This is a genomic window from Pontibacter flavimaris, from assembly GCF_001907195.1.
GTDB classification, from domain to species: Bacteria; Bacteroidota; Bacteroidia; order Cytophagales; family Hymenobacteraceae; genus Pontibacter; species Pontibacter flavimaris.
On sequence record NZ_LVWA01000005.1, the window covers coordinates 115,343 to 172,397 of the forward strand.

Consider the following 57,055-nt stretch of genomic DNA (forward strand, 5'->3'; position numbering starts at 1 on the left):
ACAAGAGAAGATATTCGCCTGCACCTGGAGAAAGATAACATCGAGACGCGGCCGCTCTGGAAGCCAATGCACCTGCAGCCCGTTTTTGCGGATGCCCCTTTCTACGGCGACGGCACCAGCGAACGGCTTTTCGAGCAGGGCCTGTGCCTGCCTTCCGGCTCCAACCTAACCGCGGCTGACCTGGAACGGGTTGTGTCGCAACTGAAGCAGCTTTACCAGGAGGCTAAAGTATAACGCCATACTTTTTACTAAAAATTATTTCAAACCTCCGGGGCCTATATGGTGTCGGAGGTTTGGCTATTTAGGAGCATGCTTGAATCATTCTTTTGAGCATCTGGACAGCCCTTAGTCGTTTGATTCATACTTTAGCTTAAGCTTTGTATGCAACGTGACGCTACCTATATGCACAGGACCCTTCTACATTCTGGACGAGGAAAGCTTTGTGTACTTAGTTTGGTATAAGGGTGTCTTTGGGAACGGCAAAGTATAAGCTGACCGGCTGCACTGGAATTTAATTTTCTGGTGAACCTCTAACCCATTGCCTCTGCCATCACCATACACGTACATCCTATGCCTGCTTTCAACTTTTCAGCTTACTTTTAAAAACTTATCCACAATATAGACATGATTTTACTGGCTATATATCGGTTTTTAATGTTATATTTGCACAGTTTTTAGTAAAGGATGCATTTTGCTTTGCTAATATTCATTTTCCGGTGACAGAAGGCTATCAGGGTGTCTAATTAGGGATTACCAGCCTACAGGTGGTACAACTAAACCCTGCTCTTTGCGTTCTTATCTACGGATTGAAGTGATGGATACCGTATTACGCACATAATTATTTAACATTACCTATATAGTACAGGTGTTGTTAGTATATTTATGTGTCTTATTTCGTTTGGTATTTGATTGAATAGTTTTACAAAAGAATACAGTTTTCCTTTTGTGTAGGCGTTGTAGCAAGCGGCTACGGTGGAGGTGGATACTGTAAGGGTTATACTATATGAAAATTTTACTTAATAAGTCACTGCCGAAATGGATAGTGCTGTTAATCGACCAACTGATTATGAGTTGGTCTTTTGCCCTTTCGTTCTTTATCATAAAGCAGTTCCACTTCGAGGAGATCATGCGTGGGCACTTTCTCGTGTACATTGGCCTTTTCGGGCTGGTGTCGCTGATCACCTTTTATGCCATGCGCATCCATACCGGCCTTATCCGGTATTCCAGCATCTACGATATTTACCGCATTTTCACGGCTGTGCTTATTGCCAGCCTTTCCTATGGTGCCCTGATAGGTCTTTGGGTGGCGCCCGTACATGGCATCGATTCCGTTAACATTTACCTGGTGCTGCTGATCAGTTTCTTTGTTTCCTCCACGTTGCTTACGCTGGTACGAATGGGGGCGAAGGCACTGTTCCTTTTCTTTAAGCGCGGCGGCTCCGGCGAGCGCGAGCGGGTGCTCATCTATGGGGCCAACGGCTATTCCATCCTGCTAAAGCAGGCCCTGGAAACCAGCGACACGGGGCGCTTCCATATTGCGGGTTTCCTGGACGAGAATTCCAATAAGGTCAACAAGAACATCCACCAAATCCGTGTGTACCATATCGATGACATTGAGCGGCTGCAGCAAAAGCTGCGGGTGGACAAGGTGCTGGTGTTTGCCGACGACCTGAAGTCCGATAACCAGAAACTGTTTGTGGAGCGGTGCGTGGAACTGGGTGTTAAAGTGCTTACTGTGCCGCCAACCGAGCAGTGGATGTCGGGCCAGCTAAGTATGAACCAGATCAAAGACCTGAAGATCGAGGATCTGCTCCAGCGTCCGCCCATCGTTATAGAGAATGACCGTGTTAGTAGCGACCTGCGCGGCAAGCGGGTGCTGGTAACTGGTGGGGCAGGCTCCATTGGCTCTGAGATCGTGCGGCAGGTGATGAGTTATGGTCCGGAACTGCTGATCGTGTGCGACCAGGCGGAGTCGCCTTTGCATGAGCTGCAGTTGGAGATGGAGGAGCAGTATCCGGGCACCAAGATGGCGATCTTTATCGGGGACATCACCAACTCCACCAGGATGTACTCTATGTTTAAAGAGTTTACTCCTGATGTAGTATACCATGCCGCGGCTTACAAGCACGTGCCGATGATGGAAAACAACCCTTGTGAGGCGGTGCTGACAAATGTATTGGGAACGAGAACCCTCGCGGACCTCTCACTTACCTTTGATGTGGAGAAGTTCGTGATGATATCCACGGATAAGGCCGTGAACCCGACCAATGTGATGGGAACCTCCAAGCGCATTGCGGAGATCTACATACAGTCGCTCAACAACCTGAACCAAGGCAAGGTGAACGGCAACAAACACCCCTACAAGCAGGTGACGCAAACAAAGTTCATCACCACGCGCTTTGGCAATGTGCTCGGGTCTAACGGTTCGGTCATCCCGCGCTTCCGCCAGCAGATTGAGAAAGGCGGGCCGGTTACAGTGACCCACCCGGACATCACCCGTTACTTTATGACCATACCGGAGGCGGTGCAGCTGGTGCTGGAGGCTGGCACAATGGGCAATGGGGGCGAGATCTTTATCTTTGACATGGGCGAGCCGGTGAAGATCGTGGACCTGGCAAGGAAGATGATTAAGCTGGCGGGCCTGATTCCGGATGTGGATATCCCGGTTACCTTCACCGGCCTGCGGCCAGGCGAGAAGTTATTCGAGGAGCTGCTGAACGAGGAAGAACTGACCATCCCGACGCACCACGGCAAGATCAAGATATCCAAAGTAAGGAACTACAGCTACGATGATGTGGTGAACGACATTGACGAGCTGATGCAGCTGAATAAGACCAAGGATGAGCTGATGGTGGTGCGAAAAATGAAGCAGATCGTGCCGGAGTATATCAGCAAGAATTCCCGCTTCGAGGAACTGGACCTGCAGATGAACTAATAATCCGTAAAAGTATAAAACAGAAAAGGCCCGCTTTACCAGCGGGCCTTTTCTGTTTTATACTTTAATGGCGCAAGCGTCCGCTTGCGCCATGGTGAAAGTAACCTATACTTTGCCGCCCAACAGCAGCACCTTCCAGGCCTGTTCTACCTGGTTATCCTCCAGCAGTTGCTTGCCCAAGTGCTCAAGTTCCTGCCGCAGCCTGATGGGGTCGTTTTTATACTTGGAGAAAGTATAGCTTACCAGCGGGTCAGCTTCATAGGCCTCTACCTCTGCTTCTGAAGGTATGGCTTCAGAATTTCCAAGGCGGGCCAGGTTATTCCCGGTAAGTATACCGCTGTTGCGTATGAAGCCTGGAAGCTGATCCAGGCCAATGCCTTTGTTGCGGATAGGCTTGGGTAATTCAAAAATACAGTCGCCGTTGGCGCGCAGGTAGTAATCGCCGCCCATGCGGGCCACGGCATCCAGTTTATACGGGTCTACCTTGCCGTTCTCGTCCAGTATACTTTCGTTTACATGGATCAACAGCACCTCACAGATAACCAGGTTACCGGCTCCTCCCTCAGGCCCGAGGCTGATTATATCGTTTACCTTACACTCAAAAGCTACCGGGGCCTCCTTTACACGCGGGGGCTGCACAAGTACTGACGCCTCAGGGGTTAAGCCCGATTTAATGAATTCGTTTATGCCCCGGTCATACTCAGTGCTGGCCAGCGACATCTGCTCCACGATAGCATAGTTAGCAATGTTGATCACCACCTCGCGGTTTTCCAGCACATTCTCCAATGTATGCTTGCTGGTATTGTCGCGCACGCGGCGGGCAGGGGAGAAGACAAGTATGGGAGGCTTAGCGCTGAACACGTTGAAGAAGCTGAAGGGGCTTAGGTTTACGTTCCCCTCCCCGTCGGTTGTGCTGGCAAAAGCAATGGGGCGCGGGGCGATGGCTCCGAGCAGCAGCGCGTGCACCTCTGCCGTTTTAACGTCCTGCGGATCTATGGTTTTCATGGGAAGTTTGGGAGTTAGAGGATTTAGGAGTTAGAAAGTTAGAAGGTTAAAAAGTTAGAAAGTTACAGTACACATTAATTAAAAAATTAATAACGATCAACTAATAACGATCAACTAATAACGATCAACTAATAACGATCAACTAATAACGATCAACTAATAACGATCAACTAATAACGATCAACTAATAACGATCAACTAATAACGATCAACTAATAACCGATACCTAAACCGCCGGCAGCACCTTTGCTTTCACCTCCCCGAAGCCGATGCGGATACCGTTGCGCTCGCTGTGGCCGCGCATGATCACGGTGTCGCCGTCGTTGATGAACTTGCGCTCTGAACCGTCGGAGAGTTGAATGGGATTGGTGCCGCGCCAGGTCAGCTCCAACATAGAGCCATACGAGTCTTTATCGGAGCCGCTGATCGTGCCCGAGGCATACAGATCACCTACCTGAATGTTGCAGCCGTTGCTGCTCTGGTGGGCGAGTTGCTGGTTCATGTTCCAGTACATATACTTGTAGTTGGAGCGGCAGATGCTGTTCTCCTCATCGCCTTCAGGCTGCAGCAGCACCTCCAGCCTGATATCATAGTTGTGGTTGCCGGTGAACTCCAGGTAGGGCAGCGGTTTAGGGTCCTGCATCGGCCCCTTTACCTTGAATGGCTCCAGTGCGTCGAGCGTTACCACCCACGGTGAAATGGAAGAGGCAAAGCTTTTCGCCAGGAACGGCCCCAGCGGCACATACTCCCACGTCTGCATATCGCGGGCCGACCAGTCGTTAAAGAGCACCAGTCCGAAGATGTAGTCATCCGCCTCATTAGGCGTTATACTTTGTCCCAATTCAGTTTCCCGACCTGTGATAAACGCCACCTCCAGCTCGAAATCCAGCAGTTTGGTAGGGCCAAAGGTAGGGGCCTCGGTATCCGGCGCCTTCGTCTGGCCTTTCGGGCGACGGATATCTGTGCCGGAAACGATGATGGAAGAGGCGCGCCCGTGATAGCCGATCGGGATGTGCTTCCAGTTGGGGAGCAGTGCGTTTTTAGGGTCCCGGAACATGGTGCCCACGTTGGTGGCGTGCTCTATGCTGGAGTAGAAGTCGGTATAATTGCCCACTTTTACCGGCAGCAGCATTTCGGCCTCGCTCTGCTTCACCAGCACCGCACGGATCAGGTTGCTGTTGCCGCTGATCTCGTCGTTGTCGTTGCGGAGCAGTTCGGACACGCGGTTGCGCACGGCCCGCCAGATGGGTTTGCCCAAAGCGATAAAGTCGTTGAGGTAAGGGCGGTGGAAAACGGTCGGGTCCAGGTCGATAAGCTCAAAGAAGTCGCGGCGACCCAGCTCGCAAAGGTCCAGGATGTACTCGCCGATGGCCACCCCTACACGTGGGTCGCGCTCGGACGTGCGGAAAATACCGAAGGGCAGGTTCTGAATGGGGAAATCGCTGGAAGCATCAATCTCGATCCAGGAATGCAGCGATGGGTCGTTTGCTCTTATCATGGTATGGACTAGTTCTGGTTAGCTATAGTACAAATATAGCTTTTCGCCCGCTGATTTAGAATCATAAAGCGGAATTCGCAGATTTTATACTTTCCTGACTGACTTCGGCGGGCGGAGCCCTCAAGTTCTCTATTTAGCTTCATAATGGCGCGAGCGTTCTCGCCTTATCTTGTCCTCTTGCTGGCGCGGGTTTGTAACCCGACTGGGCCAGCCTGTCCCGGGGAGGACAAATCTATAGGCAATCACGAGCGTGGACTCCCGCGCCACATACTGCTATTTTTGCAGAATGAAACGGCTCTAGCTTTGAGAAGAATTGATTTATTCTTTCATGCCGATGATACATGAACACCAAAGTATGACACAAGTATAAAGTATGAGGCCGCTTCACTGCTGGTGTTCTCACCAACAGTTTATACTTCAGCTAGTTCGCTTGCTGGTGAAAACACGCAGCAAGGGCATCAGGGTCAGCATAAGGAACAAACAACGTTACATTCCATCACTAAGAACCAAAACAAAAAAAGGTGTGGCCACAGCAGCAGCCACACCTCTCGGTATCTCTTGTATAAAGCTTATACTTTAAAACTCGGTAGGAGTCATGTTGATGGCTTCCACGGCCTTGATCTCGGGTATGGCGCGCAGCACCGACTGCTCCACGCCCGCCTTCAGCGTCATGGTAGACATGGGGCAGGTGCCGCAGGCACCTAGCAGTTCGAGTTTCAGCACCATCTCGTCTGTTACCTCCAGCACTTTTACGTTCCCGCCATCGGCCTCCAGGTAAGGTCTTATCTGGTCGAGGGCCGACTCGATGCGGAGCATGAAATCCTGATCTACGTTTATGGCTGCCATGTATCTTTAGGTTTTAATTTCTACTGGTTTTGTTTTGGCCATGGTGGCGTTGCGCAGCGATACCTGCTGGGCTACAGACTGGGCCAACTCTTTAAAAACACCGCTGGCCGGAGAATCGTTCTGCAACACCACCGGAGTACCGGCGTCACCGCTCTCGCGGATGCTCTGCACGATCGGCACCTGGCCCAGCAGGGCTACGTTGAACTTATCGGCAAGCGACTGTCCGCCGCCCTGTCCGAAAATGTAGTATTTGTTCTCCGGAAGCTCGGCAGGTGTAAAGTACGCCATATTCTCCACAATGCCCAGCACCGGCACGTTTATCTGCGGCTGTCGGAACATCTGCAGACCGCGCACGGCATCGGCCAGGGCTACTTTCTGCGGCGTGGTCACGATCACCGCGCCTGTTACCGGCAGGGCCTGCACCATGGTCAGGTGTATGTCGGAGGTTCCCGGCGGAAGGTCCAGCAGCAGGTAGTCCAGCTCGCCCCAATCCACGTCGGAGATGAACTGGCGCAGCGCAGAGCTGGCCATCGGGCCTCTCCACACCACCGCGTCGTCCGCTGGCGTCAGGAAGCCTATCGACATCATCTTCACGCCATACTTCTCCACCGGATGGATGTAGTTCTTACCGTGGTCTCCCTGCACCATGTACGGGCGCTCCTGCTCCACACCAAACATCGTCGGAATGGAGGGACCGGAGATGTCGGCATCGATCAAGCCTACGCGGGCGCCGCTCTCGGCCAGGGCAATAGCCAGGTTAGAGGTTACGGTAGACTTGCCCACTCCGCCTTTACCGGAGGCAATGGCGATGATGTTCTTCACGCCACGCAGCACCTCGGAGGTGTCGCCGCGGCCGGAGGTAACGCGCGAGGTCATGTTCACGGTAACGTCGGCCTCCTTGTCCACCAAAGTATGGATGGCATTTACGCAGGCGTTGCGGATCAAATCTTTGAGCGGGCAGGCCGGTGTGGTCAGTATAACCGTGAAGCTCACGTTCTTGCCATTCACCTGCACGTCCTCTATCATGTTGAGCGTCACCAGGTCCTTGCCCAGGTCCGGCTCCTCCACATAGCTGAGGGCTTTTAGTATATCTTCTTTTGTGATAGCCATAGTATTATTAGCGATTGCCTGACAAAGATACAAACAAATTATTCCTCCTGAAAAGACAAAACGTATAAGTGCAACAAGTGTAGCAACCGAATAGTTTTAGCGTAAAAGTATATTGAGATAATTGATCAGAACAAAGTATAAAGGATGGGAAAAACGATGCTTGAGGTACAGCAGGGCGATATTACAAAGGTAGAAGTTGATGCCGTGGTGAACGCCGCCAACAGCAGCCTTTTGGGTGGTGGAGGGGTGGACGGCACCATCCACCGCGCCGGCGGCCCCGCAATTCTGGAAGAGTGCCGGCAGATACGGGCAAAACAGGGGGGCTGCCCTACCGGAGAGGCGGTAATCACGACAGCCGGCAAGCTGCCTGCCCGGTTTGTAATCCACACCGTAGGGCCGGTTTGGAACGGCGGGAGCAAAGGCGAGCCCGACCTGCTGGCCAACTGTTACCGCAACAGCCTCAGGCTAGCCGGGGAAAACGGCGTGGAAAGTATCGCTTTCCCCAACATCAGCACCGGCGTGTATGGTTATCCTAAAGATAAAGCCGCAAAAGTGGCAGTAGAGACGGTGAAATCATACTTGCAGGAGCATAACCTAAGTATAAAGCGGGTGGTTTTTGTGTGTTTTGATGAGGAGAATTACAGGCTGTATCAGGAGTTAATTGCGAAGTAGAGGGACATAGTTTGATAAACACCGGGTCCAACCACCCCTGCCCCTCAGAGCTACGCTCGCTACCATCGAACTCGCGTTCTCGGTAGTCTAAGGAGGGGAGTTTCACCTCTCCCCAACCCTCTCCTAAAAACAGGAGAGGGGGCTCCGTTTACGTTGCATAGCAAGTAGCTATCGAACTGATCCCAGTCCTTAGGTTGAGCGCCTTGTGAGATTCCGGTGCCGCCTTGGCGGCATTGCGACGTAGGAGCAAAGGAAGGGAACACAGCGCGATGCCTAAGGACGAGCCCTCTCGGGCTAGAGAGCACCAAAGTATGAAATGAAACAAGCTGGTTGTAAAGCCGTGGATCAACGGCAGCTAGAAAGTATAGCTTGTGTCAAGTTGAGGGAAGCAGCGGCTAGGAAAGTATAAATTGGTAAGTATCAAAGTATAAAAAGGCACAAGCGGACGCTTGCGCCAGAGACGTATAGCAGCAAGTATAAAACAGCAAGTATAAAAGTATAGCCAACGTATACATGAGGATTTTCGAGCCAACCCAGGTTGCAAACCCAGCATTATAGCAAAACTGGAGAGACTCTTCTGTAATCCGGAAAAATCAGCCACTCAAAATTAGAGAGAACTCTTATCTTTGTCATCCGCTCATACTTTTTGCCCATGTCCCTCATCCCAAAAGAAATAGTTGACCAGGTTATTGCCCAAGCCGATATTACGGAGGTGGTAGGCGATTTCGTGTCGCTGAAGAAGAAGGGGCAGAACATGTGGGCCTGCTGTCCGTTCCACCACGAGAAATCCCCGTCCTTTTCTGTATCTCCTGCTAAGGGCATTTACAAGTGCTTTGGCTGCGGCAAGGCGGGCAACGCGGTGCAGTTCATCATGGATGTAGAGGGCACTGGCTTTCCCGAGGCCATTAAATACCTGGCTAAGAAGTATGGCATCGAGATACCCGAGGAGCAGCACGACCCGGAGTACGCCCGGGAGCAGAGCGAGCGCGATAGTTTGTTCATCGTTTCCGATTTTGCGGCTAAGCACTTCCAGCAGCGCCTGATCGCCCATGAGCAGGGAAGCATCGGGCAATCCTACCTAAAGCAGCGGGGCCTCAGTGCCGGCACCATTAAGAGGTTTGAGCTGGGCTACAGCCTGGATGAGTGGACCGATTTGACCGACACGGCACTGAAGGCCGGTTATAAGCAGCAGTACCTGGAGGCGTCGGGCCTGACGATCGTGAAGGAGGACGGCAAGAAGTATGACCGCTTCCGGGGACGCGTTATGTTCCCGATCCACAACGTGTCGGGGCGCGTGGTGGGCTTTGGGGCCAGAACGCTCAAATCCAACGACAAGAAAAGCCCGAAGTACCTTAACTCCCCGGAGTCCGACATTTACCACAAGAGCCATGTGCTGTATGGTTTGTTTCAGGCAAAGCAAGCCATGCGCATGCAGGACATGTGCTATATGGTGGAGGGTTACCTGGATGTGCTCTCGCTGCACCAGGGCGGGATCGAGAACGTGGTGGCCTCGTCCGGAACCTCGCTTACGGAGGGGCAGATCAAGCTAATTTCCCGCTATACCCAGAACATCACCGTCCTCTACGACGGCGACGCGGCGGGTATAAAAGCCTCTCTGCGCGGGATAGACCTGATCCTGGAACTGGGCCTGAACGTAAGTGTGGTGACTTTTCCGGCAGGCGAGGACCCGGACTCCTACATCCAGAAGGTGGGTGATACGGCTTTCAAGGCCTACCTGCAGGAGCACGCACAGGATTTTATCTCCTTCAAGACAAGCCTTTATGCCAAGGAGGCGGCCGGTAACCCGGTTAAGAAAGCCGAGGCGATAAAAGAGGTGGTGGCCTCCATCTCTAAAATTCCGGATGCCATCAAGCGTACAGTGTTCTTCCGCAGCTGCAGCCTCATTTTCGATATTGATGAGCAGGTACTGATATCGGAATACAACAAAATGCACCTGCAGGGGCGGCAGCAACAGCAGCGGTCTAGCGGCCCGGAGCCTGATTTTGCGCCGCCGATGCCGGAAGAGGAGCCGGAAAAGCCTGCTTCTGATGCCGATGTCCTCAAAAGGTATGAGCGGGAGATCGTGCGCATGCTGCTGAACTACCCGAACCGCATGCTGGACGATGGCCTGACGACCAGCCAGTACATGCTGGAGCAACTGGAGGACATCGAATTCCGCACGCCGCTGTATGTACATTTGCTAAATTTAATTAAAGAGAAGCTTAAAGAAGGGGCTTTGCCTACGTCTGAGGACTTTGTGAATTATCCTGACCAAAGAATTAGAGAGGAGGCATCAGGTTTGCTTCTTGAAAAGTACGAAATAAGCAAAGGGTGGGAAACACATCATATTTTTGTCCCACATGAGACCGATCAATTACCTTATGGATCTGAGAGAGCTGTATTAAGATTAAAATGGCGAAATGTTGAGTTAATGATCAAAGAAGAAGTGGAGAAGCTGCGACTTGTTACTGATCCACAAGAGCAAATTCATCAGATGACTTTTATACGCAATCTCAGCACGCTCTACAAACAGCTAGGAGATATGCTCGGGATAGTGGTGAATAGGTGATATTGATCGACTCTTCTTAACTTCTACGTCTAGAAGCTCTCTGCTGAGGAAATTCCTTTTTGTTTTGCAGTACTTGGTCCAATCACCCCTGCCCCTCCTTAGCTAAGGAGGGGAGCCTTAAAGTATTAGTTTCATAGTTGCTGGCATTGAGCGGACAGGTCGCGACCTGTCCCTACAAAGTATAAACCTATCCTAACCCCTCGGGGGAGTTTTCAGCAGACGATTACATCCCCCTGCCCCCTTCAAAGGGGGACTACCCCGCCCCAACTCTCCCCTAAGAACAGGGGAGGGAGCTCGTTTCCTGTTGTATAGCAGTGGCTATCGAACTGATCCCAGTCTTTCCGTTGAGCGCCTTGTGAGATCCGGTGCCACGTTAGTGGCAGCGCCCTGGCGCAGGAGGGAACACAGCGCGATGCGGGAAGACGAGCCCTCCCGGGCTAGAGGGAGCCAAAGCTAGAGATGAAACAGTAGGTTTGTAAGTCTGGAGGATGAACGGAAGCAAGCAAGGATAGCTTGTTTCAAGTTGCTGGAAGCAGCGACTAAGAGAGGTATAAGTATGATTAAAGTATAAGGTATAGCTGAAGTATAAAAGTATAGCCAAAGCGAGTATGGCTTTTCAAGCCAGTCGGGTTACAAACCCGACGCCATGGCAGGATACAAGTCTGAAGACTTGCACCATGGGGAAAGGCAAGTATAAAAGTATAACTGAAGTATAAATCGAAAGGGAAAGTATAACCCAAGTATAAAATCCCTTCATTCCGACAATCTCGATTCAGACAAGTATAAAAGTACAGCCAAGTATGAGCACTGGCAGGATTGCGCCTACACGTATAGCCCCGGAAGCAGGCAAGCCTGAAATCCCACCCCCTCCTCAACTAATTCCCCTTCAAAACTGTTATCCAATAAAATAGCAGAATTGCGGTACAAACTTTATATTTTTGTACTGCTTTACAAAAGACCAACAGTCCTGCCGCCGCTGGCGGTGCGGGCATAAACTATAACATATGGAAACCAATACAACTGGTGATGTCAGGCCGCTGGACAGCATTGAGGCTGCCATTGAGGATATACGCCAAGGCAAGGTGGTGATTGTGGTGGACGACGACGACCGCGAGAACGAAGGCGACTTTGTCTGCGCCGCCGAGAAGATAACGCCGGAGATCGTAAACTTTATGGCGACCCACGGCCGGGGCCTTATCTGCGCGCCGCTTACCGAGGAGCGCTGCGACGAGCTGGGGCTGGAACTGATGGTAGGCCGCAACACCGCGTTGCACGCCACGCCGTTCACCGTGTCGGTAGACCTTATCGGCCATGGTTGCACCACGGGCATCTCCGCCTCCGACCGTGCCAAAACGATTTATGCGCTGGTCGACCCGAACACAGATCCGCACTCCCTGGGCAAGCCAGGACATATTTTCCCGCTCAAGGCAAAGAAAGAAGGCGTGCTGCGCCGCGCCGGCCATACTGAGGCATCCGTGGACCTGGCCCGTTTGGCTGGTTTGGCGCCCGCTGGCGTGCTGGTGGAGATCATGAACGAGGACGGCACCATGGCCCGCCTGCCGGACCTGGTGAAAGTGGCCGAGCGCTTCGACCTGAAACTCATCTCGATAAAGGATCTGATCTCGTACCGCCTGCAGAAGGAAAGCCTGATAGACCGCGAGATTGCCGTGCAGATGCCAACCGACTTTGGCGTGTTCGACCTGTATGCCTTTACTCAGCGCAGCAACGGCGCTAAGCACCTGGCCCTGGTAAAGGGAACCTGGGAGGAAGGCGAGCCGGTGCTGGTGCGCGTGCACTCTTCCTGCGTTACCGGCGATATTTTCGGCTCCTGCCGCTGCGACTGCGGACCGCAACTGCACGAGGCCATGCGCATGGTAGAGCACGAGGGCAAGGGCGTGGTGGTATACATGAACCAGGAGGGCCGCGGCATCGGGCTGCTGAACAAACTGAAAGCCTACAAGCTGCAGGAGCAGGGGCTGGATACGGTAGAGGCGAACCTGGAGCTTGGCTTTGGCATGGATGAGCGCGACTACGGCGTGGGGGCGCAGATCCTGCGCGACCTGGGGGTGAGCAAGATGCGGCTCATTTCCAACAACCCGCGCAAGCGCACCGGCCTGATGGGCTACGGACTGGAGGTGGTGGAGCGTGTGCCGATCGAGGTGGTGCCGAACGAGCATAACCAGAAGTACCTGACTACCAAGCGCGACAAGCTGGGCCACGATATCTTGAAGAACGTAACGTTCACCAAGTAAGCGTTTTTACCCCATATTTAAACCTGCACGGCAAGCTAAAAGCGAGTTGTGCAGGTTTTTTTAGTTTTCAGGCCTATTCGCTACGGCAAACAGGCAACCTTTCTCTCTGAAAATCATACAAAAAGTATAAGATACTGTAAATGAGAGGGTATGCGTGCCTGTGGGTGTGAATTTTTGTGATGTATTGTATCAGAACTGCTGCTGAAAACTATGAAAAACAATATTTGTGTAATCTCATGGCTGCTGGGTGCCATGCTGATAAGTTGCCTGCTGCCAACAGAGGCATCCGGACAGTACAGACCTACCATTGATGTGCAGGAATGGCCTTCCGGCAAAGTTGTACTTACTTCCGGCGACACCATCTACGGCCCTGTCACTTTTTACCGGACCGAGGAGGTAATCAGTGTCTTAAATGAAGATGGTACAAAGAGTTCTTACTCTCCTGTAAATGTGCAATATTTTGTGGCCCAGGAGGAGCCCAGCGGCAGGGCTTACACATTCAGGTCGCTGCCCTGGGACCTGGGCCGCGGATATACCGATTTTAAGAAGCCCACCTTTTTCGAGCAGCTCAACCAGGGCGACTTCACCCTGATCATGCGGGAGGAGTATACCCAGAAAGACGCCTCGCGCGCTGAGATGCTGTACGCGCACAACGCCATGTATGGCTCGGAGTATTATGTGCCGGGCAGCGAGTGGGTGGACCAGATCAAGGGCCTATACTACATCATGCTGCCCGATGGTGAGATCGTAACGCTCCGGAACGTGCGCCGTGACCTGCACCAATTATTCGGCAACAAATCCAGGGAGGTGAAGCGGTTTGTGAAGGAGAAGAAGCTCAGCTACGAAAAGCAGCATCAGCTCATCGCCATCGTTAACTTCTACAACTCCCTTAAGTAAAAAGCAAGTACAGCAAGTGGTGAAGTATGGCCCTGGAGGGGCCAGCCATACTTGACATGCAGGCCAAAACCCGTACCTTTACACTTTTACCTAGCGTAGCCCTACCTACATGCCCCACACCCGATACGACGGCCTCATCTTTGACCTCGATGGCACCCTCTGGGACTCTACCCAAACCATTGCCGAAGCCTGGAACGCGGCCTCTGCCCAATTCGATTTTGTGGACCTCACCCTTGCCCGGGAAGACATCCGCGGCATTGCCGGCATGCCTTACGACGCCATCTACCAGAAGCTTTTCCCAGGCCTGAACCAGGAGCAGCGGCAGCAACTGCAGCAAACGGCCGCCAAACTGGAACTGCAGTACCTGCAGGAACGCGGGGGAGAGTTGTACCCGCACTTGCAGGAAACGCTGGAACTGTTACAGGCAGAGTACCGCCTTTTCATCGTCAGTAATTGCCAGAGCGGCTACATCGAAACCTTCCTGCAGCACTTTGATTTGCAGTCCTACTTCACCGACATTGCCTGCTACGGCGATCAGCGCCTGCCCAAGAGCGAGAACATCCGGGCCGTAGTGCAGCGCCACCACCTGCAGCAGCCCGTGTACATCGGCGATACCCAGGGCGACTACAATGCCAGTGAGCAGGCTGGCGTGCCGTTTATACTTGCCCGGTATGGCTTTGGCGAGGTGGAGGCACAGGTGCCAGGTATAGCATCTTTGGCGGAGCTGCAGGAGCTGGTGCAGGTGGAAAAGTGAAGGAAGCGACCTATACCAAGACAGAGCTGACGCTTACCGCTGCCGAGGCCAACGTGCAGGCGCTGGTGTTTATGCTGCCCATCCTGGTGCTGTACCTGGTGCCCTATGTGCTGTTGTGGCCGGAGCAGATAAGCCTTAAAGCCATAGAAAGCTTTGTACTGGCGCATGGAGTGCAGGTGCTGTTTTATCCCTTCCTGATGCTGCTAGTGTTTGTGGCGGGGGCGGTGGTGCACGAGTTGCTGCACGGCCTTACCTGGGCGCTTTTCTGCAAAAATGGCGTTAAATCGATAAAGTATGGCGTGCATTGGCGCTACCTGACACCCTACTGCCATTGCCAGGAAATGCTGCCGCTGCGCCCTTACATCCTGGGTGGTATTATGCCCGGTTTGGTAATGGGGCTAGTCCCGGCCCTTTGGGGTATGGCTACGGGCAACCTGTTGTTGTTCCTCTTCGGGCTATTTTTCTCCATTGCCGCTTCCGGTGGTCTGCTCGTGCTCTGGATGCTGCGCCGCGCCAAATCCTCTGACCTGGTGCAGGACCACCCCGAGAAGATGGGCTGCTACGTGTTCAGCAGAAAGTAGTTGTTGGTTATTAGTTGTTAGTTACTCGCTATCGGTTACTAGCTTCTTAACTTTCTAACTCCCAAAATCTCTTACTCCTAAACTTTCCAACTCCCCACTTTCTCTATTTCATTTTCACTATATTGTAGATTCCTTTTACCGCGCATCAGCGTTAGGTTTGATTTTTGAATCTATAGTATACTAAATTGAAAATGAGAAAGCTTCTGGCACTGGCCATACTTCTGTCCATCGTAGTGCTTCCGGCGGCGGCACAGCGCGCCATCCACCCTGATTCCACCGTTACGACCAAACACCAGGTAACCATTAAGGGGCAGCGGGTACCCTATACCGCTATCACTGGTACCCAGCCCGTGTGGGACGAAAATGGCAAAACCATCGCCGGTCTGTTTTATACTTACTACGAGCGCTCCGATGTGAAAGACCGTTCCACGCGCCCGCTGGTGATCTCCTTTAACGGTGGCCCGGGCTCTGCCTCGGTGTGGATGCACATTGCCTACACCGGCCCGCGCCTGCTCAACATTGATGACGAAGGTTACCCGGTGCAGCCTTACGGCTTCCGCGAGAACCCAGAATCCATACTTGATGTGGCCGACATCGTGTTTGTCAACCCCGTAAACACCGGCTATTCGCGTATGGCCGAGGGCGTGGACAAAGATAAGCTGAAGGAAAAATTCTTCGGGGTGCAGGCCGACGTGAAGTACCTGGCCGAGTGGATCAACACCTTCGTGACGCGCAAAAGCCGCTGGGCTTCACCCAAATACCTGATCGGGGAGAGCTACGGCACCACGCGCGTGGCGGGCCTGGCCCATGAGCTGCAGAATTCGCAGTGGATGTACCTGAACGGGGTGATCCTGGTGTCACCCACGGAGCTGGGCATTGAGCGTAACGGCCCGGTGGATGCGGCGCTACGCCTGCCATACTTTGCCGCCACGGCCTGGTATCACCAAAAACTGCCGCAAGACCTGCAGCAAAAAGACCTGACCGACCTGCTACCCGAGGTAGAGGAATTCACCATCAACGAACTTATCCCGGCCATTGCCCGGGGTGGTTTCCTGGAGGAGGCACACAAAAAGCAGATTGCCGCCAAGATGGCCCGCTACGCTGGCATCTCGGAGCAAAGCATACTGCAGCACAACCTCGACGTGCCCCCCAGCTTTTTTTGGAAAGAGCTGCTGCGCGACCAGGGCTATACCGTTGGCCGCCTCGATTCCCGCTACAAGGGCCTTGACAGTCAGGAAGCCGGCGTACGGCCCGATTTTAACGCCGAGCTAACCTCTTGGCTGCACTCCTTTACGCCGGCTATTAACATGTACCTGCGCGACGAACTCAAGTATAAGACTGACGTGAAGTATAACATGTTTGGCCCGGTGCACCCGTGGAACAGCAATAACAACAATACCGGCGAGAACCTGCGCCAGGCCATGGCTCAGAACCCCTACCTGCACGTGCTGTTCCAGGCTGGCTACTACGACGGCGCCACCGACTACTTCAACGCCAAGTATAGCATGTGGCAACTCGACCCCAGCGGTCGCCTGAAAGACCGCCTGAGCTATAAAGGCTATCGCAGCGGCCACATGATGTACCTGCGCAAAGAAGATCTGGTAAAAGCCAACGAGGATATCCGCGAGTTCATCCGCATCTCCACCCCGAAGAAAGGCCAGCCAGCAATGTATTAAGCCATACTTTGTTGGTGATAACACCAACAATGGCAGGAAACGGACTAAATGTAACCTACAGCAGCAGGAAGAAGTATAAGCACCTATCTCACCTTAAAACACTAAAAGCCGCAGACACTCCAGGGTGTTTGCGGCTTTTGCTTTTTGCCGGAGCAAGTATAAACTTACTCCACCGGCACCAGCCTGTAGATCGTGCCTGGTGTTTCCACGGCTACGTAGAGGTAGCCATCCGGTCCCATTTTCACGTCGCGCACGCGGCCGATATTCTTCAGCAGCTTTTCCTCGCCCAGCACTTTGGTGCCATCCATTTTCAGGCGGCTCAGGAACTGGAAGCGCAGCGAGCCCACCATCAGGTCGCCCTCCCAGTTTTTATAGCGGCTGCCGGTTACAAAAGCCATCCCTGACGGACCAATGGAAGGTACCCAATAGTGCAGCGGCTGCTCCATGCCTTCTTTCTTGGTAAGCTCGGTCAGCACGGTGCCGTTGTAATTGATGCCGTAGGAGATAACCGGCCAGCCATAGTTTTTGGCTTTCTCAGCAATATTTACCTCGTCGCCACCGCGCGGGCCGTGTTCGTGTGTCCATACTTGGCCGGTTTGTGGGTGCAGTGCCATGCCTTGTATGTTGCGGTGGCCGTAGGAGAAGGTGCTGGCCACAGCTCCTTGCTTGTTCACAAACGGGTTATCCGACGGAATGCTGCCATCGTCCTTAATGCGGTGCACCTTGCCGGCGTGGCGCGCCAGGTCCTGCGGGTTCTCATCGTGGTTGCCGCGGTCGCCAACGGAAATGTACAGGTAGCCGTCCTTATCAAACTCCAGCCTAGAGCCGTAATGGTGGCGGGTTTTGCTATAGGGCAGGGCCTCAAAAATTACTTTCTGCTCCGAAAGCTTGTTGCCGTTTAGCTTGGCGCGCATTACCGCGGTGGAGGAGAGCGTTTGGCCGCCTTCTTCTTTCACCGCAGAGTAGGAGAGGTAGAGGATGTTGTTCTTGGCAAAATCAGGGTGCAGTTCCACATCCAGCAAACCGCCCTGCCCCTGTGCCAGCACCTTCGGCGCGCCTTCTACTGTTTGCAGTTTCCTATCCTTAGAGAGGCGGTAGAGTATACCCGAGCGGTCTGTGATCAGCATCTCGCCACCCGGCAAAAAGGCCATGCCCCAAGGCACATCCAGACCAGTGGCTACCGTATCAAGGCGGAACTTTTGCTCCTCGGATTGCTGCACGGCCTCAGCAGTTTTCTCGCTGCCAAAATCATAGGCTTTGATCCCTTTTATACCCTGCTGGATGTAGGCCACCAGCCCGTTTAGCTGCTCATCGGAAAACGTCTCGGCAAAGGCAGGCATGCCCTCGTCCGGGTAGCCGTGCTTGATGGCCTTGAACAGGTCTTCGTCGGTGCTGCCGTGTTTCCATTTGCGGTCAGCAAAAGCTTCCAGTTCCTCGCCGTGGCAGCCCGAGCAGTAGCTGATGTAGGCAGCCTTGACGCCCGCCAGGTCAAGTTCCGGGGCAGTGGCTTGGGTGGCAGCGGCTATGGCGTTGGTGGTGGCGCTGGTGGAGGTAGAGGAGGAAATGGTGCTGTTGCAGCTACTAAAGCCAAGTATAGCAGATGCCAGCAAAGTATACAGATAGGATGTTTTCTTCATGCGATTCTGTTTGCGTAGAAAAGATGTAAGTATAGTTCTTAACAAATATAGGGATACTGGCTGTTATTCAAGTACAGGCTTAAGGCTGGTGAGGTGATTTTACGCAAGTATGAATTTATACTTGCCGCTGCTTCCAGTGCTGCAGCAGCGGACCTTCTTCTCCGAACGCCGGATCGGCAGTGGGCAAACTTACCTTTTCAATGTGCTTCTTCTTCTCTTCGGGGTTGTCTTTTTCGGTGCAGATGTCGTAAGCTTCCTGTCCGGCAGGGTAGGCGCCTACTACCTCGAAACCAGCGGCGGAGGATTTCAGGTAATGGCCTGTGCCTGCCGGCAGCACCAGCATGTCGCCGGCTTTTACTTCTAATTCTTCGCTTCCGGGGCCACCAAGTATAAGTATGGCCGAACCTGCCGTTACGCCCAGCACCTCGTGCGATGTGCTGTGATAGTGGTGGTAGCTGAACACGCCGTTTACCCAGCTGCCGCGCCAGTTGTTTTGTTGAAAGGCTTCTTTAAACTGGCTCACCAGGTCATCCTTCTCCGGAAACATCTGCGCATATACCAGCAAGGGCAGTTGCGGGTTGTTGGGGATGTGGCCGTGGGGCTGCAGGAAGTAAGTAGTTGTTGTTTGTTTTGTCATAATTCCTATATTTATACGTATAAGGACGATTCTCACCCTGAAGGTTAAAACAAACGATAAGATGTATACTATGCCCCACGGAACAGCGCCCTTGCGCATACTGGTAGTAGGCTGTGGTAACATGGGCGCCTCGCACGCGCTGGCTTACCATACTATGGATGGCTTCGAAATCTGCGGCCTGGTTTCTACCGGCGCGAGCAAAGAAGTTTTGAACGAGCAACTTGGCGGCGGCTACCCCCTGTTCAGTAACTATGAGGAAGCCTTGCGCGAAACCCGCCCGGACGCGGTCTGCATTTCTACCTACCCAGATACCCACGAAGCCTATGCTATTAAAGCCTTGGAGCAGGGCTGCCATGTGTTTGTAGAGAAACCGCTGGCAGACACCGTGGCGGGTGCCGAGCGGGTAGTTGAAGCAGCCCGGCGCGCGGCCAAAAAAGTAGTGGTGGGCTACATCCTGCGGCACCACCCTTCCTGGGAGCGCTTTATCTCGCTAAGCCAGGAGTTGGGCAAGCCCCTGGTGATGCGCATGAACCTGAATCAGCAAAGCCACGGCCGCATGTGGGACGTGCACCGCAACCTGATGAAGAGCCTGAGTCCGATTGTGGACTGCGGCGTGCACTACATCGACGTGATGTGCCAGATGACGCGCTCCAAGCCAGTGCAGGTGAGCGCTATTGGGGCAAGGCTTACGGACGACATCCCGGAGGACAACTACAACTATGGCCAGCTGCAGATCCGTTTCGAAGACGGCTCAGTGGGCTGGTACGAGGCCGGTTGGGGACCGATGATGAGTGAAACGGCCTTCTTTATCAAGGATGTGATCGGGCCGAAGGGTTGTGTGTCGATTGTGGCGAGAGACGCAGGCGGAGCCGGAAAGTCGGATTCGGTGGCGGCGCATACCCAGACCGAGGCGCTCCGTTTCCACCATGCCGACGTGGATAAAAATAACCAGTTCCTGAAAGAGGATACTTGGATAAACCTGGAGGACGAGCCGGATCACCAGGAACTCTGCAACCGGGAACAGCGCTTTTTCCTCAAAGCCATACAGGAAGGCCTGGACCTGACAGAGCACCTGGAGGACGCGGTAAACAGCCTGCGCATCGCCTTTGCCTGCGACGAGTCCGTGCGGACAGGGCAGGTGGTGCGGCTTGCCTAATTATACTTTACCGCGCACTTCCGGCATCGGGGAATCTGCCTAGGTGCCGTGAAGTATAGATTGATAAATCACGAAAATCAGACTACATGAAAAAGCTATCCAGAAGATCCTTCCTCGGAAGCACGACCTTTCTATCCTTTGCCGGTGCGCTGGGCCTGATGCCCCTGTTTGCCAGTGCGCAGAAAAAGCCTAAAAACAACTTTGTGCACCATGTATACTTCTGGCTCTACAACCCGGACTCCGCGGAAGACAAAGCCAAATTGATAGAGGGGCTGAACACGCTGAAGGCCATCAAGGAAATACGCCTGGCTAAAATAGGTGTGCCTGCCACTACCAACCGCGATGTGATTGAGCGGGACTACGCCGTGTCGTGGTTACTGTTCTTCGATAACCTGGAGCAGCAGGAAGTCTACCAGAAACACCCCGTTCACCTGCAGTTCGTGGAGAACTACTCGTACCTGTGGTCGAAGGTGATCGTGTATGACTCGGTGGATGTGTAGGGAAGTGAAGATTTATACTTTATAGGCGCAAGCGTTCGCTTGTGCCTATGTTTTTCCGCCAGTCGGCCTGCTTTAAACAAAGCCATACTTCATGCTGCAAGTTTAGCGTCAGCGCAACTTGTAGCTTACGGTGGGGCCAGTTTGTAACTGGCTGTGTTCAGAATTATACTTTCGCCAGTTATAAACTGGCGGCATGCTATCCACCAGTTACCGCTGCGCTCAAACTGGCGGTATGTTATTGAAACCGCTGAATCAGGGAAAGGCAGATGCCTGCATCAGAAAATTTCTTCCTAAGTATAATTCCCAATCCTTTCTTTCATACTCAACTCAAACCCCCCTATGAAAAAAGCATTTTTGCTCCTGCTGGCCGTAGCTTGCTGGGCTTGCACCTCCACCCAAACAGAAACCACTGAAGTAGCCACCATGGACCAACTGGCTGAGCGCTACGTGAAAACCCTGCTCCAACTGGGCCAGTACGACAGCGACATCGTGGATGCCTACTATGGCCCGGAGGAGTGGAAGCCGACGGAGCCCGCTGCAGACTCGCTTCCGGCAGCAGAATTCCTAAGTGAATTTAGAGCGATACAGGAGCAGTTGCAGGCGCAGGATACCGTAGGTTTGTCTGCAGACGAGCAGCGCCGCTTGGCGATGTTCCAAAAGCAGGTGCTGGCCGCTATCACCAAAGTGGAGATGATGCAGGGCAAAAAGTATAGCTTTGATGAAGAAGCCAAACTGCTCTACGATGCCGAGCCGCCGCACTACGAGCTCGCTCACTTTGATTCTATACTTGCTGAGATAGACCGTGAGTTGCCGGGGAAGGGAAGTATAAGCGAGCGCTGGGAGGCTTACCGCGCGCAGTTTGAGATACCCAAAGCCAAACTGGACACCGTGTTTAAAGCCGCCATTGCCGAAGCCCGTAATCGCACCAAAGCTCACTACCAACTGCCAGCGCAGGAAAGCTTTAAGCTGGAGTTCGTGACGGACAAAGCCTGGTCAGGCTACAATTACTACCAGGGAAAAGGCTACAGCCTCATTCAGATCAACACTGATTTCCCGATTTACATCGAGCGCGCCATCGACCTGGCCTCGCATGAGGGCTATCCGGGGCACCATGTGTTTAACGTGCTGCTGGAGCAGAACCTGGTGGATAAAAAAGGCTGGAAAGAGTACTCGATTTACCCGCTCTTCAGCCCGCAGAGCCTGATTGCCGAGGGCAGCGCCAACTACGGCATCGAGGTGGCTTTTCCGGCAGAGGAGCGCCTGAAGTTTGAAAAACAAGTGCTGTTCCCGCTGGCTGGTCTGAACGCTGCGGAGGCCGACCGCTACTACAGCATACTTGCCAAAATTGGGCAGCTGGACTTTGCCGGAAACGAGGCGGCCCGGCGCTACCTGAACGGGGAGATCAGTCGCGAGGAGGCCGCCGATATGCTGGTGAAGTATAACCTCTACCAAAAAGACCGCGCCCTGCAGCGCACCCGCTTCATGGACAAGTACCGCAGCTACGTGATCAATTATAACCTGGGCAAAGAACTGGTGCGCCAGTACATAGAGCGTAACGGCGGCACCGACCAAAACCCGCAGAAGCGCTGGGAGCTGTTTGAGGAGCTGCTTTCCAACCCCTACTCGGCCTCCATGCTAAAGTAAATGCTGCAAACATTCCCCGTAAACCGTAGTTGTTTATATGATGGCTTGTCTGTATGGGAGAGCGTGGCCACCGATGACATTGTCATTGGGCCTAACAAACAGGCTGGCTACTTTAGATGCAAACAATATTTCATATATAAAAGAACTAAAAACTATGGCTAATAGAAACCTGATTGGGATTGACGCTGACAGGGCGAAACAGCTCGCAGCTAAATTGAATAACCTGCTGGCCAATTACCAGCTGTTCTACATCAACGCGCGTGGCTTCCACTGGAACATTAAGGGCGACAAATTCTTTGAGCTTCACGCCAAGTTCGAAGAGCTTTACTCTGACGCCATTGTGAAGGTGGATGAGATCGCCGAGCGCATCCTGACACTGGGCCACACGCCTTTCCACTCTTTTTCAGAATACCTGGAGCACGCTACCATTAAAGAGGTAGCCAACGTTTCGGACGGCGATAAGGCGGTGCAGGAAGTGCTCAACGGCTTTAAGGCGCTCCTGGAAGGGGAGCGGGACCTGCTGGCGCTCTCCGCCGAGGTCAACGACGAGGGTACCAACGCCCTGATGAGCGACTACATCCGGGAGCAGGAGAAATCGGTGTGGATGTACTCGGCCTACCTGAAAGAGTAGAATTTTATACTTTGGCAGTAACAAGAAAGCCACTCCATCCGGGGTGGCTTTTATACTTTAAAATAATTATTGGATTTGCATTTATAAATTTATATATAGTATTGACTAGCCCAGTTCCGTTTAGCCGCCGGATTTGGGAGGATAGCAGGAGTAGAGTTTCTGTTATGCTTTAGTTAGCGGTAAGCCTGAGTTTAAAATAGAAAATGAAAAAGATATGGAGTAAGTATAAAACCCTACTATTTTTCGGAGTTTTTATTCTACCAGTCTATTTCTGTGTACCAAGTTCAAACTATACTGATTGTAAATGGAATGAAGACTTTAATAAATTGAAATTTGAAGGTGTTATTCAGAAGAAGTATCTCGATAAGTCTGACCATTCTGTACCAAAAGTTGTGTTAAAAAATTTTCAAAATAACCTAGATACCCTTTACTTATTTGGGGAAGATACTGGTATTTATGAGTCTATTAGTTTAGGAGACACCATTAAGAAAGCTTCTGGCACACGGCTGATATTGAAGATGAAAAATCAAAAATATGTAGCCTACAAGACTGTTGAATTTGGTTGTGACTCGGTTGAGTTGAGAAAAGAAGAGTACTTATTCAAATTATATGATTTGTTAGGCAATAATTAAACCTTACGGAAAAGTATAATAAATACTTTGAATAAAAGTCAGCCGCTAACCACACCTATTAGGCAGCTACGCCACTGTTTAGCCAAATCCGTCATGGAGAATAAGGAATTATAAAGGTATATTTTTTTGTAATTTATAGTAACTTTTAAGTTACATTTACTGTTGAAAGTACAGCAGATGGAGAAGATCAGAGAAATCATCGCTTACAAAAACTACTTTGAAGATTTCCTGAAGGAGCAACCCGTTAAGGTGCAGGACAAGATATTCAGGATTTTGGAAGCGATAGAAACGCTTGAGCGGGTGCCTCAAAATTACCTGAAGCACTTGACAGGCACAGATGGACTTTATGAAGCACGCGTACAACTTGCTTCCAACATCTGGCGGGTGTTCTGTTTTTTCGACGAAGGCAAGCTGGTTATTTTACTTAACGGCTTCCAGAAGAAAACACAGAAAACACCAAAGAAAGAAATCAAGAAGGCACTACAATTAATGGCTGAATATTATGAAGGGAAAAGATAAAGAAAGAGAAGTTAGTTCTTGGGCAGATATCAAGAACAGAGTGTACGGAGTAAAAGGCACAGAGCGACGCGATAACCTTGAAAGGGAGTTCGAATCGTTTAAAATCGGGCTTGAGCTGAAAAAGGCCCGTGAAGCTCGGCATCTTACTCAGCAGGAGTTAGGGGAAATTATAGACAAGAAAAGAACCTACATCTCCAGAGTTGAAAACGACGGAAGTAACTTGACGCTCAAAACCTTATTCGACATTGTTGAAAAAGGATTGGGCGGAAAAGTGAAAATCTCTATTGAGCTCTAAAAGTAGAATTACTACCCCGTAACCCGGTGCAGCCGTAACCCATTGCTGTGCTAAGGGCTTCGGCTACACAAAACCGCTAACATCCCACCCAACCCTCAATCTATTACCACCTGCACAACAATGGCAAATCAAAAGGAACTGCAACCAGAACAGCACGAAGCACTACTCCAAACGTTAAAAAACCGCTTCGAGAAGAACAGGAACCGCCACAAGGAGCTGGCATGGCCGGAAGTACAGGCACGGCTGGAAGCCAACCCCGGAAAACTGTGGTCGCTGCAGGAGATGGAGAGAACCGGCGGAGAGCCGGATGTGGTGGGGTATGATGAACAGACGGGCGAGTACATGTTTTACGATTGCTCGGCGGAGAGCCCCAAAGGCCGCCGAAGCGTTTGTTACGACCGGGAAGCGCAGGAGTCAAGGAAAGAGCATAGGCCAGCGCACAACGCCGTGGATATGGCTGCTGCCATGGGCATAGAGTTACTGACAGAAGAACAATACCGGCAGCTGCAAAAACTCGGAAGCTTCGATTTAAAGACATCGAGCTGGGTGCAAACGCCTGCCAAGATACGGGAATTGGGCGGTGCCCTCTTCTGCGACCGCCGCTACGACCAGGTTTTCCTGTACCACAACGGCGCGCAATCTTATTATGCCGCCAGAGCTTTCCGTGGTTCGCTAAGGGTCTGAGCAGTACAAGCAGCAAATTTAAGCCGAAGCCATACTTTGCCTACCGGTCCTACGAAGGGTTTATACTTTATACTTGCCGGCGATGCAATGTTTATACTTGCTGTGTGTGCTCACCAGCAAGTATAAAGCCTCCTGATTATCAAATTGTTGGTGAGAACACCAACAATGGCCCTGGAAATTCCCCTCTTGGGAGGGGCAGGGGTGGGTTTACACCTTCAACAAAGTAGTAAAGCGCAACCTAGGTTTTATACTTGCTGGCTTCCGGCTTGCTATTCTTTCGGGATGATGGTTATCTTGCCGTCTTTCTCCAGAATGGCATAACGGATCTGGTCGAGCCGCTGCAGGCCCTGCATTTCGCGCGCCGACTCCAGGATGTCTGCCTCGTCCACGCGCTCCTTCTTCATGCGGTCCTGCAGCAGCCTCCCATTCTCTAAAAGTACCAGCGGTCCGCCATCTATAAGCTTTTCCATCGGAAGGAACTTCTGTTTCAGCAGCGACATCAAAATATCCAGCGTTACCAGCGTGATGATGAGCAGCATACTGCCCGTCACGGAGTGGTCTTCAGTCAGGAGTGCCTGCTCTGTTGTCTCGGCTATGATCAGGAGCAGCACAAAGTCAAAGACAGTGGCCTCCGTCAGGGCGCGTTTGCCATTTATCCTGAAAATGATGAGCAGGAAGACGTATAGTATAATCCCTCTGATGATGGTTTCCATACTTTACTAGGGTTATGGGTACACGAATTGGGAAACAGCAATTGCCTCGCCCGCAGGGCCGTGGGCAGTGAAGCTGAGATTACCGGCATGCAGGGGCTTTACATAGAAAATGATGTGGCTTTGTGCCTGCTCTACACTGAAAGTATAGGTTATCCCTTCGGGGCCCACCTGCACTTTTTCCGGCTCGGGCACTACCTGTTCTACTCGTTGTTCCTTATAGAAATCGGTGCTGAATCGAATAGCAGGCTCAGAGGTTTGCAGTTGCTGCAGCGTTACTTTCAGCTCACTCGGGACCTGGTGGCGCAGGTAGCGCTCGTACTCCAGCGTCATGTGCTGCGAGGCTGTAGCTTTCGTTTTCTTGCTGATGCCCGGCAATCCGCCATCACCGGTAAAGCCGAGCAGGGCCGCCAGGATAATCAGCAGCATCAGTCCCCAAACAATGCGCTGTATGGTCCAGGTCCTACGCTCCAGCTCCAGATCTTCGTCAATTTCAAGATCCTGGTATTTCTTTTTCATAGCTCCTTTATACTTTCAGATGCCTATATAACGCAATATTTATTTTATGGTTAGGTGATGGTCTATAGGCGGGAGCAAGGAGGATTAATGCCAGTTGGCCATATGATCGGCGTGTGTTTTTAGGTAGGAGCCCGGCTTGTAGAACGTGTCGTAGAAGTCCAGATCGAGGTGGTGGGCCTGCAGATAGGTAATCACAAAGATGGAGGGCACCGTGCCGGGAAATTTGCCAAAGGTATCGTAGATATACTGCGCCTGAAGCGCCAAGCATTCCCTGAATTCTTCGGAGTGTACCTCAGCCGCGCTCCTTACCTTTCCGGACTCTTTCCAGGGACCGGGTGTTTCCGCGTGGAAAGGTCCTCCCTGACTAAACTTCCGGTTGCAGACAGCCTCCACGGCAGCGCGCATGTCGGGGTAATGCGGTGGGCAATAGCCTTCCATCACGCCGTTTAAGCCGGTAGGGTTAGGATAGGGCCAGCTTTCGCTAGTATCATAACGGAACCCGAGCCCTGGCACGGCCGGGTTGCCGCTGGCTCCCAGCATACTGAAAGGGTCTATGCCATTGAACATCCAGCCGCCCAGACCCATAGCCTGCAGCATCAGGGCGCCGGCATAGCAACTGGTGCTCAGTTCTGCCGTCAGCTCCGCCATCGACCATTGCTCCAGAAACGTGATCGGCCAAACGCTCTGCGGAGATGCCAGGCGGCTATACTTTTCGATACCGGGGATGGAGCGCTTGTGGATGTCGTCGGTGAGCACCATACCGTTCTGCAACATATAGCAGATGGCCAGCAGCACGTGCTGCGACAAATCTCCCACAGGTATGACCAGCAACGTGCCGGGCTTGTTGACGACCCAGGTATTATGTGCTTCCACGTAAGGCACCTCACAGGGTAAACCCACACGTCCATTCTGCAGCTTCCTGGCTTGGGTTTTCAGGGCATGCACCACGTCCTCCAGGTTTAGTTTTCCCTCGGCATCACGGTCTGCGCTGGCGGGGGCATCGCGGTTGTCGAGCACGTAAACGCCCTCGTCGTCGGTAAAAAACGTCATGCTGGTATGGAAGCCCGCAGCGGAGGGAAAAGTACGGCCTCCGGCAGCGCCGGCGTAATTGGACAGGTGTGGGGCATAACGCCCGGCCCGGTAGATGAGGTGGTGCCAGCTGGTGTTGCCGGCGCAGGCCGCCACTACCAGCAGCTTCTCCAAGTCAGAAAGCGGCACGGGCGCATGTTTCGATTTATAGGCAAAAACCCCGTCCGGAATCTCGGCGCCCCTAAAGAAACGGCGCGAGCGTCGGCCCAGCAAAGCCTCCACCAGGCCAAAATCCATCATCCGTTCAAATCCTGTAGGTAAATCCATCCACATGCGTTTATAGTTTGTTTTACTTTGATAGGGGTCCATGGTTCATTTATTCGCTAAGTATAAACGCAGCGGCTACTAAGTTTTCAGAAGTATACTTTAGGTTGATGCCGGAGCGCGGTAAGTATGGTAGGCAGGACTTTTTTGCTACCTTGGAGGTGAAGATTTTCACCAGAGACTTCATCAGCATGAAAAAGATAAAACTATACCAGATCGACGCCTTTACCGATAGAGTATTTGGCGGAAACCCGGCCGCCGTGTGCGTGCTGGATGCCTGGCTGCCTAACGAAACGATGCAGCAGATCGCTGCTGAGAACAACCTGGCCGAAACTGCTTTTGTGGTGCCGAAAGGGGAAAAGTATGAGATCACCTGGTTTACGCCTACGGTAGAGGTGGACCTGTGCGGCCATGCCACCCTGGCCGCCGCGCACGTTTTGTTCCAGTACGGCAGCCATACTTCCTCCACCATTACTTTCCTCTCGCGCCGCAGTGGCGTGCTAACGGTGGAGAAGAACGGCGATGCCCTGACCCTGGATTTTCCGGCAGACGTGCTGGAGCCCGCCGAAACCCCGGAGGCATTGATCACTGCGCTGGGCAAAGCGCCGCAGGAAACCTACCAAGGCAAGACCGATTATCTGCTCATTTATACTTCGCAGGCGGATGTGGAGGCCTTCAACCCCGATATTGCGCTCATCAACACGGTGCCGGCCCGGGGCATTATTGTTTCAGCGCCTGGCGATGAGGTGGATTTCGTGTCACGCTTCTTCTGCCCGCAGGTAGGCATCCCGGAAGATCCTGTTACCGGCTCGGCCCATACTTCGCTGACGCCTTATTGGAGTAAAAGGCTCGGGAAAAAGACGATGACCGCCCGGCAGCTTTCGAAGCGGCAGGGAGCGCTGCAGTGCGAGTTTCTGGACGACCGAGTAAAAATCACGGGCAAGGCAGTAACCTATCTGAAAGGGGAGATAGAAGTATAAAATCTAAGTTGCGATGAACCTACCCCTAACCTCTCCTTAGAGAGGCGGGGCTGTTAAGTTCTACGTTTTTTGTCATCCTGCAAGTCTCGGATCCCGAACTTGTTTCGGGGGATCTTGGTAAAAGAGGGCCCCTACCCCCGCCGGTAGCAGTGGCTTAACCTCCGCTCCGGGGGTAGGGGCCCTCTTTTTTAACCAAGATTCTTAACAGAATGACAGAGGTTTTAACAGGAGTGTATATAGAACTTAACGGTCCAGCTCCAGGGAGGGGCGGGGGCGGGTTTACAACTTCACCATAGTAGTAAATAGCCACTTGAAGTATAAAAACCACCCTAACAGTAAAGGCTACCGCTTCGGTAGCCTTTACTGTTTCTATAAAATGCTCGTGTTATACTTTAGTCCAGCGTTACAAAGAGCTGCTCCTTGTCGCGGCGCACTTTCTTGGCTGTGGCCAGAAAATCAGCCTCGGTATGGCGGTAGCCAAGCGGCAGCAACGTAACGCTGCGCAGGCCTTTCTCCTTCAGGTTAAGCAGTTCGTCCAGCGCGGCCGGGTCAAAGCCTTCCATCGGCGTAGCGTCCACACCTTGTTCGGCAGCGGCAGCCAGGGCAGTACCCAGGGCAATGTAGGCCTGGCGGGCAGACCACTCGTACTTTTGCTCCTGTGTGCGGCTCACCACGCCATTCATCAGGCTGGCTTTAAAGTCAGCCAGCGATGCTACAGGTATGCCGCGTACGTCGGCAATGTTCTGCATATACTCGTCTACCTCTGCTTCGGTCACGTTGTTCCAGGCCGCAAAAATAAGCAGGTGCGATGCCTCCACGATCTGAGGCTGGTTGTAGGCCACCTTCTGGATCTGCTGGCGCAGTTCCGGGTTCTCAACTACCAGGATAGTATAAGGCTGCAAGCCCATGGAGGAAGCCGACAGGCGGGTTGCCTCCAGTATATAGTCCACTTTTTCTTGTGGCACGCGCTCCCCGGTCATGCGTTTGGTTGCGTAGCGCCAGTTCAAATGCTGTAAAAGACTCATTAAAGTTATAGTTGTGTTGATAATTAATGTATATACATGCAAAACTACTATCAAAACAAGGAATTCACTACAGATGGTTCAGTTTTTTTCCGGCAGCCGTTGCTGCAGGTTTATACTTTGGAGCTGCATGAAATGCAAAAAGCCACCCTCAGGAGTGGCTTCTATACTTTATACTTGCTTATACTTTACAGCGGCAATTTTACCTCCTGCATCAGGCGGCCCACCGGGTAGAGTTGGTGGGTGAACTCGTAATGCGGCGAATTTCGGTACACAAAGTCGAGCTGGGCGCGGGCGTTTTTGGCAAACTCGGGGTCCTGCTTTCTGCGCGCCTCCAGTTGCTTGCGCAGCTCGGGGTTCTGCTTCAGGTACTGGGCAGCCAGGTCCTCAAATACGTAGCTCGAGAAGTATTCCTTCTGCATCAGGATCGAGTCGAAGAAGTTCCAGTTGAAGTAGGAGTCCACGGCCTGCGGCTCCAGCGTCTCTACCAGAAAACGGTTGGCCTCCTGGTTGAGGTACACCACGTAATCGCCCTTGAAGAACTGGCGCGGCATGCGCCGGGTTTCCACCTGTACTTCTGAGTGTAAATAGTGCCCCTCGTAAGGGCGCTGGCTGGTTTTATAGTCGGTGATGTAGTAGGAGTCCAGCGTTAGGGTAGTGTCGCGCTTTAACTGCTGCATGTGTACTTTGTTCAGTTTCAGGCGCTCAGTCACCTCATGCCAGGCCTGCGGGATAATGTAAGCAACAGGCTTCTCCACCGTCACGGTCGGCACAAACTCATCGTAATAATTGATCTTCTTGCTGTAGGGTGACTTACGGTCGTAGTATAAACGCTCCTGGCCGCTTACCTCGCTGGGTTTATACTTTGCCTCGTAGCCCAGGAACGGGATCTGCGTTACTTTAGTGGTGTCGAGCTTCCAGTTAAGCGCAAACTGCTTTTGCGTGAGTGTCTGCTCTTTAGCTTGCTGGCGCAGTTTGCCGATCTCGTCCGCGTCGCGGTGGATGGTCTCGATCATATTTTCCATCAGCTTGTAGGTGGCCTTCACGCGCTGGTCGAAGGGCTTGAGCATGTGCGTTTCGGGTACAAAGCCGATCGTATTGTAAAGCGTGGTATAACCGGTGGCATAGCGCGGCGACTCCATAAAGCCGATGATGCCCTGGTCTGGTGTATCGCCGGCGTGGTTCATGTAGGGCACCATCGGGAACTTGTCCTGCTTCATGCCCTCGTACAGCGTAGGCACCATTTTACCGGAAAGATATTTGGCCAGCGTGGGGCTGAGTTTGTTGTGCTGCGTGGCGATGAGCGTCATCACGTGCTGGTAATCGGCCCCATTGGACGTATGGTTGTCCATGAACACATCCGGGTCCCACTCCCGGAAGATCTGGTGGAAGGTCTGGGCGTTGCGCGAGTCGGTTTTAATGTAGTCGCGGTTCAGGTCCAGGTTGCGGGCATTGCCCCGGAAGCCGTATACTTCGGGTCCGTTCTGGTTGGTGCGCGTGTGGCTGTTGCGGTTCAGGGCGCCGCCGATGTTGTAAACCGGAATGATGGCCAGCACCACATTATCGAGTTGTTTGCGCAGCTTTTTGTTTTGCAGGTAATCGCGTGCCAGCATCATCGTAGCATCAATGCCCTCCGGCTCGCCCGGGTGGATACCGTTCTGGATCAGCAGCACGCGTTTGTTCTTTTGCTTGATCGAGGCCGGGTCAAAATCCTTGTCTGTGGATACGATCACCAGGTGCAGCGGGCGTCCTGCGTCGGTCATGCCGTAAGGGAGCATTTTCACTTCGTCATAGGCCTCGTCGAGTTTCTGGTACCACGCGATGGCCTCCTCGTAAGTAGCGGTCTGGTTGCCGTTGCCTTGCTCGTAAGGCGTTTTCAGGTCGGGTTTGCCTTGGGCTGGCGTACCGGTGCTGAGCAGGGTGGCAAGTAGTAAGGTTATGAGCATAGGATGGTGTAGCTGTTTTTGAACAATTGGCAATGATAAGAAAAACTATGCAGTTAGAAAGTTGGGAAGTTAAAAAGTTAGAAAGTTGGGGAGTTTAGGAGTTAGAGAGTTGGGGAGTATGGAAATAAAAAAGACGCAAGGATTGGTTGCGTCTTGAGATGATAGCGTGTGATCTTACTTTTTCTCAGGGAGCTAGGCATAATACCTGCGGCCTCTGCTTTTATCTTTCTGGAAGAACTTATAATCGATGCTATACTTGCCGGGACCGATGAAGAGGAGCGAGGCGAAAAGTATGGCTGCCTCCAGAGAGTGAGAGTAGCCGCCAAAGCTGTCTCCGCCGGCTACGTGTTTCAGAGTGGCCACCAGCATCGTGACCAGGAGCAACATAACGGCGGGGCGGAAAAGCAGGCCCAGTACCAGCAGCGCACCGCCGGCCACCTCCGCAAAACCAGCCATAAAGCCCCAGAAAACAGGCGCGAAGCCGATCCCGAGCAGCTCCATGTGCTGCCCGACAGCCTCCCAGCGTTCAGCGCCACCGGCCAGTTTTGGCCAGCCATGAAGTATAAACATGACGCCGATGCCCACCCGGAGCAGCAGCAACCCGAAGTTTTTTGATTTGTAGCCTGCGCGAAGTATAGCCATGGTGGCAAGTATAGGAATTTACCATGAATATAGCAACCTGCTAATATACTAAGATTTTTCTGATAAGCAGATCAGCCGGTACGGTGGCGGCACTTATGCTGGAAATCTGGCTACCGGAGAGGGTGCCGTGATCAAGTATAAAACTCATGCCGGCCTCCGGTGCAATGGCTACCAGGTTGCCTTCTTCAAAAGTGACCGAATGTATCTCGTAGGCTTGCTGCAGCTCGCTATATGTAGCGCCCACGCCAATTCCTTTGGCCGTTTCATACGTTGGGCTAAGCACGCTAATGCGCCATACGTTACAGTCGTCCTCACACGCCTGCTCTACCAATATTCCCTTAGGCTGATCTTCGGGGCGCAGCACATAGGCCGTGCTTTGCGTGCCTTCCAAACTTAGCGTGGTGTCTTTTATACTTAGGCCCACAGCCACCTGCTCGCGCATTTGCGCTATGGGCATACCGATCCGGACATTCCCGACCTGCTGCTTCTCCACCACAAATAGGGCTGGGTCGGGCTGGGCGGTTTCTTCTTCGGCGGTGTCAGGAAGCAGGGATATGTCGGGGGCTGATGCCGTCTCTTCGTCTTCGGTTTGCTGCGAAAGACAAGCTGCCATGCCCACTCCCAGTAACACCGCATAAATTATATTCTTTAGCATGGTTGTCTCCGTCTAGGTGTTATTTAATTTTATAAACCTTGATGCGCAGCTGCGGGTTGTAGTATATTAGCAGCAAGAACAAAATCGTTTAATTCGTTACACATCAACTTAAAATAGTTAAAATGGCTAAACCATTAATCTTAGTTTCCAACGACGACGGTATTACCGCACCGGGCATACGCACTTTGGTGCGCGTGGCCATGCGGGTAGGGGAAGTGGTGGTAGTGGCCCCGGATTCGCCGCAGTCGGGCATGGGGCACGCCATTACCATTGGTAACACGCTTCGCTTAGATAAATCCATTGCTTTAGAGGACCTTGGCGTGGAGGCGTACGAGTGCTCCGGCACCCCGGCCGACTGCGTGAAACTGGCCAAGTTCCACGTGCTCAAAGACCGCCAGCCCGACCTGGTGGTGAGCGGAATCAACCACGGCTCCAACTCCAGCATCAGCGTGCTTTATTCGGGCACCATGTCGGCGGCCATTGAGGCGGCCATCGAAGGACTGCCGGCCATCGGTTTCTCACTCTGCGATTACGGCCACGGGGCTGATTTTACCCATACCGAGGAGTTTGTGGAGAAGATCATCCGCGAGGCGATCGAGCACGGCATCCCGGAGAACACGGCCCTGAACGTGAACTTGCCGAAGAGGAGCGAGGAGCCGATAAAGGGCATTAAGGTATGCCGCCAGGCCCGCGCCAAGTGGCAGGAGGAGTTCGACGAGCGCCTGGACCCGCACAACCGCAAGTACTTCTGGATGACGGGCAGCTTCGTGAACCACGACAAGGGCGAGGACACCGACGAGTGGGCGCTGGTGAACAACTACGTCTCCATCGTTCCCTGCCAGTTCGACATGACGGCCCACCACGCCATGAGCATCATCAATGAGGACTGGAGTTTTTAACTTTATACTTCCGGTTAACGCCTGGCCATCGCCCCTACAGATTAAATTTTGTAGGGGCGATCGTTTTTAGAGCTGTTCTTGCTCTTTCTTCTTCCTGCCTGGGGCAGGCGTAATGCCAATGGGAACAGTAAAGCGTACCGGTACCAGTTTGTTGTTCTGCATACCCGGCTCCCACTTACCGCTCATTTTATAGATGGCTTTTAGACAGGCTGCGTCTACTTCCGGGGAGATACGCTGCACTACCTCCACATCTTTTATAGAGCCATCCACCTCCACAACAAAGCTTAAGGTAACAGTGCCAGCCGGCGGGTTCTTCGGCAGCTTGATGTTGGAGCCAAGAAACCTGAACATCGCCTCATCGCCGCCTTTAAACCGGGGCACTTGCTCAACGTAAGTCCAGGTCTCTTCTGCCGGGACTGCTGTTGAATCCTGGGCAGAAGCGGCATTAGAAAGTATACATGCTGCAGCAAAGAAAGTAGCAACTATAAATGTTTTCATACTTGGATAATAGTAAGGATCCAAAAGTATGGCTTTTCTTTTTGCTGTGTCATTAAAAGCGGAGAACTTATTTTGCTGTTCCGTACATCCGTGTCCGGAACTTTACCTGCTGCGGACTTCCCAATCTGCTTGAGCCATACTTTATACTTTGGCTGAATGACGATTTTGAGGATTCAAAAGAGGGCCCCTACCCCCGGGGATGAGCCGGATTTTATACTTGGGCTATAGTTCTCCTCCCGATTTATACTTGAGTAGTTATTATACTTGCCTTTTTCCATGGTGCAAGTCTTCAGGCTTGTATCCTACGATGAGGTCAAGTTTGTAACTTGACTGGCTTGAAAAGCCATGCTTTATACTTTGGTTATACTTTATACTTCGGCTGGCGCAAGCGTCCGCTTGTGCCTTTTTATACTTTAGCCATACTTCCCTTGCCGCTGCTTCCTGTAATTCGATAGAAGCTATCCTTACTAGCTACTGCTGATCCTGTAGATTTACAAACCTATTGTTTCACATCATACTTTGGTGCTCTCAAGCCCGAGAGGGCTCGTCTTCGGGCATCGCGCTGGGAGCTTTTCCTGCCCTCGTGCCTCGGGCTGCCTCACTTGCGCTCGGCACCGGAAAAACTCGCATAGGCGCTCAACCCAAAGACTGGGATCAGTTCGATAGCCACCGCTGACGGAGCAGGAACAAAAGTCCCCCTTGGAAGGGGGTAGGGGGATGACAATCATCTGCCGAAAGCTCCCTCCCCTGTTCTTAGGGGAGGGCTGGGGAGGGGTGAAATGGAGTAACTACAACCAGAATTTTAAGGTCTGGCCATGCTCCAAGGATAAAATGTTTGCTATTTATACTTTGTTACGACCACATCGGCTAGTAGGGCAGTGCTCTTTTGCCCTTTCTTAGTGGTGCCATCATCGATTTTAAACCTCACAGCGAGCGGCTGCAGACCCTGGCCGTCATACTTCATAAGCCCTTCTTCCCTGGCGAGCTTCAGTACCCGGAGCACTTCATCCTGCAACGCTTTGTCCTGGCCCTTACCGAATTCATACTTTAACGATCCGTTCTCCAGCACCTCATACTTCACCTCGACGAGGCTTTCTGCGTCAGTACCGGGGTAGCGGAGGTTCTTACCAAAGAATTTTGCCAGTTCTCCCGGTATCTCTTTTCCCGGGCGGGAAGGAGCCGTAGACGATGCCTTGTCTAAATCGCTTACTTTCTGCTTTGCAGGCTCTACCAGGAAGGCTCCTTTGCCCTCTGCCTCGCCACCCAAAAACTGCACCGGAAGTACAATTTCAGCGGCCACAGGCTCCCCGTTTTTAGTAGCGGGCTGCCAGTGGCCGGAGGTGGCTTTCACGGCTGCTGCGGCGGCCTCTGCCAGCTTGGCAAGTATGGTTTTATTCTGCAGGTTAAAGGTGGAGGCATCCATGTAATCGAGTTTGGCGTCGGGGCCCACGGTTTTCTTCAGCCTGGTGCTGGCCAGTTTGATGTTGGACACGGTGCCGTCTTTCTCCACGGTAAACTTCACCACTACGCGTGCGTTCAGGTGCTCCTGCTTTGCCTCCTCCGGCATTTTCAGGTGCTGGTTGATCGTTCGCATCAGCGCTTCCTGGCCGCCCTTAAACTGCGGCTGTTTGTCTGGCCCGGTGGCATCTTTGGGCGTATCCTTCATCGCGAATTTGATGGGCAAAGTATAAACCACAGGAACTGCCTTGCCGTTTTGCTTGCCCGGCTGCCATTTGCCGTCGGTCATTTTCACCACGCGGGTGGCCTCGGCGTCGGTGCTGCCGCTGAGCGATTTTACCACTTTTACATCACCTACAGAGCCGCTGGCATCTATCACGAACGAGAGCACCACGAGCCCCTCTACACCGGCTTTCACGGCATCTTCAGGATATTTAATGTTGGATCCCAGGAACTTCATCATCTCTGCTTCCCCGCCTTTAAAGACGGGCATCTGCTCCACATAAGTATAAGGTTTGTCTGTAGACTGTGCCATAGCAGCGGGGGCAGCGGCCATGGTGGCCATACTGATCAGTACGGCGGCGGTCAGGTGTTTTAATGCGTTTTTCATGGTTTGTATATGTTTTAAGGTTTGAGAAAAGGCAATAGTTCTCCTGTAACAGCCCGGAACAGGCTGAAAAAAGTGTTCAAGCAAGGAATATTTATACTTTACCGGATGGCGAAGCGAATGGGCATGGTGTAGCGCACCGGCACGGCTTTCCCGTTTTGCCTGCCGGGGCTCCACTTGCCTTCCATCATCTTAACTACCCGCGTGGCTTCCTCGTCGGTGCCATCGCCCAGCGACTTGAGGACGGTGATATCGTGTAGGCTTCCGTCATTCTCCACCACAAAACTCAGCACCACCAAACCCTCGGTGCCGGAGTCCTGCGCCTGTTTGGGGTAGCGGATGTTTTTCCCCAGGAACTTCATCATTTCTTCCTCCCCACCCTCAAAGACGGGCATCTGCTCCACAAATGTATAAGGCTGTTCTCCGGATGAGGCAGGAGTAACGACCTCAACGTCTGGAACAAGGGTAGTCGGTGATGCGATTGATGTGTCTGCTGCAGCGGTTATACCTTGGTTCTCGGCGGTGGCTTGCTGGCGGGCAAGTATAAAAGCCAGGCCAGCCAGCAGCGGAAGGGCGAGTAGCGGGCGCACCCAGCCTGGTTTCTGGCCCTGCAACTGCAGCATGCGCAGCCGCTTGAGCACCTGTGGCCTGGTGAAGTGGCTGCCCACCGACAAACCCATACTTAGCAGCGCTTCCCTGGAGAGCAGCGACGTATACTTTTGCGCCTGGTGCCTGGAGACAACAGCTGCATCGGCCTGGTATTCGTGTACATCGCGCAGCTCCTGCTTTAAAAGCCACACGGCAGGGTGAAACCAAAGTATGGCTGAGAGTACTTCGTACAGCAGCACATCCCAGGTATGGCCATACTTTACGTGGGCCAATTCATGCGCCAGCACCTGCTCCCGCTCCTGCGCGTGTAGCTGCTCCTGCTGCCTGCTCAGGAAGATATTTTTGCCGAAGGCGAAGGCCGGGTAGTGGCTGCTCAGGTGGTATACTTTTATGCCCTCGGCCTGCCGCGCAAGTATGGCCGTAGCCTTAAGTTGCCGGATCTGCCACAGCTGCCGCGCCACTTTAAGTAGGATCACCGCCATCCCCGCAAAGTATAAAATCTCAAGTATGAGAGCCCAAGGGAGTGGTGCGCCAGCTTCCGCCGCAGCTTCGGGCCGGTAAGCGGTTACCACCACCTCGGCGAGGCGCACTGCCTGTAGCACTTCAGACACGGCGGTATCCGGGGCAAGTAGGGCAGGCCACTGAAGGAAGGGGAGCCGCAGCGCGATGATGGGGGCCAGCAGCAGGTAAGCCCGGTTAAAGCGAAAGCTGTTCTGGCCCCGCAGCACCAGGAAGTAAAACAGGTACAAGGCCAGCAGGGCGATGCTCACCTTTAAGGTATAATTAAGTAATGCTTCCATGGTTGGGGTCGTTTTCGTTCAGGTCCTGTTTTACGTGCCGCATCAACTGGTCGAGTTCCTGCACATCCAGGTTGTTGTCCTTGGCAAAGAAGGAGACCAGTTTCTCAAAAGAGCCACCGAAGTAGCCGCTCATGAAGTTTTTCAGAAAGAAGCTTTTATACTTGTCCTGCTGCACCAGCGGGAAGTACTGGTGCGACTTGCCAAAGGCCTCGTGGTCCACAAAGCCCTTCGCCTCCAAAATACGCACGATGGTAGACACGGTATTGTAAGCCGGTTTCGGCTCCGGCAGCTCCTCGAGGATGTCGCGCACAAAGGCCCGCTCCAGCTTCCAGAGCACCTGCATAATCTCTTCCTCGGCTTTGGTCAGTTCTTTCATAAACGTATAAGTGGCTGTTGATCTGTGGTAAATGTATAACTATATACTTAGTTTACAAACTAAATGTTTAGTTTATTACACAACAAATTTCATTTTGCTGATTATTTGCCTTCTCAACTCTCTAACTCCAGTAGGTGCACGGCCAGAAAGCTGTTCCCGCCTTTTATACTTGTGCGCCAACCCAGGCGCCTGAGCTCCCGAAGTATAAAGTTGTTGAGCAGCCCGTGCGCCACCAGCACCGTGGTGTGGTTCTGGCGGGCGTCCTGGTCCAGGAGCTCGGCGGCCTTGCGGGCGCGGGTGCGGGCCTGGCGGAAGGTCTCGATGTCGCGGCTGTTGAAGCCCAGGAACCAGAGCACCCGGGCGCTCAGGAGCCACAGCTTTATGGGCAGCCGCAGGAGGGGGAGGGAGAAAATGCGCCGCTCGAATTCGCGGAAGGTGGCGTCGATCTTCAGTTCCACCTCCTCCCCAAAAATGGCGCGCGCCGTTAGCTGCGAGCGCACCAGCGTGCTGCAGTATACTTTCTTTATCTGCTTGTAGGGGATGGCCTCGTGCTGCAGCACAAACTCCTCCACCAGGGCAGTGTCGTAGTCGGAGATGTACTGGCGGGCGGCCTGTGCGTTAAAATACCCCTTGCGCTCCACCAAAGGCTTGGCGTGGCGGATCAGGAAAATGCGGTTTGGGGTAGAATTCAAGTATAGGCTTGTATTGGTGCTAGTATACTTACCCGCAACAGGCTGCCGCGGTTGCTTTTGCTCAGGTGGAGGTATTGGCCTGGGAAAGATCTGCGAAAACACGTTGCCTGATGCCTGGCCATTCTGGTTTTAGAATGCTATAAAAGATGGTGTCGCGGCGGCGTCCGTCGTGCATTTGGGTATGGCTGCGCAATACGCCTTCTTCTGTGGCTCCGATCTTGCGCATGGCGCGGCGCGAGCGCTGGTTCAGCACGTCGGTCTTCAGCTCCACCCGCTCCATCTGCAACTGCTCAAAAGCATACTGCAGCAGCAGGAACTTGCAGTGCCTGTTCAGCCCTGTCCCCCTAAAGGCACTGCTCAGCCAGGTCCAGCCAATCTCCAGTCGTCTGTCTGCCAGCGAGATGTTGCCGTAGCTCGTGCTGCCGGCCAGTTGCCCCGTGGCACTGTCCACGATCATGAATGTATAGCGGGTGCCGTTTGTAAACCCATTCTCTACCGTATGGGCCCAAGCCCGCAGCTCCTCATCATTGCTGATGCGGGTGGGCATATAGCGCCAAATGTCCTCATCAAAGGCAATGGCCGTCAGCTCCTGTAAATCAGATGGCACGTAGGGGCGGAGCAGCACGCGGCTGTCCTGCAGCAGGATGTCTTTCCGGAAATTCATAAGACGAATGGCTAAGGGAGAGCAAGTTATAAAGTTTATACTTGATGGCAAGCCTGCAATTTATACCTGCACACACTCATGTGCCATCCTCTCCAGTACAATGCCCCAAGTATAAATTTTAGGATTTATGGGGGACACATAGCCGCAGGCATGCGCTAGAATAATAATTAGCCTGATTTTATATAGTCCGCCGGCAGCATCTACAACCCTATTTCCTTCTGCTACGTTCTACCTAAAAGTTTTTAAGCGCCCACTTTTTTAAACCAGGAGGACAAATTTAGCGATACACTGTGCAGGATTTATACGGCAAACGGGCAATAGTAAGTGGAGGCGGCTCAGGCATTGGCAGAGCCCTTGTGGAGCAGCTTACCGGGAGCGGGGTAAAAACCGCCATTGCCGACCTGCACCTGCCCGCTAACCTTCCCGCCGGCACAATACCCTTAGCCTGTGATGTTACCGATCCGCTTTCCGTAGATGCGCTATACGCGGAGGTGCAGCGGCAACTGGGTATGCCTTCCATACTTGTCTGCAGCGCCGGGCAGGGCATACACGAGAAGCTTACCGAAGGAGACCCGGAGAAGTGGCAGCAGGTCATCAACACCAACCTGATGGGCACCCTGCGCATGATCCGGGCCTTTGTGCCGGGGATGCTGGAGGCAGGGGAAGGCGATGTGGTCATCATTTCGTCGGTGGCGGCCGGGCAGGCCTACCCGTATGGCGGCGTGTACGCCGCTACCAAAACCGCCCTGCAGGTAATTGCCGAAACGCTGCGCCAGGAGGTGCTGCCCGCCGTCCGCGTTACCACCGTCGTGCCCGGCGTAACCGATACGGCCTTCTTCGAGCACACTTTATCCGGTGTGCAGACGGTGGAAAGCATCGGTTATGGCGCCTTAACCCCCGGCCAGGTGGCCGACGCCATACTTTATGCCCTGCGGCAACCGCCGGGAGTGTCCGTCAATCAACTTACCCTCAGGCCCACGGCGCAGGTATTCTAGCGCCCATCCCAGGCCCGGGACTTTATCAGCAACAGCGCCCTTACCTATACTTATAAACTAAACAGCGATTAAATACTGAACTATGAAAAACAAAGTACTGATAACCGGAGGAGCCGGATTCATCGGCTCTCACCTGGCCGACGAGCTGCTGCAGCAGGGGTATGCCGTTAGAGCGCTTGACAACCTGAGCGAGCAGGTGCACGGCAAAGACTGCCAAAGGCCGGAGTACCTGCACGAGGAGGTGGAGCTGATGATAGGCGATGTGCGCAACCCGGCGGATGTGGACCGGGCTCTGGAGGGTGTGGATTACGTGTTCCATTTTGCGGCCATGGTGGGCGTGGGACAAAGCATGTATGAGCTGCGCGAGTATACGGATGTGAACAACATCGGCACCACGGTGCTGCTGGAGGCACTGATCAAGAACCCGGTGAAGAAACTGGTGGTGGCCAGCAGCATGAGCATTTACGGCGAGGGGATGTGCAAAACACCTTCCGGTGAGTTAACCACGGTGCAGGAGCGCCCGCTGGAGCAACTCAAAGCCGCCGACTGGGAACTCTACAACGAGCAGGGAGAGCAGCTGCAGCCAGTTCCGACGCCCGAGTCCAAAACACCGTCGCTCTCCTCGGTTTACGCACTCTCAAAGTATGACCAGGAGCGCCTGTGCCTGATGGTGGGCCGCGCCTATAATATCCCGACCGTAGCGATGCGCTTCTTCAACGTGTATGGCACACGCCAGGCGCTCTCTAACCCCTACACCGGGGTGCTGGCCATCTTCGCCTCGCGCCTTTTGAATAATAACTCCCCCATGATTTTCGAGGACGGTTACCAGCAGCGCGATTTTGTGCATGTGCGCGATGTGGCCCTGGCCTGCCGCTTGGCCATGGAGAAGGAGGAGGCTGCCGGTAAAGTATTTAACGTCGGCAGCGGCAACAACTATACGATCCGTGAGATTGGTGAGCGACTGGCCACCGTGATGGGCAAACCGGAGCTGAAGCCGGAGATAACAGGTAAATATAGAGTCGGGGACATTCGCCACTGCTACGCCGACATCTCGCTGGCCCAGCAGGTGCTGGGTTTCTACCCGCAGGTGGAGTTCAACGCCGGGCTGGAGGAGTTGGCTCACTGGCTCGAAGGCCAGATCGCCTACGATCGTGTAAACGAGGCAAGCGCTGAGCTGGCCGCCCGCGGACTTACCGTGTAACTATTCACCCAGCAGCATCAATTAAAGGACTCGAATGAAAATGAAGACAGATAAACAAGTTACAGACAACAAACCCGCACTTCCGGTGGTGGGACTGGTGGAGTGGTTCAGGCCCGGTGAGTATGCGCATGTAAAAGAGACGCTGGCCAGCCTGAAGGAGCTGGGCGTAACCGAGCTGCGCACCGGCGTGTCGTGGGCCGACTATTATACGCCTGAAGGTAAGGAATGGTACGACTGGCTCATCCCCACACTGGCCAAAGAGGTGAACATACTTCCCTGCTTCCTATACACACCGCCAAGTATAGGCGAGAAACCGCGCACCTCCTCCCCTCCGAAAGATAAAAAGGCTTATGCCGATTTCCTGGATGTTTTCATAGCCAGGCATGGGCGGCATTTTGAGTGGGTGGAGCTCTGGAACGAGCCCAATAACCTGACAGAGTATGACTTTGCGCACGACTATGGTTGGAACAAGTTCTCTGAGATGGTGGGCGGCGCGGCTCACTGGTGTCAGCAACTGGGCAAGAAGACCTTGCTCGGCGGCATGAGCCCGATAGACCCGAACTGGCTGCAGACCATGTATGACCATGGCGTGATGCAGTACATTGATGCGGTGGGTATCCACGGTTTCCCGTTCGTGTTCGACCAGATGTGGGATGGCTGGGAGGATAGCATACAGGCCGTGCGCCAGGTAATGGCGCGCAACAACTGCCAGGCTGAGCTCTGGGTGACCGAGGCTGGCTTCTCTACCTGGCAGCACGACGAGTACAAGCAGTTGCAGGAGTTTAAGGAGGTGTTGAAGGCGGATGCGACCCGCGTGTACTGGTATGCCGTGAAGGACCTGGATGCGAACCTGCCAACGGTAGGGGGCTTCCACCTGGATGACCGCGAGTACTACTTCGGGCTGAAGCGCGCCGACGGATCAAGCAAGCTGCTCTACAGGCTCTGGGCCCGCCACGGCATCGAAAAGCTGCACGAGCTGGATTATGTGAAACGATCGCTGGGTGAGATGCCGGAGCCTTATACGTTGATCACCGGAGGGGCCGGCTTTGTGGGCACCAACCTGGCCAAGCGCCTGCTGGAGCAGGGCAGGCGCGTGCTGGTGTTCGACAGCCTGAGCCGCGATGGCGTGGAGCAGAACCTGCAGTGGCTGCACGAGACCTATGGCGACAGGCTGGAAGTATACGTGGGCGACATCCGCGATATGCAGGCCGTGCGCAAGGTAGTGCGCCATGCCGAGCAGGTATTTCACTTTGCGGCCCAGGTGGCTGTTACCACCTCTCTCGACCTCCCCATCAACGACTTTGAGATAAACGCGCGTGGCATCATCAACTTGCTGGAGGCGATACGGGAGCAAAAGACCCCGCCGCCGCTGGTGTTTACCTCCACCAACAAAGTATACGGCGGGCTGGAGGACATGGCGTTCGTTTCCAACGGCTCCCGTTACTACCCGGACGATGCAAACGTGAAGAAGTATGGCATCTCCGAAAAACGCCACCTCGATTTCCACAGCCCCTACGGCTGCTCTAAAGGCGCCGCCGACCAGTATGTGATCGACTATGCCCGTACCTATAACCTGCCGATGGCCGTGTTCCGGATGAGCTGCATCTACGGTCCGCACCAGTACGGCAACGAGGACCAGGGCTGGGTGGCGCACTTCGCCATCAGAGCCATTGAGGGGGAACCCGTGAATATCTATGGCGATGGCAAACAGGTCCGCGACATTCTTTTCGTGGAGGACCTGGTGGATGCGTTCCTGCTGGCGCAGGAGTACATGGGAAGTATAAGCGGACAGGCTTTCAACATCGGCGGCGGGCCGGCTAACACCGTAAGCCTGCTGGAGTTGCTCAAGACCATTGGCAAATACCGGGGCCAGGAGATCCCGCTCCATTTCGGCGACTGGCGCCCCGGCGACCAGCACTACTATGTGTCCGACACGCGCAAGTTCCAGAAGGCCACCGGCTGGTATCCGAAGCACAACGTGCAGGAGGGCGTCGCCAAGCTGTACCAGTGGCTGTGCGAGAACCGCGGCTACAAGGTGCCGATGACCCTATCCAACGTTTTAGAGAAAGAAGAAGAACCTGTTAACAAAGCAGCAGTAGCTTAACCCATGCACGACACCCTTACAACCAAACGATCAAAAACAGCCGACACCCGGACGGCCACCATGAAAGCCGCCGTACTGGAGGCGCCGCAAAGTATAAACGTGCAGGAGGTGAGCTTGCCTGAGCCAAAAGCCGGGCAGGTGCGCATCCGGTTGCAGGGCTGCGGCCTCTGCGCCTCCAACCTACCCGTGTGGGAGGGCCGCGAGTGGTTCAGCTACCCGGTAGCTGCCGGAAACCCGGGCCACGAAGGCTGGGGCGTGGTAGATGCCGTGGGCGAGGGCGTGAGAGGAGTAAGGCCCGGCGACCGTGTGGCGGCCCTGTCCTATAATGCCTATGCCGAGTACGACCTGGCCGATGCCGACAAGGTGGTGAAGCTGCCGGAGAGCCTGGCGGGTAAGCCTTTTCCGGGGGAGCCGCTGGGCTGCGCCATGAACATCTTTAAGCGCAGCGAAGTGAAGGCCGGTCAGACGGTGGCGATCCTGGGCATTGGTTTCCTGGGGGCGCTGCTGGTGCAGCTGGCTAAAAGCGCAGGCGCAAAAGTCATCGCGGTGTCGCAGCGGGAGTTCTCTTTGGCGGTTGCCCGGGAGTGCGGCGCAGATGAGGTGATTAAAATGGATGATCACTATAAAATCATAGAAAAAGTTAAGGAACTGACAAACGGAAACTTCTGCGAGCGCGTAATAGAGTGCACCGGAAAGGAGTGGCCGCTGAACCTGGCTGGGGAATTGACCGCAGAGCGCGGCAGGCTGATCATCGCCGGTTTCCATCAGGATGGGATGCGTCAGGTAAATGTTCAACTTTGGAACTGGCGCGGCCTCGACGTCATCAATGCGCACGAGCGCGACCCAAAAGAATATATCAAAGGTATACAAGCAGCCGTAGAGGCCGTAGAGGCGGGTACAATCAACCCCGACCGGCTATATACCCATCGTTATACTTTAGATACTATCGATAAAGCATTCGAGAACCTCACAAACCGCCCCGACGGATTTGTGAAAGCCCTGATAACCTACTGAACATGACGGAAACTATACTGGACAAGGCGCAAGCCCCATCAGCATCTTCTTCTACAACTTCTGACTCCAAACCAAAGCTTGGCTTTCTGGGTGTGGGCTGGATTGGCCGCAACCGCATGGAGGTAATAGCCAGGAACAATGCGGCTGAGGTTGCCTACATTGCCGACACGACCGCCCAAAACGCGGAGGAAGCCCTGAAAAGCGCCCCCGAGGCCACGCAGGTACCCTCGCTGGAGGCGATGCTGCAGAAGCCCGGGGTAGACGGCATTGTGATCGCCACGCCAAGTGCCTTCCATGCCGAGCAAAGTTCGCTGGCGCTGGAGGCGGGAAAGGCGGTGTTCTGCCAGAAGCCGCTGGGCCGCAACGTGGAGGAGGCAAAGCGCGTGGTAGCGGCTGCGCGCCAAAGCAACAAGCTGCTATCTGTGGACCTGTCGTACCGCTACACCAAAGCCATGCAGGAAGTATACAAGGTGGTGCAGAGCGGCGAGCTGGGGCAGATCTATGCCATCGAGCTGGTGTTCCACAACGCCTATGGCCCGGATAAGGCCTGGTTCTATGAGCCAAAACTGTCCGGCGGCGGCTGTGTGATAGACCTGGGCGTGCACCTGGTGGACCTGGCCCTGTGGAGTATGGACTTCCCCAAAGTTAAAAACGTGCAAAGCCACCTGTACGCCAAAGGCAAACCCATAAGTATGGCCGAGGGCAAGGTAGAGGATTACGCTTCCGCAAGTATAGAACTGGAGGGCAACACGCACGTGCAGCTCAGCTGCTCCTGGAACCTACCGGCCGGCCAGGAGGCCATCATCAGCGCCACCTTCTATGGCATCAATGGCGGAGTGGCTCTTAAAAACGTGAACGGCTCTTTTTATGACTTTGTGGCCGAGCGCTACCACGGCACCAAAACCGAGCAGCTCTGCGCGCCTCCCGACGACTGGATGGGCCGGGCCGGCGTGGCCTGGGCAGAGCGCGTGGCCAGTGGCGAGGGCTTTAGCGAGGAGGCAGAGGAGTTTATAAAAGTGGCAGAGATATTAGATAAAATTTACGGAAGATAAGAAGAGAATATGGAAGCACATCATCCCTCCAAAATACTGATGACCGCAGACACCGTGGGCGGTGTCTGGACGTACGCGCTGGAACTGATCAGAGCCCTGGCGCCATTTAAAACACAGGTAGCCTTGGCTACCATGGGCGCGCCTCTGTCGGAGGAGCAGCGCCAACAGGCCGAGGACATCGACAACCTGACCCTTTACGAAAGCGACTATAAGCTGGAGTGGATGGACAACCCGTGGCAGGACGTGGAGAAGGCCGGCCAGTGGCTGCTGAAGCTCAAAGACGAGGTGCAGCCTGACCTGGTGCACCTGAACGGCATGGCGCACGGGGCGCTGGACTTCGGCGTGCCAACGGTGGTGGTGGTGCACTCCTGCGTGCTGTCGTGGTGGAAATCCGTGAAGGACGAGGAGGTGCCGCGGGAGTGGGACAAGTATAAAGAGATGATAACAAAGGGGCTGCAGCACGCTAACATGGTGGTGGCCCCCACGCAGGCCATGCTGCACCAGGCCGAAGCGCTGTACGGGCCGTTCCAGAACAGCACGGTGGTGTACAACGGCCGCGGCCAGCATACCTTCCAGTTCGGCAAGAAAGAGCCGTTCGTGTTTAGCATGGGCCGCGTGTGGGATGAGGCCAAGAACATCTCGATGCTGGCGCACATTGCCTCCGACCTCCCCTGGCCGGTATACATTGCCGGCGACGCCCGCCATCCTGCCACCGGCGAGGAAATCCAGCTGGATAACGTGCATTTCCTGGGCCAGCTGACGGAGAAGGAGGTGTCGGATTGGTTATCGCGCGCTTCGATCTATGCGTTGCCGGCCAAGTATGAGCCCTTCGGCCTGACGGTTCTGGAGGCAGCCATGTCGGGTTGCGCGCTGGTGGTGGGCAAAACCGACAGCCAGGCCGAGATCTGGGGCAACGCCGCCAAGTATGTGAACCCGAACGATGCCGACGAACTGCGCGACACCATCAACCACCTGGTCGAGGATGAGTTCGGCCGCAACATCATGGCCTGCCGCGCCGTGAAGCGCTCCCACGGCTACACCGCCGACCCGATGGGCCAGGACTACGACCACGTGTACCGCCAGCTGCTCAAGCAAACAGTTACGGTATAATTTCGAATGAGTGGATGAGTGAATGAATCGATGATTCGACTGCCCTCGCCGTTGTTGCGTGTTCTCACCAACAACTTAAATAACTGTAGATGCAATCACCAAGATGGCAGCAGTAACAGAGGTTGTTGGTCCTAAGACACAACAACGGCAGCGGCTATATACTTATCCAAATTCCCAGAATTCAATAAGAAACAACGAACAATCAAATGCATATAGTCCTTTTCTACCACTCTATACTTTCTGACTGGAACCATGGCAACGCGCACTTTTTGCGGGGCATTGTGCGGGAGCTGGAGGAGCGGGGGCACCAGGTAAACGTGTACGAGCCGGAAAACGGCTGGAGCCTGCAGAACCTGGTGGATGGCTACGGAAAGGAGAAGCTGGACGAGCTGCAGCAGTATTACCCCGGCATCAGCACTAACTTTTATAGCTTAGAAAGTATAAACCTGGATGAAGTATTGCGCGATGCCGACCTGGTGCTGGTGCACGAGTGGAACGAGCACGAGCTGGTGAAGCGCATCGGGGAACACCGTGCCAACAAGGGAAAGTATAAACTGCTGTTCCACGACACGCACCACCGCGCCGTGACCGAGCGGGAAAGTATGGCCAAGTATGATTTGAGCCAGTACGATGGCGTGCTGGCTTTCGGGCAGAAGATCCGCGATTTATACTTGCAGCAGGGCTGGACCCAAAACGCCTGGACCTGGCATGAGGCCGCTGATACTTCCGTCTTCTATCCGCACGAAAGAAAAGAATATAAAGGGGACCTGATCTGGATCGGCAATTGGGGTGACGAGGAGCGCACGGCCGAGTTGCACGAGTTCCTGATCAACCCGGTGAAGGAGCTTGGCTTGAAGGCGAAAATCTACGGCGTGCGCTACCCCGAGCATGCCCGCAAAGCCTTGGCCGATGCCGGTATTGCGTACGGCGGCTGGCTACCCAACTATAAAGCCGCAGAGGAGTTTGCCAGGTATAAAGTAACGGTGCACGTGCCGCGCCGGCCTTATGTGGAAGCGCTGCCGGGCATCCCGACCATCCGCCCCTTCGAGGCCATGGCCTGCGGCATTCCGCTGATTTCTTCCCCTTGGGATGATGCCGAAAACCTGTTCACGCCGGGAGAGGATTTCCTGGTGGCCCGCAACGGCCAGGAGATGCAGCAGCACCTGCAAACCATACTTCACAACCCTGAAAAAGCAAACGCCCTGGCTGCGCGTGGCCTGGAAACTATCCGCAGCCGCCATACCTGTGCCCACCGTGTCAACGAGTTGGAGAAAGTATGCAGGGAGTTGGGCATTGCGGAATCTAAAGTATACATCACCCCCAAAGAGAGAATCCTGCATGCAGAATAAGAAACTGAATATCGCCTTTTTCGGCTCCAGCCTGGTATCTGCCTACTGGAACGGTGCCGCTACATACTATAGAGGTATAGTTCATGCCTTGAGCGAGCGCGGTCATCAGGTTACTTTTTATGAACCCGATGCCTACGAGCGCCAGCAGAACCGCGACATGGATGACCCGGACTGGGCTAAGGTGGTGGTATACGAGGCTACCGAGGAGGCTGTTTACAAATGCCTAACCGACGCCGGACATGCCGACATGGTGGTAAAGGCCAGCGGCGTGGGCGTGTTTGATGAGCTGCTGGAGCGCGAGGTGCTGAAACTGCAGACCGACCACCGACTGGTGGTGTTTTGGGATGTGGATGCGCCCGCCACGCTCGACCGTGTGCACAACAACCCGAACGACCAGTTCCTGCAGCTGATCCCACAGTACGATATGGTGCTGACCTACGGCGGCGGCGACCCGGTGGTGAATGCCTACGAGGCGCTGGGCGCGAAGAAGTGCGTACCAATCTATAACGCCCTCGACACGGCCACGCACTTTCCAGTGGAACCAGCCCCGCGCTTTGCCTGCGATCTTGCTTTCCTGGGCAACCGCCTGCCCGACCGAGAGGCGCGCGTGGACGAGTTCTTCCTGAAGCCGGCGGCGCTGGAAATGAACAAGAAGTTCATTATTGGCGGCAGCGGCTGGGGCGATAAGCAGATGACGGATAATGTGCAGTACGTGGGCCACGTGTACACCAACGACCATAACGCCTTCAACTGCACCCCAAAGGCGGTGCTCAACATCAGCCGCGAAAGTATGGCCCGTTACGGTTTCTCGCCCGCTACGCGTGTTTTTGAGGCGGCCGGGGCCGGGGCCTGCATCATTACCGACTACTGGGAGGGCATCGATTTCTTCTTCGAACCCGGAAAAGAAATACTGGTAGCCCATAACGGGGCCGATGTAGCCCGGATCGTAGCAGATTTATCTAAAGAAAAGGCGAAAACAATCGGAGAAGCTGCGTATAAGAAGGTACTTGCCGCGCACACCTACCAACACCGCGCGGAGCAACTGGAAAAATTGCTGTACGCGAAAGTTCAATCTTCAAACAAAGCATTAGCATGAATATCGTAATTCTGGGCTTATCCATCACCTCCAGCTGGGGCAACGGCCACGCCACCACGTTCCGGGGTTTGGTACGGGAGCTAAACAAGCAGGGCCATTATGTTACTTTCTTAGAACGGGATGTGCCCTGGTATGCCGGCAACCGCGACCTGCCAAACCCGGATTTCTGCCAGACAGTGCTTTACAAGTCGGTAGATGACCTGAAGAGCCGGTTCACCGAGGAGGTGCGCGAGGCGGATATGGTGATCGTGGGCTCCTATGTGCCGGAGGGCGTGCCAGTAGGGGAGTGGGTGATCCAAACGGCCCGGGGCATCAAGGCATTTTACGACATCGACACGCCGGTAACACTGGCTAAACTCGAGCGCGGGGATTACGAGTACCTGCACCCCAGCCTCATCCCGAAGTATGATCTGTACCTGTCGTTTACCGGCGGCCCGACCCTGGACCTGCTGGAGCGCAAGTATGGGGCACCAATGGCGCGTGCGCTCTACTGCTCTTTCGACCCGGCGTTATACTTCCCCGAAATAATGGAGGCGAAGTGGGACCTGGGCTACCTGGGCACCTACTCCGACGACCGCCAACCGCCGCTCGACAAACTGATGCTGGAGGCGGCGCGCCAGTGGCCGCACGGCAGGTTTGTGGTGGCTGGCCCCCAGTACCCGGCAAGTATAAAATGGCCTAAGAACGTGCAGCAGATCCAGCACCTGCCGCCCGCCGAGCACCGTAACTTCTTCAACAGCCAGCGCTTTACCCTGAACATCACCCGCGCCGACATGGTAGAGGCGGGCTATGCGCCCAGCGTGCGCCTGTTTGAGGCCGCGGCCTGTGCCACCCCGATCATCTCTGATTACTGGGAAGGCCTGGAAACCATCTTCGAACCCGGCACCGAGATCCTGATCGCCAAAGACACCAAAGACACACTCAGGTACCTGCGCGAGATCTGCAAGTCGGAGCGGAAGCTGATTGGCGAGCGCGCCCGCCGGAAGGTGATGGCCCACCACACGGCCTCCCACCGGGCGCAGGAGCTGATTAGCTATGCCGAAGAACTGATGACGCTGGAAAACCCCTTTGCCAATTCCGAGATAAGCCAGGAAGTATAGCGCAAGGCATAGCATAAAGTATAAAAGCTGCCGCCTCCGGATCGGTCCAGGGGCGGCAGCTTTGTGTTTTTGTATCAATAGCTGCTGCACCTGCGTAAGCTACTTCAAACCTTAAATCAAGTATAGCTATATGTCGGAGATAGAAGCGATGGGGCCCTGGTTCCATAACCTGCACCTGCCAAACGGAGCGCAAACAGCCCCTACCCATTTTTTAGGCGATTTTCCCCGCTTTAAGTGGCTGGAGCTGGAGCCCTACATCCCGCAGGATCTGTCGGGCTGGGACGTGCTGGACATTGGCTGCAACGCCGGCTTTTATAGTATAGAGTTGGCCAAACGCGGGGCAAGCGTATTGGGAATCGACGTGGACCCGCATTACCTGAAGCAGGCGGAGTGGGCAGCCAAACAATTTGGCCTGGAGGATAAGATCGAGCTCAGGCAGATGCAGGTGTACGATGTGGCCCGCCTCGACCGGCAGTTCGACCTGATCTGGTACATGGGCGTGCTCTACCACCTGCGCTATCCGCTGCTCTCCCTGGACATCCTCTCTAAAAAGTGCCGCGGCCAGCTGGTGTTCCAGACCCTGACCATGCCCGGCAAGGAGGTAGCCGACGCGCCGGAGGATTTTGAGATAAACGACCGCCAGCGCATGCTGCAGGAGGGTTGGCCCAAAATGGCCTTTATCGAGAAGCGCATGGCTGGCGACCTGACCAACTGGTGGGCACCAAACCATGCCGCTATCCTGGCCATGATGCGCTCCTGCGGCTTTCGGGTAAAGGCGCAGCCGGGCCACGAGCTATACATACTGGAGGTGGATGAGCAACTCAGGCAGCACCAGCAATGGAACGAGTCGGAGTACCTCTCCGCCACCGGACAGGAGTGGCTGGAGGCGGTGCGGCAAAAAGTATCCGGCAAAAACGAGTATATGGTGCGGCAGAACGGAAAGCAGGGGTAGCGCAGGAGCGTCCGCGAAGTATAAAACCCAAGTTGCGATTTAATAATACAGTGCAGGTGTAAACCCACCCCTAACCCCTCTGAGGAGGGGAATATCCTGCTCTTTTGTGAAATTCCCCTCTTGGGAGGGGCAGGGGTGGGTTAATCGCAACTTGAGCTATAAAGTATAAACAGTAGCCATGCCCACGCGTGGCTTTTTTACGCTGATAAAGTATAACTTGCACGCATGAGTGATAACAACAACGCCCCGCAGCCCTGGAAGATACTGAAGTCTGACATGGTGGTGAACGAGAAGTGGTACAAGTTGCGCCGGGATGAGGTGGAGCTGCCAAACGGCCACGTGATGGACGATTACTACGTGAGCGTGCGCCCGAATGTGGTGCTGGTATTTCCGGTTACCGAGGATGACCACGTGATTTTTGTGCGGCAGTACAAGCACGCGGCCGGCGGTATTTTTATAGAATTGCCCGGTGGCGTGATCGATGAGCACGAGGATAATCCGCTGGAAGCCGCCCGCCGCGAGCTGCTGGAGGAAACCGGCTATGCTACGGAGGAACTGGAGCCGCTGCTGGAGGTAATTGACAACCCCACCAAAGACACCAACAGAATTTACTATTATATCGCCCGTAATGCCTGCCAGGTAGCCGAGCAGGACCTGGATGTAAGCGAGCACATTGAGGTACTGAAGGTGCCCCTGCAGGAAGTGGAAAGTATGGTGATGAGCGGGAAAGTAAATGTGGCTGGCTCTATCGCCTTAAGCCTGCTGGCCCTGCGGAGGCTGGGGGTGTAGGCATACAAAGCAAAAGTTCATAGCACCGGGTCCAACCACCCCTGCCCCTCAGAGCTACGCTCGCTACCTTCGAACTCCCGTTCTCGGTAGTCTAAGGAGGGGAGCCCGTAATTACTCATGCTGAAGTATAAATTGCATAGTTGCTACCGTTGCGCGGACAGGTTAAAACCTATCCCTACAAAGTATAAATCTCTCCCCAGCCCCTCCCAAGAGGGGATTTATACTTGCTATACTCTACTGTCATCCCGAGCAGGGCGAGAAATCTATCGGGGATTTCGAACGAAAGACTTTGTAACTGAGGATAAAAGAGACAAAGTATAAAATCACTCCCACTTATACTTGCTCCGTCGCTAAAGCAGTGGCTATCGAACTGATACCAGTCCTTGGGTTGAGCGCCTTGTGAGATCCGGTGCCCTGCAAGGGCAGCGCCCTGGCGCAGGAGGGAACACAGCGCGATGCCAAAGGACGAGCCCTCCCGGGATGGAGGGAGCCAAAGCCGGAAATGCAACTGTAGGTTTGTGGGAACTGGAGGGTCAGCGGCAGCTAGCAAGTATAGCTTGGTTCCAGTTGCGGGAGGCAGCGGCTAGTCGAGGCACAAGCGGACGCTTGCGCCAGAGAAGGCATGAAGTATAACCCAAGTATAAAGCATGGCCCTTCGAGCCAGTCAAGTTACAAACTTGACACCATAGCAGGACACAAGTCTGAAGACTTGCGCCATGAGAGGTAGCGGCTAAAGTGTAATGGCACAAGCGGACGCTTGCGCCAGGGAAGTATAAGCAGCTTAGCCTGCCATACTTTTATACTTTCGCAAACGGGTTCTCGGGCTTTACCAGCAACACTTTCTCGCGCTCAACCACCACGGAGCCGGGAGGGGAGCCCTTGGGCTTGCGTACCCATTTCTTGGGTGTGTAAATTACCGGGCACAGCGAGTCAGTTTTGCGTTTGCTGTAGTAGGCCGCCAGCTGCGCCGCTTTCTCCAGCACCGTGGAGGGAATCGTTTTGCCAGCCTGGTGCTTGATTACCACATGCGAGCCGGATACATCCTTGGCATGCAGCCACATATCCTCCTTATAGGTATGGCGCTGCGTGAGCTCATCGTTGTTCTGGGAGCTTTTGCCCACCAGTATCTTGTAGCCTTCGCTTTCGAACACCCTGAACGGTATCTGCACCTGCTCCTGCTGCTTGCTCCCGAGCAGGTGGTTGTACTCCCGCAAGTATGATTTCAGCTCCTTGTAGCCCTCCACCTCTTCCAGCGCCTGCAGCGCATCCTCCAGCACGATCAGTTCCTCCAGCTTGCGCTCAACTTTCTCCTCCAGCTGCTTTACCTCCATATGCTGGTTTTTGGCCTTGCGGTAGAGGCGCTCGGCATATTTCTGCGGCGTTTCGTGCTGCTTTAAAGAATAAGTGCGTGTCTGGTCGGTGTAAAAGTCGTAGAGCTCTACCTCGGTGGCGCGTGGCGGTATGTTGGTGAGGTTGGCCATGAGCACGTCGGCGGTCTGGGAGTAGGAGCGGTCGTGGCGCAGCTCCTGCAGCTTCTGCCCGCTCTGCTCCATCACGGTTTTCGTGACGTGTCGCTTGCGCTCCAGTTGTTGCTTTGCCTGATCATACTGCCGCTCAAAGCCTGTCTCCGACAAGTATAGACGGGTAAAGTGATCCGCCGCGTCCAGCGGGTCCGGGTAAGTATAAACCACCTCGCCAAGCGGCAGCAGCGAGAGCCGCAGCCTGCCCTGCACCCGGCTGATGTAGTACGTTTCCGGCGCCTCCAGCACATCCAGCATACCTTGCACCAACTCCCACTTCTCCTCCAGCGTCAGCTGGCTGTAGCCGCGCTCCTCCAGGTATAAAGCCGGGAGGTCTCCGAAGGTAGGGTATACTTTGCGTAGGTTACCGTCAGCGGCGGCAAAGGCGGCGAAGTTCTGTTGCAGCGGGCGGTCCATCTGCAGCGGGTTCAGGTCGGCATCGGCGGCAAACTTGCGCTGGAACAGCTCCACGGCCTCCTCGCCCTGGTAAAGTATAATGTTGGAGCGGTTGCCGAAGAGCTTGAACAGCAGCAGGTACCCTCCTGAAAGTATAAAGTAAAAGCTGCGTTCGTTCTGATGCTGCACCACGTCCTCCACCGTCTGCCCCTGCAGCTGCTGCATCAGCTCCACCGTGTTGGCGCGCGCCCTCCTCAGCCCGGTGGGGAAGGAGAGGGAGGTGAACTGGGAGCCCAACTGCGCGCGGACATACAGCTCCTCCTGCCCACGGGCAAAACCAAGTATAAGCTCATCCTTGTTCTGGCTGAAAGCCGTAACAGCCTGCATGCCGGTAAGTTTAGGCTTTAGTGCCTGCGCCAGTTGCCGTAAGAAGTAGAAGTTCAGGTGCATGGTTGTGGGGTGTTGGTGCGTATCTCGTATCAAGTAGCACGACTTTCGATTATCTGTACAAGTTCAACTTTCCAAAGGAAGTCTTGATACGTGTGTCGTGCTATGGGTTATACTTCAAACTGCAGCCCGTCGTAGCCGAGGCGGATGAAATCGGGTAGCTGCAGTTCCACCTCGTGGTGCAGGCCCATCAGGTGACTGATGTGGGTGAGGTAGGCTTGTTCCGGCTGCAGGTCTTCCAGCAGGGCAACGGCCTCTTTCAGGGAGAAGTGCGAAATGTGGTGCTCGTGGCGCAGCGCGTTTACCACCACCACCTTCGAGCCGCGCACCTTTTCCTTTTCTTCTTCGGAGATAAAATTGGCGTCGGTGATGTAGGTGAAGTCGCCGATGCGGAAGCCCAGCACGGGCAGCTTGTAGTGCATCACCCGGATGGGGATGAACGGCACGCCCTCCACCTCGAAGGGTTCCAGGCTGATGGGGCGCAGCTCTACCTGCGGAATGCCAGGGTACTTAAAGTCAGAGAAAATGTAGGAGAACTCCCGTTTGAGCTGCTCCAGCACGCGCTCCTCGGCGTACAGGGGCATATCCTTGTGCTGCAGGAAGTTGTAGGCGCGGATGTCGTCGAGGCCGGCGGTGTGGTCTTTGTGCTCGTGCGTGAACACCAGGGCGTCGAGTGTTTTGACGCGCTCACGCAGCACCTGCTGCCGGAAGTCGGGGCCCGCGTCGATGATGATGCTCTTGCCGGCTACCTGCAGGTGCACCGACACGCGCAGGCGCTTGTCACGGTAATCCACAGAACGGCAAACCTCGCAAGTGCACCCAATAACTGGTACGCCCTGCGAGGTGCCCGTGCCTAGTAATGTAATTTTCAATTGGCGTTCTCCCCGTTTCGGATCTCGTGGTAAAGCTGCCTGGTTTTGTCGCTCAGGCGGCTCTCATCCATAGAAATAGTGCGAAGGATGTCGTAAAGGCAGTTGATCTTTCCTTCCAGGCTGAAGTACTTGTTCACCACCGCCACCTTCATGTCTTTGAGCACACAGTAGCCGGCTTTAAAGTTGCCTTTCTCGTAGCGCAGCACAAAATCCGACTCTGCAAAAATATCCTCCAGCTTGTTTAAGAATGGCCGCGTGTACTTAAGCTGCATTTACTTGATGGTATACTTCTTAACGGTTTCCACCAGCATGTCGAAGTCCAGCGGCTTAGGCAGGTAGTCATTAATGCCCACGGCCTTAAAGTCTTCCATGCTGTAGTTGTTGGCGTTGCCGGTTACCGCGATGATGGGAATAGCAGAAATTTCAGGGTTCTTGCTGGCGCGGATCTCCTTGGTGCAGTCCATGCCGTTTTTCACCGGAATGTTCAGGTCCATCAGGATGGCGTCGATCTTGTTGGCCTCTACCTGCTTGAGCACCTCCCCGCCGTTCTTGGCAGTCAGGATCTTGTAGTTCTGCAGTTCCAGGATCTTCTTAGTTAGGTTCAGGATAACGGAGCTGTCCTCAGCGATCAAAATAGTTTTGCTTTCTGCCATTGTCTAACTGAATATAATGTCCTTATAAGTTTTTTTATAGTTTTCGTACTGCGCCTGTAACCTCGAGAAGTTCACCTCGACCTGCTCCAGGTTGTCATGCTTAATATCGTGCTCCAATTGCTTGGCAAGCTCAGCCAGCGGATTAATACCCAGCGTGAAGCCGGTACCCTTAAGTTGATGCAATGTACTTAAAATCCCTTTGTAATGTTGTACATCCAGTTCTTTTTTGGCTTCCTCTATCAATCCGGCGGCCTCTTCCTCAAACTCGGTATATAATTGCTTGATAAAATCCTCTCCACCTATTTCCTTCAGCTGTTCCACCACGGCCATGTCGATGATCGGCTCCTGGTTCTCGGGCTCTGTTGCCGCATCGGGGGTCTCCTCCACGGCCGGCTCCCAGTCGTTACGCTCCCATTTGCTGATCATGGTGTGCAGGTCGGAGCTTTTCACCGGCTTGGAAACGTAGTCGTCCATGCCCTGGTTCATGAACTTCTCGGCATCATCCTTCATCGAGTAGGCCGTCATGGCAATGATGGGGGGGCAGCCGGCGCCCAGTTGCTCCTTGATATGCCGGGTGGCCGTTACGCCGTCCATCTCCGGCATCTGGATGTCCATGAAGATGATGTCATACTTGTTGCTGGTGGCAAAGTCGATGGCCTCGAAGCCGTTGGAGGCGATGTCGGTCACACAGCCGAGGCGCTCGAGCTGCTTCTGGGCCACTTTCTGGTTTATCTGGTTATCATCCACCAGCAGTACGTACGGGGTAAACTCCAATGAGCCCACTTCCTGGTGCTGCTGTTGCTGGCGCAGCTGCTGTTCCTCCACCTCGGCGGTGCTGGCCACCC

The 57,055-nt window shown here is 54.0% G+C and carries 54 protein-coding genes (2 of these 54 cut by a window edge); 30 read left to right on the top strand and 24 right to left on the bottom strand.

Annotated features, from left to right (window positions below; genetic code table 11):
* Together A3841_RS08965 and A3841_RS08970 are read left to right on the top strand one after the other, a co-directional pair.
* A protein-coding gene (locus A3841_RS08965) for a DegT/DnrJ/EryC1/StrS family aminotransferase (RefSeq protein ID WP_073851996.1) crosses the window boundary here: on the top strand, nt 1–234 show its end. Its footprint begins 903 nt before the window's first position; the window shows 234 of its 1,137 coding nt (coding positions 904–1,137); its start codon lies beyond the left edge, outside the window; it ends in the stop codon at nt 232–234.
* Between the two features lie 769 nt (nt 235–1,003).
* On the top strand, nt 1,004–2,935 hold the full coding sequence (locus tag A3841_RS08970) for a polysaccharide biosynthesis protein (RefSeq protein WP_073851997.1): 1,932 nt from the start codon (nt 1,004–1,006) through the stop codon (nt 2,933–2,935).
* A 105-nt stretch (nt 2,936–3,040) separates the two neighbouring features.
* Here the strand turns inward: A3841_RS08970 and A3841_RS08975 are convergent, their stop codons facing one another.
* The 4 genes from A3841_RS08975 to A3841_RS08990 form a co-directional block, all read right to left on the bottom strand.
* Nucleotides 3,041–3,940 (bottom strand): flavin reductase family protein, encoded by a 900-nt coding sequence (locus A3841_RS08975; protein WP_073851998.1) that lies wholly within the window; start codon nt 3,938–3,940, stop codon nt 3,041–3,043.
* 226 nt (nt 3,941–4,166) lie between these two features.
* Nucleotides 4,167–5,438 carry a fumarylacetoacetase gene (gene fahA, locus A3841_RS08980; RefSeq protein ID WP_170866166.1) on the bottom strand — a complete coding sequence of 424 codons (1,272 nt, stop codon included), beginning with the start codon at nt 5,436–5,438 and terminating at the stop codon, nt 4,167–4,169.
* A gap of 576 nt (nt 5,439–6,014) precedes the next feature.
* Nucleotides 6,015–6,284: a NifU family protein gene (locus tag A3841_RS08985; RefSeq protein ID WP_073851999.1), complete on the bottom strand. Its 270-nt coding sequence runs from the start codon at nt 6,282–6,284 to the stop codon at nt 6,015–6,017.
* A 6-nt stretch (nt 6,285–6,290) separates the two neighbouring features.
* Complete coding sequence (locus A3841_RS08990; protein ID WP_073852000.1) at nt 6,291–7,394, bottom strand: Mrp/NBP35 family ATP-binding protein; 1,104 nt, start codon at nt 7,392–7,394, stop codon at nt 6,291–6,293.
* Nucleotides 7,395–7,550: 156 nt separating this feature from the next.
* Between A3841_RS08990 and A3841_RS08995 the strand changes: the two genes are divergently transcribed.
* The 7 genes from A3841_RS08995 (at nt 7,551) to A3841_RS09025 (ending at nt 16,795) form a co-directional block, all read left to right on the top strand.
* Nucleotides 7,551–8,066, top strand: coding sequence for an O-acetyl-ADP-ribose deacetylase (locus A3841_RS08995; protein WP_073852624.1), 516 nt, complete (start codon nt 7,551–7,553; stop codon nt 8,064–8,066).
* Between the two features lie 652 nt (nt 8,067–8,718).
* Nucleotides 8,719–10,635 (top strand): DNA primase, encoded by a 1,917-nt coding sequence (gene dnaG / locus A3841_RS09000; protein WP_073852001.1) that lies wholly within the window; start codon nt 8,719–8,721, stop codon nt 10,633–10,635.
* A 1,004-nt stretch (nt 10,636–11,639) separates the two neighbouring features.
* Nucleotides 11,640–12,887, top strand: a complete 1,248-nt coding sequence (locus tag A3841_RS09005; RefSeq protein WP_073852002.1) for a bifunctional 3,4-dihydroxy-2-butanone-4-phosphate synthase/GTP cyclohydrolase II — start codon at nt 11,640–11,642, stop codon at nt 12,885–12,887.
* 210 nt (nt 12,888–13,097) lie between these two features.
* Entirely contained in the window at nt 13,098–13,784 is a 687-nt protein-coding gene (locus A3841_RS09010) for a hypothetical protein (protein WP_073852003.1), read from the top strand.
* 109 nt (nt 13,785–13,893) lie between these two features.
* Nucleotides 13,894–14,538, top strand: a complete 645-nt coding sequence (locus A3841_RS09015; RefSeq protein WP_073852004.1) for an HAD family hydrolase — start codon at nt 13,894–13,896, stop codon at nt 14,536–14,538.
* Complete coding sequence (locus A3841_RS09020; protein WP_235861337.1) at nt 14,535–15,119, top strand: DUF3267 domain-containing protein; 585 nt, start codon at nt 14,535–14,537, stop codon at nt 15,117–15,119. Before A3841_RS09015 ends, A3841_RS09020 begins: the two co-directional genes overlap by 4 nt.
* Before the next feature lie 191 nt (nt 15,120–15,310).
* The gene (locus A3841_RS09025; protein WP_073852006.1) at nt 15,311–16,795 is read left to right on the top strand and encodes a S10 family peptidase; all 1,485 of its coding nucleotides are present in this window, start codon (nt 15,311–15,313) and stop codon (nt 16,793–16,795) included.
* Between the two features lie 164 nt (nt 16,796–16,959).
* Here A3841_RS09025 and A3841_RS09030 read toward each other — a convergent pair whose 3' ends face one another.
* Together A3841_RS09030 and A3841_RS09035 are read right to left on the bottom strand one after the other, a co-directional pair.
* Nucleotides 16,960–18,432 carry a PQQ-dependent sugar dehydrogenase gene (locus A3841_RS09030; protein WP_073852007.1) on the bottom strand — a complete coding sequence of 491 codons (1,473 nt, stop codon included), beginning with the start codon at nt 18,430–18,432 and terminating at the stop codon, nt 16,960–16,962.
* Nucleotides 18,433–18,547: 115 nt separating this feature from the next.
* Nucleotides 18,548–19,069 carry a cupin domain-containing protein gene (locus A3841_RS09035; protein ID WP_073852008.1) on the bottom strand — a complete coding sequence of 174 codons (522 nt, stop codon included), beginning with the start codon at nt 19,067–19,069 and terminating at the stop codon, nt 18,548–18,550.
* A 70-nt stretch (nt 19,070–19,139) separates the two neighbouring features.
* Here A3841_RS09035 and A3841_RS09040 point away from each other — a divergent pair, with 70 nt between their 5' ends.
* The 8 genes from A3841_RS09040 (at nt 19,140) to A3841_RS09075 (ending at nt 25,130) form a co-directional block, all read left to right on the top strand.
* On the top strand, nt 19,140–20,225 hold the full coding sequence (locus A3841_RS09040; protein WP_073852009.1) for a Gfo/Idh/MocA family protein: 1,086 nt from the start codon (nt 19,140–19,142) through the stop codon (nt 20,223–20,225).
* Between the two features lie 86 nt (nt 20,226–20,311).
* Nucleotides 20,312–20,725: a Dabb family protein gene (locus A3841_RS09045; protein ID WP_073852010.1), complete on the top strand. Its 414-nt coding sequence runs from the start codon at nt 20,312–20,314 to the stop codon at nt 20,723–20,725.
* A 339-nt stretch (nt 20,726–21,064) separates the two neighbouring features.
* A complete protein-coding gene (locus A3841_RS09050) occupies nt 21,065–22,369 on the top strand; it encodes a DUF885 domain-containing protein (protein WP_073852011.1) in 1,305 nt (434 codons plus the stop codon).
* Nucleotides 22,370–22,523: 154 nt separating this feature from the next.
* Nucleotides 22,524–23,000, top strand: a complete 477-nt coding sequence (locus A3841_RS09055) for a Dps family protein (RefSeq protein WP_073852012.1) — start codon at nt 22,524–22,526, stop codon at nt 22,998–23,000.
* A 203-nt stretch (nt 23,001–23,203) separates the two neighbouring features.
* Nucleotides 23,204–23,632, top strand: coding sequence for a hypothetical protein (locus A3841_RS09060; RefSeq protein WP_073852013.1), 429 nt, complete (start codon nt 23,204–23,206; stop codon nt 23,630–23,632).
* Nucleotides 23,633–23,809: 177 nt separating this feature from the next.
* Nucleotides 23,810–24,151 (top strand): type II toxin-antitoxin system RelE/ParE family toxin, encoded by a 342-nt coding sequence (locus A3841_RS09065; protein ID WP_073852014.1) that lies wholly within the window; start codon nt 23,810–23,812, stop codon nt 24,149–24,151.
* A complete protein-coding gene (locus A3841_RS09070; RefSeq protein ID WP_073852015.1) occupies nt 24,135–24,446 on the top strand; it encodes a helix-turn-helix domain-containing protein in 312 nt (103 codons plus the stop codon). Before A3841_RS09065 ends, A3841_RS09070 begins: the two co-directional genes overlap by 17 nt.
* 120 nt (nt 24,447–24,566) lie before the next feature.
* Entirely contained in the window at nt 24,567–25,130 is a 564-nt protein-coding gene (locus A3841_RS09075) for a DUF4256 domain-containing protein (RefSeq protein WP_073852016.1), read from the top strand.
* 269 nt (nt 25,131–25,399) lie between these two features.
* Here A3841_RS09075 and A3841_RS09080 read toward each other — a convergent pair whose 3' ends face one another.
* The 3 genes from A3841_RS09080 to A3841_RS09090 all read right to left on the bottom strand — a co-directional run bounded on the left by A3841_RS09080 (nt 25,400) and on the right by A3841_RS09090 (nt 27,715).
* Nucleotides 25,400–25,843, bottom strand: coding sequence for a DUF421 domain-containing protein (locus tag A3841_RS09080; RefSeq protein WP_073852017.1), 444 nt, complete (start codon nt 25,841–25,843; stop codon nt 25,400–25,402).
* Between the two features lie 12 nt (nt 25,844–25,855).
* A complete protein-coding gene (locus A3841_RS09085) occupies nt 25,856–26,359 on the bottom strand; it encodes a hypothetical protein (RefSeq protein ID WP_073852018.1) in 504 nt (167 codons plus the stop codon).
* Between the two features lie 84 nt (nt 26,360–26,443).
* Complete coding sequence (locus tag A3841_RS09090) at nt 26,444–27,715, bottom strand: hypothetical protein (protein WP_073852625.1); 1,272 nt, start codon at nt 27,713–27,715, stop codon at nt 26,444–26,446.
* 17 nt (nt 27,716–27,732) lie between these two features.
* On the opposite strand from A3841_RS09090, the gene A3841_RS09095 reads away from it, so the two are divergent.
* Nucleotides 27,733–28,692: a PhzF family phenazine biosynthesis protein gene (locus tag A3841_RS09095; RefSeq protein ID WP_317042480.1), complete on the top strand. Its 960-nt coding sequence runs from the start codon at nt 27,733–27,735 to the stop codon at nt 28,690–28,692.
* A 392-nt stretch (nt 28,693–29,084) separates the two neighbouring features.
* Here the strand turns inward: A3841_RS09095 and A3841_RS09100 are convergent, their stop codons facing one another.
* From A3841_RS09100 to A3841_RS09115, 4 genes are all read right to left on the bottom strand, one after another.
* Nucleotides 29,085–29,717: an NAD(P)H-dependent oxidoreductase gene (locus A3841_RS09100; protein WP_073852019.1), complete on the bottom strand. Its 633-nt coding sequence runs from the start codon at nt 29,715–29,717 to the stop codon at nt 29,085–29,087.
* Nucleotides 29,718–29,902: 185 nt separating this feature from the next.
* On the bottom strand, nt 29,903–31,660 hold the full coding sequence (locus A3841_RS09105; RefSeq protein ID WP_073852020.1) for a M14 family metallopeptidase: 1,758 nt from the start codon (nt 31,658–31,660) through the stop codon (nt 29,903–29,905).
* Between the two features lie 192 nt (nt 31,661–31,852).
* A complete protein-coding gene (locus tag A3841_RS09110) occupies nt 31,853–32,302 on the bottom strand; it encodes a DoxX family protein (protein WP_073852021.1) in 450 nt (149 codons plus the stop codon).
* Between the two features lie 40 nt (nt 32,303–32,342).
* Entirely contained in the window at nt 32,343–32,957 is a 615-nt protein-coding gene (locus A3841_RS09115; RefSeq protein ID WP_073852022.1) for a hypothetical protein, read from the bottom strand.
* Nucleotides 32,958–33,079: 122 nt separating this feature from the next.
* Between A3841_RS09115 and surE the strand changes: the two genes are divergently transcribed.
* Nucleotides 33,080–33,856, top strand: coding sequence for a 5'/3'-nucleotidase SurE (gene surE, locus A3841_RS09120; RefSeq protein ID WP_073852023.1), 777 nt, complete (start codon nt 33,080–33,082; stop codon nt 33,854–33,856).
* Nucleotides 33,857–33,922: 66 nt separating this feature from the next.
* On the opposite strand, the gene A3841_RS09125 is transcribed toward surE, so the two are convergent.
* The 6 genes from A3841_RS09125 to A3841_RS09150 all read right to left on the bottom strand — a co-directional run bounded on the left by A3841_RS09125 (nt 33,923) and on the right by A3841_RS09150 (nt 39,560).
* Complete coding sequence (locus A3841_RS09125) at nt 33,923–34,354, bottom strand: energy transducer TonB (RefSeq protein WP_083610282.1); 432 nt, start codon at nt 34,352–34,354, stop codon at nt 33,923–33,925.
* Between the two features lie 838 nt (nt 34,355–35,192).
* Entirely contained in the window at nt 35,193–36,422 is a 1,230-nt protein-coding gene (locus A3841_RS09130) for a TonB family protein (RefSeq protein WP_073852025.1), read from the bottom strand.
* A 98-nt stretch (nt 36,423–36,520) separates the two neighbouring features.
* Nucleotides 36,521–37,828, bottom strand: coding sequence for a M56 family metallopeptidase (locus tag A3841_RS09135; protein ID WP_073852026.1), 1,308 nt, complete (start codon nt 37,826–37,828; stop codon nt 36,521–36,523).
* Complete coding sequence (locus A3841_RS09140; RefSeq protein ID WP_073852027.1) at nt 37,812–38,204, bottom strand: BlaI/MecI/CopY family transcriptional regulator; 393 nt, start codon at nt 38,202–38,204, stop codon at nt 37,812–37,814. The genes A3841_RS09135 and A3841_RS09140 overlap by 17 nt, the downstream gene beginning before the upstream one ends.
* A gap of 113 nt (nt 38,205–38,317) precedes the next feature.
* Entirely contained in the window at nt 38,318–38,896 is a 579-nt protein-coding gene (locus tag A3841_RS09145; RefSeq protein ID WP_073852028.1) for a histidine phosphatase family protein, read from the bottom strand.
* 61 nt (nt 38,897–38,957) lie between these two features.
* Entirely contained in the window at nt 38,958–39,560 is a 603-nt protein-coding gene (locus A3841_RS09150; protein ID WP_073852029.1) for a GNAT family N-acetyltransferase, read from the bottom strand.
* 290 nt (nt 39,561–39,850) lie between these two features.
* Between A3841_RS09150 and A3841_RS09155 the strand changes: the two genes are divergently transcribed.
* The 11 genes from A3841_RS09155 to A3841_RS09205 all read left to right on the top strand — a co-directional run bounded on the left by A3841_RS09155 (nt 39,851) and on the right by A3841_RS09205 (nt 52,322).
* A complete protein-coding gene (locus A3841_RS09155) occupies nt 39,851–40,555 on the top strand; it encodes an SDR family oxidoreductase (RefSeq protein WP_073852030.1) in 705 nt (234 codons plus the stop codon).
* Nucleotides 40,556–40,637: 82 nt separating this feature from the next.
* Complete coding sequence (locus A3841_RS09160; RefSeq protein ID WP_073852031.1) at nt 40,638–41,756, top strand: NAD-dependent epimerase/dehydratase family protein; 1,119 nt, start codon at nt 40,638–40,640, stop codon at nt 41,754–41,756.
* Between the two features lie 40 nt (nt 41,757–41,796).
* A complete protein-coding gene (locus tag A3841_RS09165; protein WP_073852627.1) occupies nt 41,797–43,860 on the top strand; it encodes an SDR family NAD(P)-dependent oxidoreductase in 2,064 nt (687 codons plus the stop codon).
* Nucleotides 43,861–43,863: 3 nt separating this feature from the next.
* Nucleotides 43,864–44,874, top strand: a complete 1,011-nt coding sequence (locus A3841_RS09170) for an MDR/zinc-dependent alcohol dehydrogenase-like family protein (RefSeq protein ID WP_206073072.1) — start codon at nt 43,864–43,866, stop codon at nt 44,872–44,874.
* Between the two features lie 2 nt (nt 44,875–44,876).
* Nucleotides 44,877–45,926 (top strand): Gfo/Idh/MocA family protein, encoded by a 1,050-nt coding sequence (locus A3841_RS09175; RefSeq protein ID WP_073852032.1) that lies wholly within the window; start codon nt 44,877–44,879, stop codon nt 45,924–45,926.
* 39 nt (nt 45,927–45,965) lie between these two features.
* Nucleotides 45,966–47,036 carry a glycosyltransferase family 4 protein gene (locus tag A3841_RS09180; RefSeq protein ID WP_073852033.1) on the top strand — a complete coding sequence of 357 codons (1,071 nt, stop codon included), beginning with the start codon at nt 45,966–45,968 and terminating at the stop codon, nt 47,034–47,036.
* 206 nt (nt 47,037–47,242) lie between these two features.
* Nucleotides 47,243–48,385: a CgeB family protein gene (locus tag A3841_RS09185; RefSeq protein ID WP_073852034.1), complete on the top strand. Its 1,143-nt coding sequence runs from the start codon at nt 47,243–47,245 to the stop codon at nt 48,383–48,385.
* A complete protein-coding gene (locus A3841_RS09190; RefSeq protein ID WP_073852035.1) occupies nt 48,375–49,481 on the top strand; it encodes a CgeB family protein in 1,107 nt (368 codons plus the stop codon). The genes A3841_RS09185 and A3841_RS09190 overlap by 11 nt, the downstream gene beginning before the upstream one ends.
* On the top strand, nt 49,478–50,581 hold the full coding sequence (locus A3841_RS09195; protein ID WP_073852036.1) for a CgeB family protein: 1,104 nt from the start codon (nt 49,478–49,480) through the stop codon (nt 50,579–50,581). The genes A3841_RS09190 and A3841_RS09195 overlap by 4 nt, the downstream gene beginning before the upstream one ends.
* A gap of 130 nt (nt 50,582–50,711) precedes the next feature.
* Nucleotides 50,712–51,533, top strand: coding sequence for a TIGR04290 family methyltransferase (locus A3841_RS09200; RefSeq protein WP_073852037.1), 822 nt, complete (start codon nt 50,712–50,714; stop codon nt 51,531–51,533).
* 225 nt (nt 51,534–51,758) lie between these two features.
* Nucleotides 51,759–52,322: an NUDIX hydrolase gene (locus tag A3841_RS09205; protein WP_073852038.1), complete on the top strand. Its 564-nt coding sequence runs from the start codon at nt 51,759–51,761 to the stop codon at nt 52,320–52,322.
* 797 nt (nt 52,323–53,119) lie between these two features.
* Here A3841_RS09205 and A3841_RS09215 read toward each other — a convergent pair.
* The 5 genes from A3841_RS09215 to A3841_RS09235 form a co-directional block, all read right to left on the bottom strand.
* The gene (locus A3841_RS09215; protein ID WP_235861339.1) at nt 53,120–54,721 is read right to left on the bottom strand and encodes an NFACT RNA binding domain-containing protein; all 1,602 of its coding nucleotides are present in this window, start codon (nt 54,719–54,721) and stop codon (nt 53,120–53,122) included.
* A gap of 74 nt (nt 54,722–54,795) precedes the next feature.
* Entirely contained in the window at nt 54,796–55,557 is a 762-nt protein-coding gene (locus A3841_RS09220; RefSeq protein ID WP_073852041.1) for an MBL fold metallo-hydrolase, read from the bottom strand.
* Entirely contained in the window at nt 55,554–55,829 is a 276-nt protein-coding gene (locus tag A3841_RS09225; protein WP_073852042.1) for a hypothetical protein, read from the bottom strand. Before A3841_RS09225 ends, A3841_RS09220 begins: the two co-directional genes overlap by 4 nt.
* Nucleotides 55,830–56,210: a response regulator gene (locus A3841_RS09230; RefSeq protein ID WP_073852043.1), complete on the bottom strand. Its 381-nt coding sequence runs from the start codon at nt 56,208–56,210 to the stop codon at nt 55,830–55,832.
* Nucleotides 56,211–56,213: 3 nt separating this feature from the next.
* Nucleotides 56,214–57,055: the 3' portion of a PAS domain S-box protein gene (locus tag A3841_RS09235; protein WP_073852629.1), read on the bottom strand. Its footprint extends 4,396 nt past the window's final position; the window shows 842 of its 5,238 coding nt (coding positions 4,397–5,238); its start codon lies off the right edge, out of view; its stop codon occupies nt 56,214–56,216.

What these genes read in the sequence shown, in the direction of transcription:
- A3841_RS08970 (WP_073851997.1), top strand. Translation starts at nt 1,004, where the DNA reads ATGAAAATTTTACTTAATAAGTCACTGCCGAAATGGATAGTGCTGTTA.
- A3841_RS08975 (WP_073851998.1), bottom strand. Translation starts at nt 3,940, where the DNA reads ATGAAAACCATAGATCCGCAGGACGTTAAAACGGCAGAGGTGCACGCG.
- fahA (WP_170866166.1), bottom strand. Translation starts at nt 5,438, where the DNA reads ATGATAAGAGCAAACGACCCATCGCTGCATTCCTGGATCGAGATTGAT.
- A3841_RS08985 (WP_073851999.1), bottom strand. Translation starts at nt 6,284, where the DNA reads ATGGCAGCCATAAACGTAGATCAGGATTTCATGCTCCGCATCGAGTCG.
- A3841_RS08990 (WP_073852000.1), bottom strand. Translation starts at nt 7,394, where the DNA reads ATGGCTATCACAAAAGAAGATATACTAAAAGCCCTCAGCTATGTGGAG.
- A3841_RS08995 (WP_073852624.1), top strand. Translation starts at nt 7,551, where the DNA reads ATGCTTGAGGTACAGCAGGGCGATATTACAAAGGTAGAAGTTGATGCC.
- dnaG (WP_073852001.1), top strand. Translation starts at nt 8,719, where the DNA reads ATGTCCCTCATCCCAAAAGAAATAGTTGACCAGGTTATTGCCCAAGCC.
- A3841_RS09005 (WP_073852002.1), top strand. Translation starts at nt 11,640, where the DNA reads ATGGAAACCAATACAACTGGTGATGTCAGGCCGCTGGACAGCATTGAG.
- A3841_RS09010 (WP_073852003.1), top strand. Translation starts at nt 13,098, where the DNA reads ATGAAAAACAATATTTGTGTAATCTCATGGCTGCTGGGTGCCATGCTG.
- A3841_RS09015 (WP_073852004.1), top strand. Translation starts at nt 13,894, where the DNA reads ATGCCCCACACCCGATACGACGGCCTCATCTTTGACCTCGATGGCACC.
- A3841_RS09025 (WP_073852006.1), top strand. Translation starts at nt 15,311, where the DNA reads ATGAGAAAGCTTCTGGCACTGGCCATACTTCTGTCCATCGTAGTGCTT.
- A3841_RS09030 (WP_073852007.1), bottom strand. Translation starts at nt 18,432, where the DNA reads ATGAAGAAAACATCCTATCTGTATACTTTGCTGGCATCTGCTATACTT.
- A3841_RS09035 (WP_073852008.1), bottom strand. Translation starts at nt 19,069, where the DNA reads ATGACAAAACAAACAACAACTACTTACTTCCTGCAGCCCCACGGCCAC.
- A3841_RS09040 (WP_073852009.1), top strand. Translation starts at nt 19,140, where the DNA reads ATGCCCCACGGAACAGCGCCCTTGCGCATACTGGTAGTAGGCTGTGGT.
- A3841_RS09045 (WP_073852010.1), top strand. Translation starts at nt 20,312, where the DNA reads ATGAAAAAGCTATCCAGAAGATCCTTCCTCGGAAGCACGACCTTTCTA.
- A3841_RS09050 (WP_073852011.1), top strand. Translation starts at nt 21,065, where the DNA reads ATGAAAAAAGCATTTTTGCTCCTGCTGGCCGTAGCTTGCTGGGCTTGC.
- A3841_RS09055 (WP_073852012.1), top strand. Translation starts at nt 22,524, where the DNA reads ATGGCTAATAGAAACCTGATTGGGATTGACGCTGACAGGGCGAAACAG.
- A3841_RS09060 (WP_073852013.1), top strand. Translation starts at nt 23,204, where the DNA reads ATGAAAAAGATATGGAGTAAGTATAAAACCCTACTATTTTTCGGAGTT.
- A3841_RS09065 (WP_073852014.1), top strand. Translation starts at nt 23,810, where the DNA reads ATGGAGAAGATCAGAGAAATCATCGCTTACAAAAACTACTTTGAAGAT.
- A3841_RS09070 (WP_073852015.1), top strand. Translation starts at nt 24,135, where the DNA reads ATGAAGGGAAAAGATAAAGAAAGAGAAGTTAGTTCTTGGGCAGATATC.
- A3841_RS09075 (WP_073852016.1), top strand. Translation starts at nt 24,567, where the DNA reads ATGGCAAATCAAAAGGAACTGCAACCAGAACAGCACGAAGCACTACTC.
- A3841_RS09080 (WP_073852017.1), bottom strand. Translation starts at nt 25,843, where the DNA reads ATGGAAACCATCATCAGAGGGATTATACTATACGTCTTCCTGCTCATC.
- A3841_RS09085 (WP_073852018.1), bottom strand. Translation starts at nt 26,359, where the DNA reads ATGAAAAAGAAATACCAGGATCTTGAAATTGACGAAGATCTGGAGCTG.
- A3841_RS09090 (WP_073852625.1), bottom strand. Translation starts at nt 27,715, where the DNA reads ATGGATTTACCTACAGGATTTGAACGGATGATGGATTTTGGCCTGGTG.
- A3841_RS09100 (WP_073852019.1), bottom strand. Translation starts at nt 29,717, where the DNA reads ATGAGTCTTTTACAGCATTTGAACTGGCGCTACGCAACCAAACGCATG.
- A3841_RS09105 (WP_073852020.1), bottom strand. Translation starts at nt 31,660, where the DNA reads ATGCTCATAACCTTACTACTTGCCACCCTGCTCAGCACCGGTACGCCA.
- A3841_RS09110 (WP_073852021.1), bottom strand. Translation starts at nt 32,302, where the DNA reads ATGGCTATACTTCGCGCAGGCTACAAATCAAAAAACTTCGGGTTGCTG.
- A3841_RS09115 (WP_073852022.1), bottom strand. Translation starts at nt 32,957, where the DNA reads ATGCTAAAGAATATAATTTATGCGGTGTTACTGGGAGTGGGCATGGCA.
- surE (WP_073852023.1), top strand. Translation starts at nt 33,080, where the DNA reads ATGGCTAAACCATTAATCTTAGTTTCCAACGACGACGGTATTACCGCA.
- A3841_RS09125 (WP_083610282.1), bottom strand. Translation starts at nt 34,354, where the DNA reads ATGAAAACATTTATAGTTGCTACTTTCTTTGCTGCAGCATGTATACTT.
- A3841_RS09130 (WP_073852025.1), bottom strand. Translation starts at nt 36,422, where the DNA reads ATGAAAAACGCATTAAAACACCTGACCGCCGCCGTACTGATCAGTATG.
- A3841_RS09135 (WP_073852026.1), bottom strand. Translation starts at nt 37,828, where the DNA reads ATGGAAGCATTACTTAATTATACCTTAAAGGTGAGCATCGCCCTGCTG.
- A3841_RS09140 (WP_073852027.1), bottom strand. Translation starts at nt 38,204, where the DNA reads ATGAAAGAACTGACCAAAGCCGAGGAAGAGATTATGCAGGTGCTCTGG.
- A3841_RS09150 (WP_073852029.1), bottom strand. Translation starts at nt 39,560, where the DNA reads ATGAATTTCCGGAAAGACATCCTGCTGCAGGACAGCCGCGTGCTGCTC.
- A3841_RS09160 (WP_073852031.1), top strand. Translation starts at nt 40,638, where the DNA reads ATGAAAAACAAAGTACTGATAACCGGAGGAGCCGGATTCATCGGCTCT.
- A3841_RS09165 (WP_073852627.1), top strand. Translation starts at nt 41,797, where the DNA reads ATGAAGACAGATAAACAAGTTACAGACAACAAACCCGCACTTCCGGTG.
- A3841_RS09170 (WP_206073072.1), top strand. Translation starts at nt 43,864, where the DNA reads ATGCACGACACCCTTACAACCAAACGATCAAAAACAGCCGACACCCGG.
- A3841_RS09175 (WP_073852032.1), top strand. Translation starts at nt 44,877, where the DNA reads ATGACGGAAACTATACTGGACAAGGCGCAAGCCCCATCAGCATCTTCT.
- A3841_RS09180 (WP_073852033.1), top strand. Translation starts at nt 45,966, where the DNA reads ATGACCGCAGACACCGTGGGCGGTGTCTGGACGTACGCGCTGGAACTG.
- A3841_RS09185 (WP_073852034.1), top strand. Translation starts at nt 47,243, where the DNA reads ATGCATATAGTCCTTTTCTACCACTCTATACTTTCTGACTGGAACCAT.
- A3841_RS09190 (WP_073852035.1), top strand. Translation starts at nt 48,375, where the DNA reads ATGCAGAATAAGAAACTGAATATCGCCTTTTTCGGCTCCAGCCTGGTA.
- A3841_RS09195 (WP_073852036.1), top strand. Translation starts at nt 49,478, where the DNA reads ATGAATATCGTAATTCTGGGCTTATCCATCACCTCCAGCTGGGGCAAC.
- A3841_RS09200 (WP_073852037.1), top strand. Translation starts at nt 50,712, where the DNA reads ATGTCGGAGATAGAAGCGATGGGGCCCTGGTTCCATAACCTGCACCTG.
- A3841_RS09205 (WP_073852038.1), top strand. Translation starts at nt 51,759, where the DNA reads ATGAGTGATAACAACAACGCCCCGCAGCCCTGGAAGATACTGAAGTCT.
- A3841_RS09225 (WP_073852042.1), bottom strand. Translation starts at nt 55,829, where the DNA reads ATGCAGCTTAAGTACACGCGGCCATTCTTAAACAAGCTGGAGGATATT.
- A3841_RS09230 (WP_073852043.1), bottom strand. Translation starts at nt 56,210, where the DNA reads ATGGCAGAAAGCAAAACTATTTTGATCGCTGAGGACAGCTCCGTTATC.